The 56,122-nt window shown below is 71.0% G+C and carries 50 protein-coding genes (2 of these 50 running past the window's edge); 21 read left to right on the top strand and 29 right to left on the bottom strand.

All coding sequences use genetic code 11. The features are described 5' to 3' along the window. The 3 genes from ACTRO_RS41775 to ACTRO_RS41765 form a co-directional block, all read right to left on the bottom strand. On the bottom strand, positions 1 to 802 hold the 5' portion of the coding sequence (locus ACTRO_RS41775) for a DMT family transporter (RefSeq protein ID WP_034272071.1). 62 nt of this gene lie to the left of the window's left edge; only the first 802 of its 864 coding nucleotides appear in the window; its start codon is at positions 800 to 802; its stop codon lies beyond the left edge, outside the window. Positions 803 to 878: 76 nt separating this feature from the next. Continuing rightward, complete coding sequence (locus ACTRO_RS41770) at positions 879 to 1,910, bottom strand: SMP-30/gluconolactonase/LRE family protein (RefSeq protein WP_063628174.1); 1,032 nt, start codon at positions 1,908 to 1,910, stop codon at positions 879 to 881. A gap of 117 nt (positions 1,911 to 2,027) precedes the next feature. Further along, the gene (locus ACTRO_RS41765; protein WP_034272069.1) at positions 2,028 to 4,259 is read right to left on the bottom strand and encodes an MMPL family transporter; all 2,232 of its coding nucleotides are present in this window, start codon (positions 4,257 to 4,259) and stop codon (positions 2,028 to 2,030) included. 211 nt (positions 4,260 to 4,470) lie between these two features. Here ACTRO_RS41765 and ACTRO_RS41760 point away from each other — a divergent pair, with 211 nt between their 5' ends. Genes ACTRO_RS41760 through ACTRO_RS41750 form a run of 3 tightly spaced genes read left to right on the top strand, consistent with a single transcriptional unit; the run spans position 4,471 to position 6,906 of the window. Continuing rightward, a complete protein-coding gene (locus ACTRO_RS41760; protein WP_034272066.1) occupies positions 4,471 to 4,953 on the top strand; it encodes a DUF1269 domain-containing protein in 483 nt (160 codons plus the stop codon). 34 nt (positions 4,954 to 4,987) lie between these two features. Next, positions 4,988 to 5,866 (top strand): alpha/beta fold hydrolase, encoded by an 879-nt coding sequence (locus tag ACTRO_RS41755; protein WP_034272064.1) that lies wholly within the window; start codon positions 4,988 to 4,990, stop codon positions 5,864 to 5,866. After that, positions 5,863 to 6,906, top strand: a complete 1,044-nt coding sequence (locus ACTRO_RS41750) for an Rv2578c family radical SAM protein (protein ID WP_084316943.1) — start codon at positions 5,863 to 5,865, stop codon at positions 6,904 to 6,906. Before ACTRO_RS41755 ends, ACTRO_RS41750 begins: the two co-directional genes overlap by 4 nt. Here ACTRO_RS41750 and ACTRO_RS44670 read toward each other — a convergent pair whose 3' ends face one another. Continuing rightward, positions 6,907 to 7,983, bottom strand: a complete 1,077-nt coding sequence (locus ACTRO_RS44670; RefSeq protein WP_051452210.1) for a GGDEF domain-containing protein — start codon at positions 7,981 to 7,983, stop codon at positions 6,907 to 6,909. 246 nt (positions 7,984 to 8,229) lie between these two features. On the opposite strand from ACTRO_RS44670, the gene ACTRO_RS50625 reads away from it, so the two are divergent. Together ACTRO_RS50625 and ACTRO_RS41735 are read left to right on the top strand one after the other, a co-directional pair. Continuing rightward, positions 8,230 to 9,501 (top strand): aromatic acid exporter family protein, encoded by a 1,272-nt coding sequence (locus ACTRO_RS50625; RefSeq protein WP_084316942.1) that lies wholly within the window; start codon positions 8,230 to 8,232, stop codon positions 9,499 to 9,501. A gap of 81 nt (positions 9,502 to 9,582) precedes the next feature. Beyond that, positions 9,583 to 10,203 carry a DUF4232 domain-containing protein gene (locus tag ACTRO_RS41735; protein ID WP_034272062.1) on the top strand — a complete coding sequence of 207 codons (621 nt, stop codon included), beginning with the start codon at positions 9,583 to 9,585 and terminating at the stop codon, positions 10,201 to 10,203. Positions 10,204 to 10,243: 40 nt separating this feature from the next. Here ACTRO_RS41735 and ACTRO_RS41730 read toward each other — a convergent pair whose 3' ends face one another. The 4 genes from ACTRO_RS41730 to ACTRO_RS41715 all read right to left on the bottom strand — a co-directional run bounded on the left by ACTRO_RS41730 (position 10,244) and on the right by ACTRO_RS41715 (position 15,076). Continuing rightward, positions 10,244 to 10,675, bottom strand: a complete 432-nt coding sequence (locus ACTRO_RS41730) for a cupredoxin domain-containing protein (RefSeq protein ID WP_034272060.1) — start codon at positions 10,673 to 10,675, stop codon at positions 10,244 to 10,246. 172 nt (positions 10,676 to 10,847) lie between these two features. Beyond that, positions 10,848 to 11,780: a class I SAM-dependent methyltransferase gene (locus ACTRO_RS41725; protein WP_034272059.1), complete on the bottom strand. Its 933-nt coding sequence runs from the start codon at positions 11,778 to 11,780 to the stop codon at positions 10,848 to 10,850. 78 nt (positions 11,781 to 11,858) lie between these two features. Beyond that, the gene (locus ACTRO_RS41720; RefSeq protein ID WP_051452637.1) at positions 11,859 to 14,267 is read right to left on the bottom strand and encodes a glycoside hydrolase family 65 protein; all 2,409 of its coding nucleotides are present in this window, start codon (positions 14,265 to 14,267) and stop codon (positions 11,859 to 11,861) included. Then, complete coding sequence (locus ACTRO_RS41715) at positions 14,267 to 15,076, bottom strand: HAD family hydrolase (protein WP_245594641.1); 810 nt, start codon at positions 15,074 to 15,076, stop codon at positions 14,267 to 14,269. Before ACTRO_RS41715 ends, ACTRO_RS41720 begins: the two co-directional genes overlap by 1 nt. 256 nt (positions 15,077 to 15,332) lie before the next feature. Here ACTRO_RS41715 and ACTRO_RS41710 point away from each other — a divergent pair, with 256 nt between their 5' ends. Then, positions 15,333 to 17,087 carry an ABC transporter ATP-binding protein gene (locus ACTRO_RS41710; RefSeq protein ID WP_034279045.1) on the top strand — a complete coding sequence of 585 codons (1,755 nt, stop codon included), beginning with the start codon at positions 15,333 to 15,335 and terminating at the stop codon, positions 17,085 to 17,087. 1,262 nt (positions 17,088 to 18,349) lie between these two features. On the opposite strand, the gene ACTRO_RS41705 is transcribed toward ACTRO_RS41710, so the two are convergent. The 3 genes from ACTRO_RS41705 to ACTRO_RS41695 form a co-directional block, all read right to left on the bottom strand. Beyond that, positions 18,350 to 19,777, bottom strand: coding sequence for an NF041680 family putative transposase (locus ACTRO_RS41705; RefSeq protein WP_084316941.1), 1,428 nt, complete (start codon positions 19,775 to 19,777; stop codon positions 18,350 to 18,352). 603 nt (positions 19,778 to 20,380) lie between these two features. Next, a complete protein-coding gene (locus tag ACTRO_RS41700; RefSeq protein ID WP_157436744.1) occupies positions 20,381 to 20,725 on the bottom strand; it encodes a hypothetical protein in 345 nt (114 codons plus the stop codon). A 116-nt stretch (positions 20,726 to 20,841) separates the two neighbouring features. Next, positions 20,842 to 21,273, bottom strand: coding sequence for a MarR family winged helix-turn-helix transcriptional regulator (locus tag ACTRO_RS41695; protein WP_034272055.1), 432 nt, complete (start codon positions 21,271 to 21,273; stop codon positions 20,842 to 20,844). 94 nt (positions 21,274 to 21,367) lie between these two features. Between ACTRO_RS41695 and ACTRO_RS41690 the strand changes: the two genes are divergently transcribed. Beyond that, positions 21,368 to 21,787: a GlcG/HbpS family heme-binding protein gene (locus ACTRO_RS41690; protein ID WP_051452208.1), complete on the top strand. Its 420-nt coding sequence runs from the start codon at positions 21,368 to 21,370 to the stop codon at positions 21,785 to 21,787. Positions 21,788 to 21,812: 25 nt separating this feature from the next. Here the strand turns inward: ACTRO_RS41690 and ACTRO_RS41685 are convergent, their stop codons facing one another. Both ACTRO_RS41685 and ACTRO_RS41680 read right to left on the bottom strand, forming a co-directional pair. Further along, positions 21,813 to 22,289: a hypothetical protein gene (locus ACTRO_RS41685; protein WP_157436743.1), complete on the bottom strand. Its 477-nt coding sequence runs from the start codon at positions 22,287 to 22,289 to the stop codon at positions 21,813 to 21,815. A 95-nt stretch (positions 22,290 to 22,384) separates the two neighbouring features. Then, positions 22,385 to 22,756, bottom strand: a complete 372-nt coding sequence (locus ACTRO_RS41680) for a hypothetical protein (RefSeq protein WP_051452207.1) — start codon at positions 22,754 to 22,756, stop codon at positions 22,385 to 22,387. A 179-nt stretch (positions 22,757 to 22,935) separates the two neighbouring features. Here ACTRO_RS41680 and ACTRO_RS41675 point away from each other — a divergent pair, with 179 nt between their 5' ends. Beyond that, the gene (locus ACTRO_RS41675; protein WP_051452206.1) at positions 22,936 to 23,352 is read left to right on the top strand and encodes a hypothetical protein; all 417 of its coding nucleotides are present in this window, start codon (positions 22,936 to 22,938) and stop codon (positions 23,350 to 23,352) included. Between the two features lie 9 nt (positions 23,353 to 23,361). Here ACTRO_RS41675 and ACTRO_RS41670 read toward each other — a convergent pair whose 3' ends face one another. The 4 genes from ACTRO_RS41670 to ACTRO_RS41655 form a co-directional block, all read right to left on the bottom strand. Then, the gene (locus tag ACTRO_RS41670) at positions 23,362 to 23,739 is read right to left on the bottom strand and encodes a hypothetical protein (RefSeq protein WP_034272051.1); all 378 of its coding nucleotides are present in this window, start codon (positions 23,737 to 23,739) and stop codon (positions 23,362 to 23,364) included. Between the two features lie 62 nt (positions 23,740 to 23,801). Further along, positions 23,802 to 24,650 carry a PaaX family transcriptional regulator gene (locus ACTRO_RS41665; RefSeq protein ID WP_034279041.1) on the bottom strand — a complete coding sequence of 283 codons (849 nt, stop codon included), beginning with the start codon at positions 24,648 to 24,650 and terminating at the stop codon, positions 23,802 to 23,804. An 11-nt stretch (positions 24,651 to 24,661) separates the two neighbouring features. Then, positions 24,662 to 25,567, bottom strand: coding sequence for a fumarylacetoacetate hydrolase family protein (locus ACTRO_RS41660; RefSeq protein WP_051452205.1), 906 nt, complete (start codon positions 25,565 to 25,567; stop codon positions 24,662 to 24,664). Between the two features lie 39 nt (positions 25,568 to 25,606). Further along, on the bottom strand, positions 25,607 to 26,041 hold the full coding sequence (locus ACTRO_RS41655) for a RidA family protein (RefSeq protein ID WP_034272049.1): 435 nt from the start codon (positions 26,039 to 26,041) through the stop codon (positions 25,607 to 25,609). Positions 26,042 to 26,157: 116 nt separating this feature from the next. On the opposite strand from ACTRO_RS41655, the gene ACTRO_RS41650 reads away from it, so the two are divergent. The 6 genes from ACTRO_RS41650 to proC all read left to right on the top strand — a co-directional run bounded on the left by ACTRO_RS41650 (position 26,158) and on the right by proC (position 33,103). After that, complete coding sequence (locus tag ACTRO_RS41650; protein WP_034272047.1) at positions 26,158 to 26,640, top strand: cupin domain-containing protein; 483 nt, start codon at positions 26,158 to 26,160, stop codon at positions 26,638 to 26,640. Beyond that, positions 26,637 to 27,551 carry an acyl-CoA thioesterase gene (locus tag ACTRO_RS41645; protein ID WP_034272045.1) on the top strand — a complete coding sequence of 305 codons (915 nt, stop codon included), beginning with the start codon at positions 26,637 to 26,639 and terminating at the stop codon, positions 27,549 to 27,551. The genes ACTRO_RS41650 and ACTRO_RS41645 overlap by 4 nt, the downstream gene beginning before the upstream one ends. A 142-nt stretch (positions 27,552 to 27,693) precedes the next feature. Next, on the top strand, positions 27,694 to 29,352 hold the full coding sequence (locus ACTRO_RS41640) for an AMP-binding protein (protein WP_034272042.1): 1,659 nt from the start codon (positions 27,694 to 27,696) through the stop codon (positions 29,350 to 29,352). A 27-nt stretch (positions 29,353 to 29,379) separates the two neighbouring features. Then, positions 29,380 to 31,764 (top strand): bifunctional salicylyl-CoA 5-hydroxylase/oxidoreductase, encoded by a 2,385-nt coding sequence (locus tag ACTRO_RS41635; protein ID WP_034272039.1) that lies wholly within the window; start codon positions 29,380 to 29,382, stop codon positions 31,762 to 31,764. Continuing rightward, positions 31,745 to 32,203, top strand: coding sequence for an acyl-CoA thioesterase (locus ACTRO_RS41630; protein ID WP_084316940.1), 459 nt, complete (start codon positions 31,745 to 31,747; stop codon positions 32,201 to 32,203). Before ACTRO_RS41635 ends, ACTRO_RS41630 begins: the two co-directional genes overlap by 20 nt. Before the next feature lie 72 nt (positions 32,204 to 32,275). Then, positions 32,276 to 33,103 (top strand): pyrroline-5-carboxylate reductase, encoded by an 828-nt coding sequence (gene proC / locus ACTRO_RS41625; RefSeq protein ID WP_034272036.1) that lies wholly within the window; start codon positions 32,276 to 32,278, stop codon positions 33,101 to 33,103. Here the strand turns inward: proC and ACTRO_RS41620 are convergent. Then, positions 33,090 to 33,584, bottom strand: coding sequence for a DUF6069 family protein (locus tag ACTRO_RS41620; RefSeq protein ID WP_084317276.1), 495 nt, complete (start codon positions 33,582 to 33,584; stop codon positions 33,090 to 33,092). The genes proC and ACTRO_RS41620 overlap by 14 nt on opposite strands. A 312-nt stretch (positions 33,585 to 33,896) precedes the next feature. On the opposite strand from ACTRO_RS41620, the gene ACTRO_RS41615 reads away from it, so the two are divergent. Next, positions 33,897 to 35,477, top strand: coding sequence for an IS1182 family transposase (locus ACTRO_RS41615; protein WP_084316939.1), 1,581 nt, complete (start codon positions 33,897 to 33,899; stop codon positions 35,475 to 35,477). Positions 35,478 to 35,543: 66 nt separating this feature from the next. Here ACTRO_RS41615 and ACTRO_RS41610 read toward each other — a convergent pair whose 3' ends face one another. The 6 genes from ACTRO_RS41610 to ACTRO_RS41585 form a co-directional block, all read right to left on the bottom strand. Next, on the bottom strand, positions 35,544 to 36,302 hold the full coding sequence (locus ACTRO_RS41610) for a hypothetical protein (RefSeq protein ID WP_034272034.1): 759 nt from the start codon (positions 36,300 to 36,302) through the stop codon (positions 35,544 to 35,546). A 9-nt stretch (positions 36,303 to 36,311) separates the two neighbouring features. Next, positions 36,312 to 37,262: a phosphotransferase family protein gene (locus ACTRO_RS41605; RefSeq protein WP_034272031.1), complete on the bottom strand. Its 951-nt coding sequence runs from the start codon at positions 37,260 to 37,262 to the stop codon at positions 36,312 to 36,314. Further along, entirely contained in the window at positions 37,259 to 37,876 is a 618-nt protein-coding gene (locus tag ACTRO_RS44665) for a hypothetical protein (protein WP_157436742.1), read from the bottom strand. The genes ACTRO_RS41605 and ACTRO_RS44665 overlap by 4 nt, the downstream gene beginning before the upstream one ends. A gap of 356 nt (positions 37,877 to 38,232) precedes the next feature. After that, positions 38,233 to 39,588: an NsdA family TPR-like regulatory protein gene (locus ACTRO_RS41595; RefSeq protein WP_034272029.1), complete on the bottom strand. Its 1,356-nt coding sequence runs from the start codon at positions 39,586 to 39,588 to the stop codon at positions 38,233 to 38,235. A 193-nt stretch (positions 39,589 to 39,781) separates the two neighbouring features. Next, positions 39,782 to 40,894, bottom strand: a complete 1,113-nt coding sequence (locus ACTRO_RS41590) for a family 2 encapsulin nanocompartment cargo protein terpene cyclase (RefSeq protein WP_034272027.1) — start codon at positions 40,892 to 40,894, stop codon at positions 39,782 to 39,784. A gap of 10 nt (positions 40,895 to 40,904) precedes the next feature. Next, positions 40,905 to 42,350, bottom strand: a complete 1,446-nt coding sequence (locus ACTRO_RS41585; protein ID WP_034272025.1) for a family 2B encapsulin nanocompartment shell protein — start codon at positions 42,348 to 42,350, stop codon at positions 40,905 to 40,907. Between the two features lie 392 nt (positions 42,351 to 42,742). Between ACTRO_RS41585 and ACTRO_RS41580 the strand changes: the two genes are divergently transcribed. From ACTRO_RS41580 to ACTRO_RS41565, 4 genes are all read left to right on the top strand, one after another. After that, positions 42,743 to 43,603, top strand: a complete 861-nt coding sequence (locus ACTRO_RS41580; RefSeq protein ID WP_034272023.1) for a geranyl diphosphate 2-C-methyltransferase — start codon at positions 42,743 to 42,745, stop codon at positions 43,601 to 43,603. 54 nt (positions 43,604 to 43,657) lie between these two features. Next, positions 43,658 to 44,599: a 4-hydroxy-3-methylbut-2-enyl diphosphate reductase gene (locus tag ACTRO_RS41575; RefSeq protein ID WP_034272021.1), complete on the top strand. Its 942-nt coding sequence runs from the start codon at positions 43,658 to 43,660 to the stop codon at positions 44,597 to 44,599. Positions 44,600 to 44,704: 105 nt separating this feature from the next. Further along, positions 44,705 to 45,307, top strand: coding sequence for a hypothetical protein (locus ACTRO_RS41570; RefSeq protein ID WP_034272019.1), 603 nt, complete (start codon positions 44,705 to 44,707; stop codon positions 45,305 to 45,307). A gap of 135 nt (positions 45,308 to 45,442) precedes the next feature. Beyond that, positions 45,443 to 47,029: a purple acid phosphatase family protein gene (locus ACTRO_RS41565; RefSeq protein ID WP_051452203.1), complete on the top strand. Its 1,587-nt coding sequence runs from the start codon at positions 45,443 to 45,445 to the stop codon at positions 47,027 to 47,029. Between the two features lie 20 nt (positions 47,030 to 47,049). On the opposite strand, the gene ACTRO_RS41560 is transcribed toward ACTRO_RS41565, so the two are convergent. Then, on the bottom strand, positions 47,050 to 47,520 hold the full coding sequence (locus tag ACTRO_RS41560; RefSeq protein ID WP_157436741.1) for a hypothetical protein: 471 nt from the start codon (positions 47,518 to 47,520) through the stop codon (positions 47,050 to 47,052). Positions 47,521 to 47,722: 202 nt separating this feature from the next. On the opposite strand from ACTRO_RS41560, the gene leuA reads away from it, so the two are divergent. Continuing rightward, positions 47,723 to 49,531 (top strand): 2-isopropylmalate synthase, encoded by a 1,809-nt coding sequence (gene leuA, locus ACTRO_RS41555; RefSeq protein WP_034272016.1) that lies wholly within the window; start codon positions 47,723 to 47,725, stop codon positions 49,529 to 49,531. Positions 49,532 to 51,085: 1,554 nt separating this feature from the next. Here leuA and ACTRO_RS41550 read toward each other — a convergent pair. Continuing rightward, positions 51,086 to 52,162 carry a hypothetical protein gene (locus tag ACTRO_RS41550; protein ID WP_034272014.1) on the bottom strand — a complete coding sequence of 359 codons (1,077 nt, stop codon included), beginning with the start codon at positions 52,160 to 52,162 and terminating at the stop codon, positions 51,086 to 51,088. Between the two features lie 269 nt (positions 52,163 to 52,431). On the opposite strand from ACTRO_RS41550, the gene ACTRO_RS41545 reads away from it, so the two are divergent. Then, positions 52,432 to 54,282 carry a discoidin domain-containing protein gene (locus ACTRO_RS41545; protein ID WP_051452202.1) on the top strand — a complete coding sequence of 617 codons (1,851 nt, stop codon included), beginning with the start codon at positions 52,432 to 52,434 and terminating at the stop codon, positions 54,280 to 54,282. A 55-nt stretch (positions 54,283 to 54,337) separates the two neighbouring features. Here the strand turns inward: ACTRO_RS41545 and ACTRO_RS41540 are convergent, their stop codons facing one another. From ACTRO_RS41540 to ACTRO_RS41530, 3 genes are all read right to left on the bottom strand, one after another. Then, positions 54,338 to 55,225: an aminoglycoside phosphotransferase family protein gene (locus ACTRO_RS41540; RefSeq protein ID WP_034272013.1), complete on the bottom strand. Its 888-nt coding sequence runs from the start codon at positions 55,223 to 55,225 to the stop codon at positions 54,338 to 54,340. An 89-nt stretch (positions 55,226 to 55,314) separates the two neighbouring features. Continuing rightward, positions 55,315 to 55,749, bottom strand: a complete 435-nt coding sequence (locus tag ACTRO_RS41535; protein ID WP_157436740.1) for a hypothetical protein — start codon at positions 55,747 to 55,749, stop codon at positions 55,315 to 55,317. A gap of 32 nt (positions 55,750 to 55,781) precedes the next feature. Continuing rightward, positions 55,782 to 56,122: the 3' portion of a LacI family DNA-binding transcriptional regulator gene (locus ACTRO_RS41530; protein ID WP_051452200.1), read on the bottom strand. It continues 706 nt past the right edge of the window; the window shows 341 of its 1,047 coding nt (coding positions 707-1,047); its start codon lies off the right edge, out of view; the stop codon is at positions 55,782 to 55,784.

The raw sequence follows: 56,122 nt of genomic DNA, 5'->3' as shown, positions 1-56,122 counted from the left end.
CGCAGACCAGCGCCACCCCGATCACCTCGGGCACGAGCCACCAGCCGGTGCGCACGCTCTCGCCGAAGAGGGTGACCCCGAGCAGCAGGCTCACCGTCGCGTCCCCGATGGTCAGGGCCGGCTGCGAGGCGGCCAGCGACCCGGCCTGCAGCGCGTTCTCCAGCAGCAGCACGCTGGCGATGCCGGTGACCGCGAAGCCGTAGGTCTGCCAGGTGCTGAAGAACGCGCCGAGCCCCTGGTCGGAGAGGGTGCCGGTGGCGGATTTGATCAGCGCCGCGGTCATCGCGTTGCCCACGGCGGCGGCCGAGCCGAGCGAGGCGGCGCGCACCAGGGAGGAGGTCGAGACCCGCGCGAGCAGGACCGCGACCACCATCAGGCCGTAGCAGCCGATGATGGCCGGGATCCACGCCGTCATCGGCGCGAACGCCGAGTCCCCGCTCGGCGCGGCGGCCGCGAGCAGCGTCGCGAGGCCGAGCACCACCCCGGCGACGCCGTACCAGCCGGCCGGGGGCATCCGGCGGTGCAGCAGCGGTCCGGCGATCATCAGCGCGAACGGGAGCTCGAGCACGAACAGCGGCTGCACCAGGGCGATCGGGCCGTTGTAGAGCGCCAGCGCCTGGAACAGGAAGGCGAAGATCACCCCGACGATGCCGAGCAGCCAGGCCGGCTGCCGGACCAGCGCGAGCAGGAAGCGCAGCCCGCCGCCCGACTTCATCGGCGCCGCGGCCTTGCGCTGGAACGCGGTGCCGGCGGCATTGCTCGCGGCGCCGCACACGGCGAAGATTACGGCGAGGGCATCCATGGCACCACGAATGATGCCCGGTGCGCACCGTTCGGCTCAACTGCCACGCCGGGTTGAGGTCCGCTCAGTGGACCACTCAGTCCTCCAAGGCCGCCGCCCGCCCCGTGCCTCCCGCCCGAGCCGCCGTCAGATCCGGGCCGATCCGGGCCATCTCGATCCGGCCGCGGTGCAGCCGTCCGGCCACCTGCGGATCGTCCGAGGGCGCCGTCGCGGCGAACAGCAGGTCCCGCTTCTCGCCCCCGACCACGCAGCTGAGGGTGTGTTGGCTGGTGCGCACCCGCTCGAAGATGTGGCCGCCCTCCCCCACCCGCACGCACTCGCCGCGCAGCGCGTTGGCCACCCAGACCGAGCTGCCGTCGGCCGCCAGCGCGATCCCGTCCGGCGCGATCGGCGAGGTCGACCGGTCCGCTATGGCCGGCCGGTCCAGCAGCGCCGAGACCCGCCGGGCCGCCCGGCCGACCCAGCCGGGGTGGTTGAGCGCCGCCCACATCCCGTCCGGCACGAGCGGGGCCCAGGTACGCCCGTCCACCAGCACGCCGCTCTCGTCGATGCGCAGCGCCCGCAGCCGCAACCCGAGCGTCTCGGCCACCACGAACGTGCCGTCCGCGGTGAGCACGCAGCCGTTGGGGAAGGCCAGCGGCTCGCTCAAGCCGAGGCGGGTGCCGTCCGGGGCGATGCAGACGATCGGGGTGCGCGGCGGGCCGGGCGGGGTGTAGAGCGCCGCGCTCGGGCGCTCGCGGACGAACGCATGGTAGTCGAACCCGAAGTTGCCCACGTAGGCGCGGCCGAGGTGGTCGACCAGCATGTCGTTGGCCGGGCCGCGGGCCACGTCGCCCAGCTCGGCGTGCACGGCCAGCGTCCCGTCGGGCTCGCGCCGGTAGACCCGGTGCTCGTCCATGGAGACGGCCAGCAGCCGGCCGTCCGGCAGCCAGCCGAGCCCGGCCGCCCGCCCGGGGATCTCGGCCTCGACCCGCGCTCCCTCCTCGAGCGTCCAACGGTGCACCGTGCCGCGCGCCATGTCGCTGAACCAGAGCGCGCCCTGGTGCCAGCGCAGGCATTCCGGCTCGCCGAGGCCGGTCAGCACGGGGGTCGTGGTCCGCTTGGTCACACAGGCTCCTTCGGCATGATGCGGCACCATGTGTGAGGCGACACGCCGAGTGATGCCACACAAGCATCATGCAGCACGATGCCGCGGATGTGGAGCACCACCGCCCCGAACGACCCGTCAGGCCTCCTGCGCGTCGCCCTCCGGGTTGATGTGCGGCAGGATCCGGTCCAGCCAGCGCGGGACCCACCAGGCGCGCCGGCCGAGCACCGTCATCACCGCGGGCACCAGCAGCAGCCGCACGACCGTGGCGTCGATCAGGACGCTGACGGCGAGTCCGAGCCCGAGCATCTTGACCACGATGTTGTCGCTGAGCAGGAACGCCGCGAACACGCTCACCATGATCATGGCCGCGCAGGAGATCACCCGCGCGGTGACCTCGATCCCGTGCGCGACGCTGTCCTTGGCCGCACCCGTACGCAGCCAGTACTCGTGTACACGTGAGAGCAGGAAGACCTCGTAGTCCATGCTCAGCCCGAAGACGATCGCGAACATCATCATCGGCACGTAGCTCTCGATCGGCACGTCGCCGGAAACGCCTAGGGCCGGACCGCCCCAGCCCCACTGGAAGACGGCCACCACCACGCCGTAGGACGCCGCGATCGAGAGCAGGTTCAGCACGGCCGCCTTCAACGCGACGAGCAGGCCGCGGAAGACGCACAGGATGATCAGGAACGCGAGCGCGACCACGACCGCGATGATCAGCGGCAGGCGGCTGGCGATGAGCTCGGTGAAGTCCATCTGCGCCGCGGTCGTGCCGGTCACGTACGTCTGCGCGCCGGTGCCCGCGACGGCGTTCGGCAGCACCGTGTCCTTCAGGTTGTTGAACAGGTCCGTGGTCCCCTTGGCCTGCGGGATGGTCGTCGGGATCACGGTGGACACCAGCACATTGCCGTTGCCGACCGGCTGCACCGGGGTGGCGCTGGCCGCGCCGGGCACGTGCATCAGGGCATTGTTGACGTTCGAGGCGAGCGCGGCGCGGTTCCCGGAGGGCACCGAGGCCTGGTCGACGGTGACGGTCAACGGCCCGTTGGCGCCGGGGCCGAAGCCGGTGGAGATCAGGTCGAAGGCGCGCCGGTCGGTGAAGCTGGTCGGGTCGGCGCCGTCGTCGATGTGGCCGAGCTGGATGAACACAAGCGGGATCGCGAGGATGGCCAGCACGATGACGCCGGTGGCGAGGAACCACCACGGCCGCCGCTCCACCCGCCGGGCGTAGCGCTCCCAGAAGCCCTGCTTGCCGCCCTCGGTGTCCGGCTCCCGTTCGGCGATCGGCCGGCGCAGGTGCAGCGCGTCGATCTTGCGGCCGATCAGCCCGAGCAGCGCCGGAACCAGGATGAGCGCGCCGGCCACCGCGGTGATCACGGTGATCGCGGCGGCGATGCCGAGCCGGCCGATGAACTGGATCTGCGAGACGTAGAGCCCGGCGAGGGCGACCACGACGGTGGTGCCGGAGACCAGCACGGCGTGTCCGCTGGTGGATACGGCCCGGCCGGCGCCGGTGACCGGATCGGCCCCGTCCATCAGCTGCTGGCGGTGCCGGGTGAGCAGGAACAGCGCGTAGTCGATGCCGACGCCGAGCCCGATCATGGTGGCCAGGGTCGGCGAGACGCTGGCGAAGGTCAGCGCGGCGGCGACCAGCCCCAGGATGGCCAGTCCGACGATCACGCTGATCAGCGCGGTCAGCAGCGGCACGATCGAGGCGATGACGCTGCCGAAGCCGACCAGCAGCACGATGATCGCGACGCCGAAGCCGATCGCCTCGCTGGTGCGGTCCGAGCTGGCGGGCCGGGCGAGTTCGCCGAGCGGACCGCCGTATTCGACCTCGACTCCGGCCGCCCGCAGCGGGGCCACCGCGTTGTCCACGCCGTTGAGGTACGAGGTGCCGTAAGAGCTCGGATTCTGGGCGAAACTGATGTTGATGTAGCCGATCTGCCCGTTGGCGGAGAGCGCGGCCGGGTTCTGCGGCACCGTGGAGGAGGGCAGCGGGCTCTGCACGGACAGCACGTGCGGCAGCTTCTGGAGCGACGCGATGGTCTGGTTGACCTGGCTCTGCACCGAGCTCAGCGGGGCGCTGGAGTCGCTGAGCACGATCGTCGCGCCGGTGCCGCCGTACCCGGGGGCGTTCTGCTGGAGCACCTGGGCGCCCTGGTAGGACTGGGTGCCCGGCAGCGAGAAGTCGTCGGAGTAGGTGCCGCCGAAGGAGGCGTGCAGTGCCTGCAGCACCGCGAGCGCGACCAGCCAGCCGATGATCACCGGGAGGGCGTGCCGGGCCGAGAACTCGCCCATCCGGCGCAGCACGCCGCGCTTGGTGTGCCCCGACGGGCGGTCAGGTCGCTGCTGCTGCACGGTCATCGGCGCTCCGAGCGGGCGGTGGGCCGGGGCCGGGGCGGCCGACGGCTCATAGCCATTGTCCGGGTGATGGCCTGTCAGGATGCGGATGAACAGGGCCGAAGGAGTGAACTTCGCGGGACCGGAAGCGCGGGCCGGGTGGCTCGGCGGTGTACCGGGAGGGCGAAGGTGAGATCTGCTGATCAGATGATCCCGCGAGCGCAAGGAGCCTGACGTGTCCGACCTCATCGTCATCGCCTACGACGACAAGGCCACCGCCGACGAGGCCGCGGCCCGGGTCGAGGAGCTCGGCAAGGCCGGGCTGCGGCTGCACGGGATCGCGGTCGTCTCCAAGGACGAGCAGGGCTACAGCCACGTCGACACCCCCGGCAACGTCACCGGGGTGAGCGCGGCCGGCGGCGCGCTGTTCGGCAGCGTGTTCGGCCTGCTCTTCCTCGTTCCGTTCCTCGGCGCCGCGGTGGGCGGAGCCGTCGGCGCGCTGTGGGGCTCGATGCGCCAGCACGGCGTGGGCGACGAGTTCCGCAAGCAGGTCAACGAGACGCTCCGGCCCGGCACCGCCGCCGTGGTGATGATGACGAGCGACCCGGCCGACACCAACCTGACCGACACCCTCGGCGCGTTCGGCGGCCGGGTCATGCGCACGAGCCTGTCGGACGAGGACGAGCGCGCGCTGATCGCCGAGATCGGCGAGGGCTGAGCTGCCGAACCCAGCCGTATGGCACGATCCTGCCATGCCTACCTTCACAGCTCCCGACGGCACCCCGCTCGCCTACGACTTGAAGGGCGAGGGGCCCGACCCGCTGATCGTCATTCCCGGCGGCCCCCTGCGCGAGCCGGCCTACCTCGGCGATCTCGGCGGCCTCGCGGACCGCCGTCCCCTGGTGATCCTGCACCTGCGCGGCACCGGCCGCTCAGCCATCCCGGCCGACCACCACAGCTACCGCGCCGACCGCATGGTCGCCGACGTCGAGGCGCTGCGCGAGCACCTCGGATACGAGCGCGTCGATCTGGCCGCCCACTCGGCCGGCGGCACGCTGGCCCTGCTCTACGCCGCCGAGCACCCGGACCGTATCAGCAGCCTCACACTCATCACCCCGAGCCTGCGCCCGCTCGGCCTCGGCCCGACGGACGAGCACCGCAGCGAGGCGAAGCAGGCGCGCAGGCACGAGCCGTGGTACGCCGACGCCCTCGCCGCCGAGCACCGCATCGACGAGGACGAAGAGAACGCCACCGCGGAAGACTGGCTGTGCTACGCAAGGTTCTCCTACGGCCGATGGGACGACGAGATCGCGGCCTACGAGACCGCCTCGGCCGACCAGTTCCACAACGGGGCCGGCGGCTCGATGTACGCCCTGCCCGCGGCGCTCGACCCGGAGCGGACCAAGGCGAAGCTCGCGACGTTGACCGCCCCCGTGCTCATCCTCGCCGCCGAATACGACTCGGTCCCGCGCCCCCACGTCGCCGAAGCGGCCGCGAAGTTCTTCCCGGACGCACGCGTGGCCGTCCAGCGGCACGCCGGCCACTTCCCTTGGATCGACGACCCGGCCGAGTTCCTGCGCCTGATCACACTTGACGCGGATTCGAACATGCGTTCTATAGTGACGGGGTGAGATGGTCCGGGCAGCTGATCGACGGTAGCGAGGCCGAACCGGCGCAGGAGGCGCTGTTCGGCGCGGGAGCGGTGGTGCGCACGTTCGACACCCCGGGGTTCCGCGGCAGCACGTTCTACGAGGTGCGCGCGAAATCGGTGCTCAACCACGTCACCGCCGACTCCTGGATGTTCAACTGGACCATCAACCCGTATCGCGGCTGCGGCCATCGGTGCGTCTACTGCTTCGCCAGGAAGACGCACAGCTACCTCGACTTCGACACCGGGCTGGACTTCGACACCCGGATCGTGGTCAAGGTCAACGCGCCCGAGGTGCTGCGGCGCGAGCTGGCGCGGCCCTCGTGGCAGCGCGAGCCGGTGGCCATGGGGACGAACGTGGACTGCTACCAGCGGGCCGAGGGGCGCTACCGGCTGATGCCGGAGATCATCAGCGCCCTAGCCTCGTCCGGGACGCCCATGTCGATCCTGACCAAGGGCACCCTGATGCTGCGCGACCTGCCGCTGCTGCTCAGCGCCTCCCGCGACGTGCGCGTCTCGCTGAGCATGTCGATCGGGCTGCTCGACCAGCCGCTGTGGCGCTCGGTCGAAGCGGGCACGCCCAGCCCGGCCCGCCGCCTCGACGCGGTCCGCACCCTCGCTGATTCCGGGCTCGGCTGCTCGGTGCTGATGGCGCCGATCCTGCCGTATCTGTCCGATTCACCCGAGCAGCTGCGCGCCTGCGTCGAGGCGCTGGTGCAGGCCGGTGCCAGCTCCATCACTCCGCTGGTGCTCAACCTGCGCCCGGGCTCCCGCGAGTGGTATTTCTCCTGGCTGGAGGCCAACCACCCGCACCTCGTCCCCCGCTACCGTGCCCTCTACCGCCGCGGCGCCTACGCGCCGTCCTGGTACACCGAGCGCATAACCGGCGCGGTCCGCTCGTACGCCCGGGAGCTCGGCCTCACCCGCTCAGAGCCGCCGCGCCCCCGGCCCGAGCCCGCACCAGAGCCCGAGCCGGAGACGGCGGAACCGCAGGCCACCCAGCTCTCGCTTTGGGATGCCTAGCTAGACGCGCGCCACGGCCTGGTCGCGGCCGGCGGCCTTCGCCGCGTAGAGCGCGGTGTCGGCTTCGGCCATGAGCTCAGTCGGGCTCGAGCCGTTCCCCACCGGGCCGGGGTCGGTCGCGGCGCCGACGCTGACGGTGATCGGATGCTCCCAGTCGCGCGCATGCGTGCGCACGGTCTCGCACAGGCCGTGGGCCTGGGCGGCGGCGTCCTCCGGGCCGCAGTCCGCGAGCAGCACGGCGAACTCCTCACCGCCGATCCGGCCGACCAGGTCCGTCGCGCGGAACGAGGAGTAGAGCAGGGCGCCGAGGCGGCGCAGCGTCTCGTCGCCGGCCTGGTGGCCCCAGGAGTCGTTGACCAGCTTGAAGTGGTCGATGTCCACGAGCAGCACCGCCCAGGGCGGGCCGCCGCGGCCGCGCCGGGCGTGCTCGCGGGCCAGCGCCTCGTCGAAGCCGCGCCGGTTGGTCAGGCCCGTCAGCGCGTCCGTCCTGGCCAGCCGGGCGAGCGCTTCGCGCAGGCGCAGCGCCTGGCCCTGCACGCGCACCACCATCCAGCAGACCACCACCAGGGACGCGCTGGCCTCGATCCACAGCACCACGCCGTCCACGCCCCGGTTGAGCGAGGCCAGCGCGGCGAAGACCAGCGCGGCGATGCCGGCGGTGACCCAGGCCACCCGGGCCGTGAGCACGGCCGCGGAGAAGGTGACCGGCCAGGTCAGCAGCAGCGGGCCGAGCTCGTCCGGGGACTCGTCCATCGAGGTGGGCAGGCAGATGAGGATCGCGGCGGTCGAGGGCATGCTGTTGGCCAGCCAGCCGGGCAGCCGGCGCCGGGTGCGCAGCAGGTAGATGCCGAGCGCCGCCACACAGGCGCTGAGGCCGAAGTTCACGTGCCGGGTGAGCGCGGGGAAGGGCTCGCCGCGCACGTCGTAGAGCACCGTGATCAGGACCACCAGCGCGGACGCGGCGATCATCAGTCCGCCGCCGACGTTCTTCACCGCCCACTGCCGTGAGTCGGCGCCGCCCGACCCGTCGGCCAGAGCCTCGGGCGCGCTCGCGTTAGCCGTGCGAAGCTCGGTCATGCCGCCTCGCTCCCCTGCCTAGGTGCTTCGGTTCCCTTCGCGTCGAGCCGTGCGTTTGCGGCTCCCTAGCTTCGAGCCAATCACAGCCTCGGCGCGCGCGGAACCGGCCGAACGGGTGATCACGATCACCCGTTCGGCCCTGGAGGCCGGTGCGTCGGTCCGGCCGACCCCCATCGTTCGGGTCAACGGAGGTGACGAGGCGGCGGCGCGCGAGCATCACCACGAGGTGAGCCGATCATGACGGGCATGGCGGGCATGCCGGGCGTCCCGGGGGTGACCGACGCCAAAGTCAAGCTGAAGCGCGCTCGGCGCGACCCGGTCGTGGCGCAGATCCTGCGCGCGACGGCCGCCGCCACGCTCGCCTACGTGATCGCGCTCTACGCCAGCGCGAACCCGGCTCCGCTCACCGCCCCGCTCACCGCGCTGCTGGTGGTGCAGGTCACCCTGTACTCGACGCTGACCACCGGCGTGAAGCGGGTGAACGCGGTCGTGATCGGGGTGCTGATCGCGAGCCTGTTCAGCTCGATCACGGGGCTGTCCTGGTGGAGCCTCGGGCTGATCATCCTGGCCGCGCTGGCGGTGGGCCAGTTCGTGCGGGTGGACGAGTTCGTCAACGAGGTCGCCATCAGCGCGATGCTCGTGCTCGGGGTGAGCCAGCTGGCCTCGCAGGCCTGGGACCGGGTGGTCGAGACGCTGGTCGGAGCCGTGGTAGGACTCGGCTTCAACCTGATCTTCGCCCCGCCGGTCTGGGTGGACCCGGCCGCCCAGGCGGTCGAGGACCTGGCCGGGCGGATGAACGCGCTGCTGCAGGCGATGGGCCGGGAGCTGGACGCGCCTCCGGTGGTGGAGCAGATCGAGGCCCGGCTCTACGAGGCGCGCCGGCTGGACCAGTACGTGGCCGAGGTCGACGACGCGCTGCGCCGTGCCGAGGACAGCCTGCGGTTCAACCCGCGGGTGAGCGAGGGCCTGCTCTCCCGGCTGACCCTGCGCACCGGCCTGGACACGCTGGAGATCTGCGTGGTCGTGGTGCGGGTGCTCACCCGCTCGCTGACCGACCTGGCCAAACGCCGCCACGGCGACGAGCCGCTGTTCGCGCAGGACGTCGGCACCGGTCTCGAGCAGACCTTCACCCACGTCGGAGAGGCCCTGGTCAACTTCGCCGAGCTGGTCACCGCGCAGGTCAGCGCCAACGCGCAGCAGGCCGAGGAGGACCTGGCCGAGCAGCTGGCGGCGGCCTGGACCAGCCGGGACGAGGCGGCCCAGCTGCTGCTGAGCCGGGTCCGGCTGCACCCGCACGCCTGGCAGCTGCACGGGGCGATCCTGGCCGAGATCGACCGGATCCTGGACGAGCTCGACCTCGAGCACCGCTCGCGGCGGCTGATGGAGGAGCTGGACACCGCGGCCGGCGAGCGGCGGCGCCAGTACGCCCGGCTCGGCCCGCTCGGCGCCTTGCTGCGCCGGGGCGGTCCGCGCTGGTGGGCGCGCTGGCGGGCCCGGCGGCGGCGAACACGCCGCTGACCCGATATGCCGCGATCGCCGCGCACCGCGTGGGAGCATGCCGCATGGACGGCCCCTTCGAGGCGGATGGACGTGCGCTTTATGGAACGGTTCCGGTCGGCCGCGCTGGCGGGGATCGCCGTCGTCGGGGTCCTGGTCGCAGCGGGCTGCGGTACCTCGACCCGGGACACGGCCGCCGCTCGGCCGCGCGTGGCTGACAGCACGTCACCCGCCGCGGCGGCGAAGCCCACCCCTTCGGTGCCACACGGTCCGCTGCCGATCTCGGGGCGCTGCACCACCGCAGAGCTCTCCATCACCCCGGCCAGCCGGCGCACCGTCACCGGCCTCGACGTGGAGCAGTTCCTGGCCACCGACACGGGCGACGTCGCCTGCTCGCTGGACGGCTCCCCGGTGCTCACCCCCTACGGCCCGCTCACCGCGACGTCCACGACGGTCAGCGACATCGCCGCGTCCCAGCAGGACTTCGACGGGGACGACGAGGGCGACACCACCGTGTCGATCGACCTGCAGCCGGGACAGGCCGCGGCCTTCGACCTGGCCTGGTGGCCCGCCTCGACGGTGGTGTGCGAGCAGGCCACCGGGTTCGGCTTCCGGGCGCCGGACGACCCGGACTGGAACACGACGCACCGGGTGGCCTACAAGTTCGGCCCGATGTGCGACGGGCTCTTCTACGTCTCCACACTGAGGCCGCCGACGCGCTGAGAGGCGCGGCAGAACGCTTCGGCGGCCGCGCACGTCTCCCCTACTGGACGGTGAGCGTGCCGTGCATGAACGGGTGGATCGTGCACGTGTAGGGATAGGTGCCGGGCGCGCTCGGCGCCTTGAACGTCGTGGTCGCGTTCGCCGCGATATCTCCGGTATTGAAGGACTTCGCCGAGTCGCTGGCGGTCACCGTGTGCGTCGTGGTGTCCTTGTTGCTGACCGTGACGGTGGCTCCCGCCGCAACGGTGAGGGCGGCCGGCGAGAACGCGAAGTTCTGGATCGTGATCGTACTGGCGGTCGCGCCCGGAGTCCCGGAGCTCGACGGCGTCGTGCCCATACCGGCGGAGGCGGAGCCGGCTCCGCCGGGCGTCGTGGTGGTGGGGGTGGAGCTCGGACTCGACGAGGAGCAGCCCGCGAGCAGGAACATCGACCCGCCGGCGGCGGCGAGCAGGCTTCGGCGACTGGGGTTCACGGCGTGGTCCTTTCGACTACGGTGCGCGGCGGCCGGCAGGCGGACTCGCGCGAGGGCTCCTCCATCAGCGCGCGTGTCCGGGGAAACGCGGCGGTGGAAACGCCGGTACGCAGCTCGGGCCCACCCGCTTGGCGCAAGCGGGTGGGCCGAATGGGTGACGGAGCCTAGAACGTCAGGAGGGTTCGCCGTCCCACTGGAAGTGCCACACGATCGTCTCCGGCGTGCTCCAGCCGGCCCGCATCGCCACCGGGACCAGCGCGCCGAGGCTCCAGGGCCAGCCCGTCCACGGCCCGGGGTCGGAGGTCGGCTCCGGGGCCGGGCCGTCCGCATACCTCGCCACCTGCTCCTCGCAGCGGCGGACGCGCAGTCCCGCCGCGAGCGCGGCCCGCAGGTAATCAGTGGGCTGATGCCGATAGGTGGCCGCGAGGCCGGGTTCGCCGTTCGGGCCGGGCGCCTTGACCACCGATCCCCGGAAGACGTGCTCGACGTGGATGTCGGAGATCACCAGATCGCCGCCGGGACGCAGCACCCGGGCGAACTCGGACATCACCGGTCCGAGGTCGGGCACGTGACACAGCGCGAGCGTGGTCACGACCACGTCGACCGAGTCGTCCGGCAGCGGCAGGTGCTCGAGCGAGCCCTCGCGGAAGTCCACTCCCGGCAGCAGCTTGCGAGCCGACGCGAGCATCTCCGGCGAGCTGTCGACGCCGATGACCTCGTGCCCTGACTCGTGCAGATAGCGGGCGACGCGACCGGTGCCGCAGGCAGCGTCCAGCGCGACGCCGGCGGAACGTCCGTCGAGGATCTCCTGGATCATCCGCTCGGCTCGGCCGAACATGGCGGTGCCGAATGGGTTCTGATATCCCAGCTCTGCTTCGTAGTTATCAGCCCACTGGCGGTACGCGGTCTGCGTGTCCGCGCGCAGCACCTGCACACCCGGCCCGTTCAGCGCCGGATCCTCGAGCAGCCGCCGCACCTCGTCGAGCCGCGCGTGCACGAACTCCTCGTCGAAGTCCCCTGCCCAGGCCCGCAGCAGTGCGATCCCCTCCAATCCGACCAGGAACGCGAGTGGATGCTGGTATATTTCAGGGCGCTGATGGGTCATGGCGGGCAGGCTAGACCGGGCCCGCCGTAGCGCGCCACAGGTTTTCCCCGCCCGCCGCCGTTGCCACGGCGCGACAGCTCAGGTCACGCCCTCCTCGCAGGCGTTCGGCCGCGCGCTGTCGGCGACCCGGTGCACCGGCACCCGCCCCGGCGGCTGGCTGGGCGCGGCGCGCTCCGGCGGCTGCCACACCGGCAGGATCAGCGGCGCGCCGGGCTCCACGTGCACGGTGCTGCCGTGGTGGGTCAGGCTCAGGCCAGTGTCACCGGTGAGCCGGTAGCTGACCTTGTCCGGGCGCACGTCGACCCGCAGCAGCCGGCCCTCGATGACGAGGCCGAAGCAGAGCTTGGTCCAGCCCTCCGGCAGCCGCGGGGCGAAGGAGAGCCCTGACGCCGTATGGCGCATCCCGCCGAAGCCCGCCACCAGGGCGATCCACGCGCCCGCCAGCGAAGCCAGATGCAGGCCGTCGGCGGTGTTGCGTTCGAGGTCGTCGATGTCCATCAGCGCGGCCTCGCCCAGGTAGTCGTAGGCGAGCGAACCGCAGCCGGTCTCGGCCGCGATCACGGCCTGGCTGCACGCCGAGAGGGACGAGTCGCGCACGGTCAACGGCTCGTAGTAGTCGAAGTCGCGCTGCTTCTCCTCCGGGCTGAACGCGTCCGAGCGCATGTGCAGCGCGAGTACCAGGTCGGACTGCTTGACCACCTGGGTGCGGTAGAGCTGGAAGTACGGGAAGCGCAGCAGCAGCGGATAGTCCTCGGCCTTCGTGGCGCCGAAGTCCCAGCGCTCGTGGTCGGTGAAGGACTCCGACTGCGGATGCACGCCCAGGCTATCGTCGTAGGGCACGTACATCGCGAGCGCCGCGTCCTTCCAGCGCTCGGTCTCCTCCGCGGACACGCCGAGCTCGTCCGCCTCGCGCTGGTGCTTGGCCGCCAGCTCGACGGCCGCGAGCAGGTTCTGCTGCGCCATCAGGTTCGTGTAGATGTTGTCGTCGGACAGGGCGCTGTACTCGTCCGGGCCGGTCACCCCGGCGATGCGGAAGCGGCCGGCCTGGTCGGTGTGCCCGAGTGAAACCCACAGCCGCGCCGTGTCGACCAGCAGTTCGAGCCCTTCGCCGCGCTCGAAGTCGACGTCGTCGCTGGCCCGGACGTAGCGCACGACCGCGTCGGCGACGTCCGCGTTGACGTGGAACGCCGCGGTGCCGGCCGGCCAGTACGCGGAACACTCCTCGCCCTTGATCGTGCGCCACGGGAACGCGCAGCCGGCCAACCCCAGCTGCGCGGCCCGCTCGCGCGCGGCCGGCAGGGTGGAGTGGCGCCAGCGCAGGGCGTGCGCGACCGAAGGGGCGTCGAGGTAAGAGAGCACCTGCAGGACGAAGCTCTCGGTGTCCCAGAAGGCGTGGCCGTCGTAGCCGTCGCCGGTCAGGCCCTTGGCCGGGATCGCCCGGCTCTCCGCCCGCACCGCCGCCTGGAAGAGCTGGAACAGCGCGAACCGCACGGCCTGCTGGATCTCGGCGTCGCCGTCGATCTCCACATCGGCGCCGCGCCAGAACTCGTCGAGGCAGGCACGCTGCTCGGCGGCGAGCGCGTCCCAGCCGCCGAAGGACGCGGCCGCGAGGCCGGCGTCGACCTGGTCGCGCACCGCGGGCAGGGACCGGCTGGCGGACCAGCCGTGCGCGACGAACTTGGTCAGCCGCAGCGTCTGGCCCGGGTTGAGCAGCCCGCCGGTGGTGAAGCGGCCGAGGTCGGGCTCGGACTCTATCTGCGCGCCGAGCTCGCCGGGCACCGGCCCGTCCTCGTCGAAGACCTCGTACCGGTGGTCCATCGCCGCGGCCACCCGCAGGCCGCTGCGACGCACCGTGTGCACCAGCGTGACGCGGGTGTCCGCGGCCACGTGCAGGTCGCTCACGAGCGCGTTGACCGGGGTGGCCGCCGCGCGCGGGTCGCCCTGGTGCACCGGGAGCTCTTCGTTGGCGACCAGTTCGGACTGGAGCACCACCCGGGCCGGGCCGTCGAGCGGCTCGACCTCGTAGCGCACCGCGGCGATGGCCCGCTGGGTGAGCGAGACCAGCCGGGTCGAGCGCACCCGCACGGTGCGCCCGGCCGGGGAGGTCCACACCACTTCGCGCTTCAGCACGCCCGCGCGCAGGTCGAGGACGCGGCGGTGCGAGACGCAGGTGCCGTAGCGCACGTCGAAGGGCTCGTCGTCCACCAGCAGCCGGATGATCTTGCCGTTGGTGACGTTGATGACGGTCTGCCCGGACTCCGGATAGCCGTAGCCGGCCTCCGCGTACGGCAGGGGCCTGAGTTCGTGCACGCCGTTGAGGTAGCTGCCGGGCAGGCCGTGCGGCTCGCCCTCGTCCAGCGTGCCGCGCCAGCCGATGTGGCCGTTCGACAGCGCGAACAGCGACTCCGAGTGCGGCAGCAGGTCCACCGGGAGCTCGCTCTCGACGAGCGTCCACGGCTCGATGTCGAAGCACGGATGGCCGACGATCATCCGGCCGCCTCCGCCGTGAGCAGTTCGGCGAGGTCCTTGACCACCACGGTCGCCCCGTGCCGGCTCAGCCGCTCGCCCTGCCCGTCGCCGAGCCGGTCCACGCCCACCACCACGCCGAAGCCGCCGGCCCGGCCGGACTCCACGCCGGCGAGCGCGTCCTCGAAGACGGCCGCGGCCGAGGGCTCGACGTTCAGCGCCTTGGCGGCGGCGAGATAGGAGTCCGGCGCCGGCTTGCCCTTCAGGTGCTGGGAGGTGACGTCGTTCCCGTCGACGGTGGTGTCGAAGAGCCCGTCGATCCCGGCCGCCTGGAGCACGGCCGCGCAGTTGGCGCTGGAGGTGACCACGGCGCACAGCCGCCCCTCCGACTTCGCCGCCCGCACGAAGCGGACCGAGCCCTCGAACACCTGCGGTCCGTGCTCGTTGAGGAGGGTCAGGAACGCGTCCTGCTTCGCCGCGCCGACGGCGTGCACGGAATTCATGCCGGACGGGTCGTTCTCGGTGCCCTCGGGCAGGTGGATGTCGCGCGAGGCGAGGAAGTCGCGCACGCCGTCCTCGCGGGGCTTGCCGTCGACGTACTCCTCGTAGTCGTGCTCCTTGTCGAAGGGCTTGTACTCGAGGTGGTGCTCGGCGTCGTAAGACCGGAGAAAAGTGTCGAAGGTCTGTTTCCAGGCCGTGGCGTGCAGGCTCGCAGTCCGGGTGAGCACCCCGTCGAGGTCGAACAGACAGGCGCGAATGCCCGGGCCGAGACCGTCCACGCCGGACGGGCCCGGGCCCGTTCCCGAGGGGGCGTCCATCCCCTTGTTCATCGAGCTCCTCCATCGGTCGAATCCGCGGAACGACAGCGTCATGCGTCGCGAGGTGCGGGTAACCGACCCGGGTCGGGGTTAAACGGTTGAACCCGGCAGGCAACGGTACCCGGGGGCGCCGCCGCGGCCCGGCTGACGCGCCGTTGATCGTCTCCGCGGCGCCGCTCGCCGTCCGGAGTGTGGAAACCCCTCCCGTCCCGCTCGCCCGGCTTGAAAGCATGGGGTGTACCTGTGTGAACGCTTCTGGAGCCCGCTCATGGCCGACTGCGCCACGTCCATCGACCACCACTACCGCGGCGAGCACCCGCTGCGAACGCTCGCCTTCCTGTGCCGGGAGGACCGGCTGCGTCTGACGATCGGCGCCGCGCTGTTCGTCGTCAAGTCCAGCCCGACCTGGCTGCTGCCGCTGATCACCGCGAACGTCGTCGACATCGTGGTCACCCACCAGCCGGTGTTCCGGCTCTGGTTCAACTGCGGGCTGCTGCTCGGCCTGCTGCTGCTCAACTTCCCCGGCCACCTGCTGTACGTGCGCTGCTACAGCCCGGCGATCCGGCGGATCAGCAACACCCTGCGGTTCGCGCTGTGCCGGCGGCTGCAGGAGCTCTCGATCGGCTACCACACCCGGACCAGCTCCGGCGTGCTGCAGACCAAGGTCGTGCGCGACGTGGAGACGATCGAGCAGATGCTGCAGCAGGCCACCGACGGCGGCCTGGGCGCACTCTCCAGCCTCGTCGCCGGACTGATCATCATCTCGGTGCGCACGCCCGCGTTCCTGCCGGTGTTCCTGCTCGTGGTCCCGGCCGCCGCCTTCGTGGTGATGCGGCTGCGCTCCCGGCTGCGCACCCAGAACGAGACCTTCCGGGCCGAGGTCGAGCAGCTGAGCAGCCGGGTGCTGGAGATGACCGCGCTGATCCCGATCACCCGCGGCCACGGCCTCGAGCGCAGCGCGATCGAGCGGGTCGACGGCACGCTGCGGCGGGTGCGCAAGGCCGGGCTGACCCTCGACCTGACGAACGGGAAGTTCGGCGCGCTCAGCTGGATCACCCTCAACACCCTCGGCGTGGGCTGCCTGGCCGCGGCCGCGCTGATCGCCTACTACGGCACCTTCGGCGTCACCCCGGGCGACGTGGTGATGCTCAGCGCCTTCTTCTCCAGCCTCACCGGCTCGGTGATCGCGCTGCTGAACCTGGCGCCGGTGATCAGCAAGGGCCTGGAGTCGGTGCGCTCGGTCGGCCAGGTGCTCGAGGCGCCGGACCTGGAGAGCAACGAGGGCAAGGATGTGGTCGCCGGCGCGGCGGGCGCCTTCGAGTTCAAAGACGTCAGCTTCGCCTACCCGGACGCGGTCCGGCCGTCGGTGGACGGATTCAACCTGTCTGTCGAAGCCGGCGAGACGGTCGCGCTGGTCGGCGCCTCCGGCGCGGGCAAGTCGACCGTGCTCAACCTCGTCATCGGCTTCCTGCGCCCGACCGGCGGCCGGATCGAGCTCGACGGCGTGGACATGGAGACCCTCGACCTGCGCACCTTCCGCCGCTTCGTCTCGGTGGTGCCGCAGGAGACGATCCTGTTCGAGGGCACCATCCGGCAGAACGTCAGCTACGGCCTCGAGAACGTCACCGACGAGGCGATCGTCAAAGCGCTCCAGGACGCGAACGCCCTCGAGTTCGTCGAGCAGCTGCCGGCCGGCCTCGACACCGTCGTCGGCGAACGCGGCGCCCGCCTCTCCGGCGGCCAGAAGCAGCGCCTCGCCATCGCCCGCGCCGTCATCCGCGACCCCCGCGTGCTGATCCTCGACGAGGCCACCTCGGCCCTCGACACCCGCTCCGAGGCGCTGATCCAAGAAGCCCTCGCCCGCCTGATGCGCGGCCGCACCACTTTCGTCGTCGCCCACCGCCTCTCCACCATCCGCGACGCCGACCGGATCGTGGTCATGGACGGCGGCCAGGTGGCGCAGGTCGGCACGCACGAGGCGCTGCTCAGGTCGGAAGGAACCTACGCTCGCCTCAATGCCTGACGCGCCTTTACCTCGGCCCTGGCACCTACGCTTCGCTACGGTGCCAGGGCCTACATACGAGCGCATGGCAAGCTGCCGCTATTCGGGGCACGGCCCCGAGTGCCGCGCTGCGCGACCCTCGCACGCTCGGGAACCCAACCAGCACAGGGCTCTAGAGCGAATTGATGATCGGCTGGGTACAGGTGGGGCGTGGTGGCTTGTCGGGTCGGGGTGGTCGTCGTGGCGGGGGCGGCCGCTTCGCGTCGCCCGGTTTGTGTGAACACCCGCCCACCCGTTGCGTTGGCGGGGCGGGCTGGGGTTTCAAGATTGAAAGGCGCCGCTGGCAGGCCCTTCCCTCGGAGAGAGATGCCGGAGTTTGTGGGTGCTGGCGTTGGCGGGGCGGGCTGGGGTTCGGGGTGGTCGGGTTGCGGGGGCGTGCTCTCTCCTCGGCCGGTCCCCGGAGGCAATCAGGAACCTGCCGGGAGCTCAAGCGGCGGTGACTTGGGCTGATGCTCGATTCTGCATCGCGCCGCTTGACCTCCCGACAGAACCCTGATCGGGCTTCGCCTGCCCGACCGAGGAGGGAGCCCACCCCGTGGGGAGCAGTGCGAGCTGCGCTCGGGCCGAGTCCCCATCCCGTGGCCCGGTCGCGCTCGGTGCGGAAGAATCCTGCATCGCCGTTCTGGTCCGTTCTCCTCTTCTCTCCTACTTCAACGCGGGGGAACGCGCCCGAGTTCCCCGGAAATATCCTTGATTTTCCCTAACCGGCAAAGGGCGGATACACGGTTTTTGTCGGTAGCGGCGTTTAACATGGAAACGTACAGGGTTGTCAGGGCTCGTGACCGGAGGGGTAAAGGACGGAGTGGCCGGGCAGATGGCGTCAGAAGTGTGACTCAAGGCGGCGCACGATTTCCCTTCGGGGTGCGACCGGGCCACGCGATCCCGTGCAGTTGTGAGCACGGGGTGGATCGGATCAGGGCGATGCTGAATCCTTCCGCATCGAACGGGGCCGGCCTGCGGGATTCTGCCGCGAAGTCAGGGATCGAGGCCGGTCACACCAAGGCGGTGCAGGATTCAGCAGCAAGTGCGAACCAGACGCCGATGCCCTCGCACGGATCAAGGATCCGGATGGCAGGGCCACGACGATGCAGGATCCTTCCGCATCGAGCACGACCCGACCACCGGACGGGACCCGGCCCTAGCGCAGCGCACACCACTCCCCCAGGGGGTGAGCTCTCTCCTCGGTCGGGCAGGCGAAGCCCGATCAGGGTTCTGCCGGGAGGTCAAGCCTTAAGATTTAACCATTGGTGATCATGGTCGGGTGTTTTCGATGTCGCTCGTTCATGGCTTGTGCCGGTCTTCTTACCGGCTGGGTGGCGTGTGCGCGGTGGCCGGGTCGTGCCCGTCGGGCGGCCGGGGCCGGCGGTGGTGGGTTTCGGCTTTGCGGCGGGGGTGCCGATTTTCCGTGCCAGTACGGGGAAACCCCGGCGGACCCGGCCGGGTGTCGGGATCCGGTCTGGGGGTGTCGGGCGCTGCCAGGGCAGGCGCAGGTGAGCGCCGAGCCGGCGGGCGAGCCTGAGCTGGGTGTATGCGGTGATGGTCAGCCAGGTCCAGCGGTCGGCCTGCTCCGGGGTGCCCACCTGCGGCGCGGTCCAGCCGAGCGACTGCTTGAAGAACCTGAATGTATGCTCGATATCGAATCTCCGCAGATAGGCCGTCCAGAGCTGATCGAGGTCGAACCCGGTCCCGGGCCTCGCGTGGTGCCAGAGCCACAGGTCCTGCGGTGCGCGGCCGCCGGGCAGGCGCTGGGTCTGGACCCTGATCAGGGTGCCGGGCAGGCGCGGCAGTTGCTGCGCGTGCTCGCGCCAGGCGCCCTGGCGCTCGAGCTTCTGGTGCAGCCCGTGCCAGGCGGTCACGATCGTGCGCCCGCAGCGCGGCGAGTCCCGCTCGACGCGCAGGTCCGGGTCGTGCCAGGTGCCCGGGTCGGCGATCGCGAAGCGTCGGCCGTGCACGGGCGGGCGTCCCGGGGCACCGCGCGGGCGCGGCACCGGGTCGCCGTAGTAGACCCGGTCGCGGCGCACCCGTCCGAGAATCTGCCTCTCCAGGCCCCGGCCGGCGGTCAGATAGGCGATCCGGGTCAGGTCGTAGCCGGAGTCGAACACGAACAGTGCGGCAGGGCGCCCGTGCGAGAGCCCGGCGGCGGCGCAGCGCTCGAGCACCGCTTCGACCTGCGCGACGGTGACCGCGGTCGCGTCCTCGGCCACGGCGAGGCGGCGCGCGTCGAGCGGTGCGCACCACGAGTGCGCGCCCCACTCCAGCCCGACCGCGACCGAGTACGGCCATCCCGGCACGGTGCCGCGCCGGTTGCCGCACGCACACGAGTGATGGCAGTGGTGGCGCTCGCGTGCGCACTCGGCGTGCGGACGATGCCACGAAGAGACATCGATCGCGAATTTCAACGGTCCGTCATCCAAGGGTTCCCACACGCTGGTGATCAATCCGGCCAATGCCGGCACGTCGATCTCGCCACTGGCCACGGCGTCGTACAGGGCCCCGTGACCACGACGAAACGGCCGCTGCAGCGACAACTCGGCGAGCGAGCGCACCCGACCGTCCGTCGCGAGTACCGCATCGACGAGATCGAACAAAGAATCCGCGCGCCGCGCGAAGCAGCCGTGCACCCCGGCCCGAAACCCCCGCAGAACCTTCAACGACCCCCCGCCCCCGGCCGCGCGGGACTGGCCGGGCTCCTCACGGCATGGCATCATGAGACCCACGGCCACCTACCTTCTTCGTATCCTTCGACAGAAACGAAGAATCGCAGGTGGCCGTGCCGCGCGTCAGCAGAACACCGAAACTCCCCCAGAAACGATCTCGCCGAGGTTAAATCTCAAGCAAGCGGCGCCCTGCAGAATCGAGCATCAGCCCAAGTCACCGCCGCTTGACCTCCCGGCAGGTTCCTGATTGCCTCCGGGGACCGACCGAGGAGAGAGCACGCCCCCGCAACCCCACCACCCCGAACCCCAGCCCGCCCCACCAACCACACCACCCCACAGACTCCGGCATCTCTCTCCGAGGGAAGGGCCCGCGCCGGAGGCGAGATCTTGAAACCGCAGGCCGCCCCGCTACGCAACGGGTGGGCGGGTGGTCAGACGAACCAGGCGACGCGAAGCGGCCGCCCACACCCTGACCCGACACGTCATCCCACGCCCCACCAACGCTCATCATCAATGCGCAGCAAGCGGGCTCGTGTCGGCACGGCTCCTGACGGAGGATCGGGCTTGGTCAACTAATCGGACACCGACGGCGATCGATCACCGTACGCCGAGGCGCCTCGCCTGCCTGGACAGCGATCTCCGCGTAACCAGTCCGGCGATCAGAAGAGCTACCCCCAGGCAGATGATGACGCCCACCGGCAGCTGTCGCGCAGCGCGTGCGGCCTGACACTGGTCGATCGAGCCGAGCGACCCGACGTAGATGTGCTCGCCAGAGGAGAATGCCGACCCGCAGGCGTACTGCTGCAGACTCACCCCCACACTCACGGGAACGCATCCCAGGACGACGCCGCCGAGGGCCAGCGCGGCACCGAATGCGGCCACACCGTGCGCTCGGGCGCCGGCGATCGCAGCCCTCAGATCCACGGGCTCTGCCACTTTCATTCCCCTCCCCCGATACCTGAAATAATAGTATCGAGACAGGATGCTGAATTACAAGCTACTGGGACTGCCGCATCACGGCCTCGGACAACCGCCGGCGACCCCCTACTCGAACCCGCTTACTCGAGGATGCGGGTGAGCAGCCGGGTGAGGGTGTCGCGCTCGGTGGGCGATAAGTCGCGCAGGATGTCGCCTTGGGCCCCGGTAAGCGTCGCGTCGAGCTCTTCGAGCCGGCGTTGCCCGGCGGCGGTCAGGGTGATGCGGTTGCGGCGGCGGTCGCTGGGGTCTTGGGTGCGCGCGACGTGGCCTCGCTCGATCAGCTCATTGAGCATCGTGTTCATGTCGCTCTGGTCGATGCCGCACCGTTGGCCGATCCGGACCTGGCTGTCCGGGCCGAACTCGTCGAGCGCGGCGAGGATCGCGAAGTGGTGGGCGTGCCCATCGAGAGCGGTCATCGATTCCACGATGGCCCTGTGCGCCCGCGCGGAAGCCTTGTTGAGCAGCCAGCTCGGTTTGTTACGCAGCCGGGTCGGCGCTTCTCCCATCTCCATGCGCGCAGTCTAGCCAATCTCTTGGCTCGCCCAAGGAACACTGATATGCTTGGTGACACCAAGGTTGGTCATCCCAAGATATTGGAGGGGAACGATGTCACTCACCCTGGACGAGGCGCGGGCGGTCAGCGACCGGGTCCGCGAACACGCCGACAGGCTCGGCGCGAAGGTCACGATCGCCATCGTCGACGACGGCGGGCACCTGCAGGTTCTCGATCGCATGGACGGTGCGTCTCCCATGTCGGCGCGCATCGCCCCGGCGAAGGCGGCCAGCGTCGCCCTGTTCCGTCGCGACGACGCTGACCTGATGCGCCTGCAGCAGGCCTACCCTGCGGTGTTCGCGCAGATAGTCGACGTGGCCGGAACACCCATAGTGGCGGGCAGGGCCGCCCGGTTGATCCGGCGCGACGGCGTGGTCGTCGGTGCGATCGCCATCGCCGGAGGGTCGCTCGAGCAGGACGACGAGTGCGCCGATGCCGGGGTCGGCTCGCTGTCACCCGCCGCGTCGTCATAGTCGACGACCGCACGATCCGTGGCACCTAGACGAGTTCGCAGTCCTCTGTCGTGACGATCAGCGGCGCGCCGAGCATCACGAGGTACTCGGCGCCGCCGCCGGCGGGGAGGGTCCCGAAGGAGGGGATCAGGGCCCAGATTCCCGGGCGGCAGGCGGTGGCGGCCTGGTAGACGCCGCCGGAGAGCTTGGCGGTCGCCTGGTCGAGGACGATCGACCAGCCGAAGCCGTACGGATCGTGGAACTCGAGGCTGATACGCACATCCGCGGGGCTGTAGCCGGCGGCGCAGCGGAAGGAGACGGCGCCGACGACCATGCCTTCGCGCAGGCTCAGCAGGCCTTGCGGAGGCTCGACGATCTCGCAGCCGCTCTCGCCGTTCGGCAGCGGCGAGGCGGCCGCGGGGTCGGGCGGGGCGGAGGTTCCGGCGAGGCCGCCGCCGACGGCGGAGGCGCAGGCAACCACGACGCACAGCGCCATTCCGGTCTTCCATGACGTCAGCCGCATAACGGAAATATTGCCGATACGGCACCGAATTCTCGCCGGCCCACCCCGCGCGCGGCAGCCTTCTGCTCCGTCCGCGCGCGCCCCCGTGCGCCTGGTCACATCGGTCGCGAGGCGCTCGTTGCGTAGATCCGCCGATGCCACCACGCCTTCGGCGTCCCGTCGTACCAGCTCCAGGCGGACGGGTCGGGGTCCGGGCGGGTTCGCCGGGCGAAGTCCGCGTCCAGCGCGGCCAAGACGCGGTGGAGTTCGGTGCGCGGTCGACCCCGGAGCAGACGGGTGGCTTCCTCGAGCGCGTCTCGGACCACGGCGACGTCGTCGTACTGGCAGCCGGGGCACGAGGGCATGTAGGCGGCGACGAGCTCCCGCCGACCCGGTTTTCGCAGGAATCTGCGATAGGCGACGAGATGCCCGGCGACCGTGCCGGGTTCGAAGCGGTGGTAGCTGATATACGGGTGCTGCGACTCCATCACGCGGATCGCGGCGCTCGTCTCCGTGGACAGCCGGTCGATGACGGGTTGGTCGACAGCCCAAGCCCGGGGTCGAGGTTCACTGGCGCGCGCTCGCAGCGCGCTCGGCCGCTTACGCGGCATGGCCCTTTCGGCAGGAGAACATGCGCCCATTATGCCGGAGAACGTATGCTGCGCGAGTGATCCGGACCGGGAAGAAAGCGCGGCGCCTGCTCGTCGGTGACGAGGTGTTTCTCTGGTCGGTTCGGCATGAGCACCTGGCGAACCCGTCCGACTCGACGGCCGGCCGCTACCAGGACTGCCGCGAAATCCTCGTGCTGCGGCGACATGGCACGCATGGCAGGCTCCTGATCACCTTCCGGCAAGGCGCCGGGCGCAGTGTGCCGGACGGGATCGGGCCAGGCGGCGTCGTCGGCACGGCGGACGGGCGCCACCTCAACCTCAACGAGCCGGGCGCGGCCCGGGCCGTGCTCGACGAGGCGGAAGCACGAGGCATCAGCATCGGCGATGCAGTGATCGAACTCGATGGCTGGGAGTTCTACGACGCTGCGGTCGCGCGAATCGAGAGCCGGCGGTCAGCAGCGAATCAACAGTGACATGTCACCTCACCGGCACTCAGCCCAGGTCACTTGCGAGCTCGTGGAGCCTTGGAACGTCACGGCGATAACGCCGAAGATCACATGCTCGCCGGTCGCGATACACGAAGGCGTGCTGCCCATGTTAATGGTGGAATCGTCGCCTTTCGTCCACGGCACCTGCCCGATTCCATAGCCCTCCGTCGTGTCCGTTCCGTCGAGTGTGACGGCGAATTCGGTGGGAGGCTGTCCCGGCTGCCCGCCGACGGTCGAGACGGTGCCGCTGATGACCTGCGTCTGCCGCGACGACCCGACATGGTGGCCGATCCAGAACCCTGCGACGCCAACGATGATGGCGAATAATGCGGCGACCCCCCACGGGACGCGGCGAGAAAGCTCCCCCTGCATGAATTCATCATCAGCCGTGTTTTACGGAACCGTCAAGCGCCGGTCTGAGTTCGGCGCCTGCTTCAGCCTTCGCTGTGGATGACGGCCATGGCGTGCTCGCGAGCGGGGCCGCTGAGGGTCTTGTTCAGCTCGTCGAAGAGCACGCCGGCGCTTTCGCCGCTCCAGCCGGGCGGGAGCAGGCGCAGCGGCAGGCCGGGGTCGCGGTAGGGCAGGCGGCGCCACTGTGTCAGCATCGGGATATACGTCTGGAAGGCTTCGAGCGGCGTGGTGCCGTCGGCCGCCGCGCGGTCGAGCACGGGGCGGTACTGGCGCAGGAAGTCGGCGTACAGGCCGGTCAGCTCGTCAAGGTCCCACCACTGGCGCACCTTGGAACGCAGCTCGCCGAAGGCGATGTGGTCGCCAGCGAATATGTCGACATAGCCTGCCAGGCCTCTGCGTTCCAGGGTGCGGCGGGCCTCGTCGGCCAGGTTGCCCGGGGCGATCCACACCCCGGGCGCGGCGGTGCCGAAGCCGAGCCGGGTCAGGGTCGCGCGCAGCTCGTGCCGCTTCTCGCGCTCGGACTCGGGCACGGAGAAGACCACCAGCAGCCAGCCGTCCTCGGCGCCGGCGCGGACGCGCTCGAAGATGCGCGAGTCGCCTTCGGCGAGCATTTCGAGCGTGCCGCCCTCGAGCGAGTAGCCGGCGGACTTGGCGTGGCGCTCGGGGCGCAGCACGCCGCGGCGCTTGAGCCGCGAGATCGCCGAGCGCACGGCGCGCTCGTCCAGGCCGAGGTCGGACATCAGGCGCACCAGGGACGCGACGGAGAGCCAGTTGTCCTCGCTGCGTGCGTACAGGCCGAACACGCTCAGGATCTGCGGGCCCAGGCGCGTCTCACGCTCGCGCTCCGCCGGTGCCCCCGCCTCGCTCGTCATGGCGGCCAACCCTAGTCGGTGGGGTCCGGGTGCGGCATGTGCGCAGCGTGCGGACCGGTGATGCGATTGCGCAGCTCGCCGATGCCCTCGATCCGGGTGACCATGAGCGATCCGCCGTCCAGGTAGCGCGCGGGCTTGCGGGCGTGGCCGACGCCGCCGGGGGTGCCGGTGGCGATGACGTCGCCGGGGTTGAGCCGGACCACCGTGGAGACGTACTCGACCAGCGCGACCGGGTCGAAGAGCAGGTCGGCGGTGGAGTCGTGCTGCATGGTCTCGCCGTCGAGCTCGAGGGTGACCTCGAGCTGCGGGCGCACGCCGCCGGGCAGCTCGTCCGGGGTGACGAGGTAGGGCCCGAACGGGGTGCACGAGTCCCAGGCCTTGCCCTGCAGCCACTGCTGGGTGCGGTACTGCCAGTCGCGGCAGGTGACGTCGTTGAGCACGGTGAACCCGGCGATGGCGGCCTCCGCGTCCGCGCCGACGGCGCGGCGGACCGGCTTGCCGATGACGAGGGCGAGCTCGGCCTCCCAGTCGAAGTGCTCGCTCTCGGCCGGCCGGGCGATCTCGTCGCCGGGGCCGGTGAGGCTGTCGGCGAACTTCGCGAACAGGGTTGGGTAGGCGGGCAGGTCGCGGCCCATCTCGAGGATGTGGTTGCGGTAGTTCAGGCCGACGCACACCACCTTCGAGGGCTGCGGCACGAGCGGCGCGAACGCCGCGCCGGCGACGGGGTAGGTCCGGCCGCCGGCGTCGGCGGTGGCGGCCTGCGCGCGCCGGCGCCAGTCGGGGCGGGCCAGGAAGGCGCCGAGGTCGGGCGCGTCGAGGTCGGCGAGGACGCCAGCGCGCTCGTCCAGGCGGACGGCGCGGGTGGCGGGGGCGGCGCTGCCGGCCGGTCCGGGGACGCGGAGGGTGGCGAGCTTCATCTGAGGATTGTCCTCTCGGATGATTGTCGGGCGTCAGGGTTACGCGAGATCGGTTGGCTGGGCGGGCACCCGCAGCCGGTGCGGCGGGATCTCGGCCACGCCGAGGATCTCGATCATGGCTTCGGGCTGCCACAGCGCGGTGCAGCCGATGCCGGCCATGGCCGGGTAGACCGGCCCGGCCAGCTCCCGCCAGACCTGCCCGATCTCCTTGCCGTGGGCCTGGTAGTCCGGGATGTCGGTGAGGTAGATGGTCACGCTGACCAGGTCCTCCGGCTCGCCGCCGGCCTCGCGCAGGGTGGTGAGCACGTTGCCGAAGGCCTGCCGGAACTGCGCCACGATGCCGCCCGGCACGATCCGCATCTCGGCGTCCAGGGCGGTCTGGCCGCCGAGGTGGAGCGTGGTCCCGGCCAGCGTGCCGTGCGAGTAGCCGCGGGGCGCGGGCAGGGACGGCGGGTTCACGGCGAGGGGCGGCATGCGGGCCTCCGTCTGGGTGGGATGGGAACTCGGGGCGGCGTTGGGTATTGACTTTACATGACGACAGTGAAAAATACGAGATACATCAAGGCCTGAAACGGAACGGAGCCCCTGCCATGGAGCCTGACTTCAGCAAGTACCAGTTGGAGGGCGACAACTCGATGTACCGGCTGCCCAGCGGCATCGTCGCGCCGGTGGTGACCCGGGCCGGCTCGGAGAGCGGGAACACCGCCGACTCGGGCGGCGCGGTGCGCGTGTCGGGCGTGAGCATCCAGCACACCCCGGCGCGGCGGCTGTGGTTCGGCAAGGTCAGCAACGAGCCGGGCTACCGGTCGGTCACCCACCACCACGGCGAGGCCGAGACCGGCGGCTACGTGCTCTCCGGCCGGGCCCGGATCTACTTCGGCGAGAAGTTCGAGGACTACCTCGACATGGCGGAGGGCGACTGGGTGTTCGTCCCGCCGTTCATGCCGCACGTCGAGTGCAACCTCGACCGCAACAAGCCGCTGGTCTGGATGACCACCCGCACGCCGGAGAACATCGTGGTCAACCTGCCCGACGTGGCCGACGACGAGCTGCGTGACTGGCTGAACCGGTGACCCGGCCCGCCACCGAGGCGGCGGCCACCTCCGAGCTCGTCACCGCCGCGCTCACGCTGACGCCGGTCGAGCCCGAGCACTTCGACCTGGCCTTCACCGCCGTCACCCAGCCCTGCCCGTGGCCCAAGGCGTACGGCGGCGACCTGGTCGCCCAGGCCGCCGCGGCCGCGATGCGCTCGGTGACCGACGGCAAGGTCCTGCATTCCGCGCACAGCTACTTCCTGCGCCCGGCCGACATCGGCGCCGCGGTGCGCTACGAGGTGGAGGTGCTGCGCGACGGACGCGGCTACAGCACCCGGCAGGTACGCGGCTACCAGAACGGCAAGCCGGTCTTCGCGTGCCTGGCCAACTTCGCCGCGGGCGAGCCCGGCGGCATGTTCGAGCCCGAACTCGCCGAGGGCGTGCCTGATCCCGAGGACGTGCCCAGCTCTGCGGACTACCTCGCCGACCGGTCAGGCGGCACGATGACCGAGACCTCCAAGGCGTACTGGTCCGGCGGCCGCGGCTTCGACATGCGGCACGTGCCGGGACCGGTGTACCTCGAGGTCGACGGCGGACGCGCGCCGCACCAGGCCGTCTGGATCAAGCCGTTCGACCCGTTGCGCCCGGTCGCCGGGCTCGACGACGCCCAGCGCGACCTGGCCGCGCTGGCGTACGTGTGCGACTACACCATCCTCGAACCCGTACTCCGGGTGCTCGGCCTGCCCTGGGCCGAACCCGGGCTGGTCACCGCGAGCCTCGACCACTCGATGTGGTTCCACCGGCCCGCGCGGCTCGACGACTGGCTGCTCTACGTCCAGGACGCCGCGAGCGCCGAGTCGGGACGCGGTCTGGGCACCGGCCGTTTCTTCACCCGCGACCACCGCCACCTGGCCACCGTCGCCCAGGAAGGCATGATCCGCTCCGCTTGAACCACCGCCCGGACCCCGGGCGCATGGAAGGACTCGAATCCAGATGTCCCAATCCCCTTCGACCCCGCCGATGCCACCGTCGCCATCGATGCCGCTCTCGCCATCCTCGGCACCGCCCCACCTCGACCCGCCCGGTCCGCCGATGAACCTCTCGCCGTCGGCCCACCTCGACCCGTTCACGCGCGACCACCTGCCCCCGCTCTCGCAGTGGCCGACGATCGAGTTCAGCACGCCGGAACTGAGCTACCCGGACCGGGTCAACGCCGGCGCCGAGCTGATCGACGTGCCCACCGAGGCCTTCGGTCCCGACCGTCCGGCGCTGCGCACCCCGGCCGGCGAGGTGTGGACCTACGGCGATTTGCGCACCCGTGCCAACCAGGTCGCCCAGGTGCTGACCGAGGACCTCGGCCTGGTGCCCGGCGGGCGGGTGCTGCTGCGATCGCCCAACAACCCGTGGACGGTCGCCTGCTGGCTCGGCGTGCTCAAGGCCGGCGGCGTCGTGCTCACCACGATGGCGGCGCTGCGCACCCGCGAGCTCGCGCCGATCGCCGAGCGGGCCAAGCCGGCGATCGCGCTGGTGGACCGGCGTTTCGCCGAGGACGTCTACGCCGTGCGCGACTCGGTGCTGCCCGGCCTGCAGGTGGTCGAGTTCGGCGGCGACGGGGCTGAGGACCTCATCGCGCGGGCGGCGGCCAAGTCCGGCGAGTTCACCGCCGTCGCGACGGCCGCCGACGACGTGGCGCTGCTCGGCCCGACCTCCGGCAGCACCGGCGTGCCGAAGATCACCATGCACTTCCACCGCGACCTGCTCGCCATCGACGACACCTTCGGGCGGCACACGCTGCGCCTGACGCCGGACGACGTGGTGGCCTGCTCGGCCCCCCTGGCCTTCACCTTCGGCCTCGGCATGCTCGTGGTCTTCCCGCTGCGGGCCGGCGCCTGCGTGCTGCTGGCCGAGTCGGCGACGCCCGAGCAGCTGGCTCGTCTGGTGGCCGAGCACGGCGTGACGGTGCTGGCCACCGCGCCGACCGCGTACCGCGCGATCGTGCGCGCGGGACGCGAGGAGGACCTGGCCGGTCTGCGCCGCGCCGTGTCTGCGGGCGAGCACATCACCGAGGACATATGGCACCGCCTGCGCGACGATCTCGGCCTCCCGGTGATCGACGGCATCGGCGCGACCGAGCTGCTGCACATCTTCATCTCCGCCGCCGACGACGAGATCCGGCCCGGCGCCACCGGCAAGCCGCTGCCCGGCTACCGCGCCGTCATCCTCGGCGCGGACGACCGGGAACTCGGCCCCGGCGAGCCCGGACGCCTCGGCGTGATCGGGCCGGTGGGCTGCCGCTACCTGGACGATCCCCGGCAGAAGGGCTACGTGGTGGCCGGCTGGAACGTCACCGGCGACATCTTCCACCGGGACGAGGACGGCTACTTCTACTACCACGCCCGCGGCGACGACATGATCGTCTCCTCCGGCTACAACATCGGCGGGCCCGAGGTCGAGGCGGCCGTGGAGACGCACCCGGACGTGCTCGAGTGCGCGGTCGTGCCCCGGCCGGACCGCGAGCGCGGCTCGGTGGTGTGCGCCTTCGTGGTGCTGCGCCCGGGCGTGACCGGGGACGCGGCCAAGGCCAAGGAGATCCAGGACCACGTCAAGCAGGTCCTCGCCCCCTACAAGTACCCGCGCGACCTGAGGTTCTGCGAGAACCTGCCGCGCAACGCGAGCGGGAAGCTGCAACGCTTCGCGCTGCGCCAGATCGTCGAAGACGAGCAGTCCGGCGCGTCCGCCGCCGAGCACTGACGATTCGAACCCGTGAGAGGAACACCCGTGAAGATCGCGATCATCGGCGGCGGCCCCGGCGGCCTGTATCTCGCCGCGCTGATGAAACAGCTCGACCCCGCCCACCAGATCACCGTATGGGAGCGCAACGCCCCGGACGACACCTTCGGCTTCGGCGTGGTCTTCTCCGACGAGACCCTCGGCGGCATCGAGAACGCCGACACCGAGTTCGCCGAGGCCATGTCGCGCCGGTTCGCCCGCTGGACCGACATCGACGTCCACTACCGGGGCGAGCGGCACACCGTGGGCGGCCAGGGCTTCGCCGCCATGGGTCGCAAGGATCTGCTTCACCTGCTGCAGGAGCGCTGCCGTTCCCTCGGCGTGGACCTGCGTTTCCGCACCCAGGCGCCTGAACTGGCCGAGCTGCGGGCCGAATACGACCTCGTAGTCGGTGCCGACGGTGTCAATTCCCAGACACGCGCCGCGCACGCGGACGTGTTCCGGCCCAGCCTGGACCGGCGCGGCAACAAGTACATGTGGCTGGGCACGGACCGGGTGTTCGAGGCCTTCCAGTTCTTCATCAAGCAGACGCCGTGGGGCGTCATGCAGGTGCACGGCTACCCGTACTCGGATCAGGGTTCGACGTTCATCGTGGAGATGCACGAGGACGTGTGGCGGGCGGCCGGGTTCGACGCGACCGCCGACGTGCAGCTGCCGCCGGGCGCCTCGGACGAGTACGCGGTCGCGCGGCTGCGCGAGCTGTTCGCCGAGGAACTCGACGGCCACGAGGTGTACGCGAACAACTCGAAGTGGCTGAACTTCACCACCGTGCGCAACGAGCACTGGCACGCCGGCAACCTCGTGCTGCTCGGCGACGCGGCGCACACCGCGCACTTCTCCATCGGCTCGGGCACCAAGCTGGCCATGGAGGACGCGCTCGCGCTGGCCGCGTGCCTGCACGAGAACGACGGGATCGAGGCGGCGCTCGAGGCGTACGAGACCGAGCGGCGGCCGGTGGTGACCTCCACCCAGCGGGCCGCGCAGGCCTCGCTGGAGTGGTTCGAGAACATCGGCATGTACGTCGGACAGGAGCCGACCCAGTTCTGTTTCAATCTGCTGACTCGCTCGCGCCGGATCACCTACGCCAACCTGCGCACCCGCGACCGCGACTTCGCCGACCGGGTGGACGCGGCGTTCGCCCGGGCGCAGGGGCTCGAGCAGGTCGCCCCGGCGATGTTCCAGCCGTTCCGGATCGGCGCGCTGGAGCTGAAGAACCGCGTCGTCGTCTCGGCGATGGACATGTATTCGGCCGTTGACGGCCTGCCGGGCGACTTCCACCTGGTGCATCTGGGTTCGAAGGCCATGGGCGGCGCCGGGCTGGTGATGACCGAGATGGTGTGCGTCTCCCCCGAGGCGCGGATCACGCCGGGCTGCACCGGCCTGTGGAACGACGGGCAGCGCGAGGCCTGGCGGCGCGTCGTCGAGTTCGTCCACACGCAGAGCTCGGGCCGGATCGGCTTGCAGCTCGGGCATTCCGGCCGCAAGGGCTCGACCCGGCTGATGTGGGAGGGCATGGACGAGCCGCTGCCCGAGGGCAACTGGCCGCTGGTCGCGCCGTCCCCGGTGCCGTACGGGCCGGGCTCGGCCACGCCGCGCGAGGCCACCCGGGCCGACCTGCACGAGATCGGCGCGCAGTTCGTCGCCGCCGCCCGCCGCGGCGCCGAGGCCGGGTTCGACCTGCTGGAACTGCACTGCGCGCACGGATATCTGCTCTCCTCGTTCCTCTCCCCGCTGACCAATCAGCGCACTGACGAGTACGGCGGCTCGCTGGAGAACCGGCTGCGCTTCCCGCTCGAGGTGTTCGACGCGGTGCGCGCGGTCTGGCCGGCCGAGAAGCCGATGATCGTGCGGATCTCGGCGGCCGACTGGGTTCCGGACGGCAACACCGAGCACGACGCGGTGGAGATCGCCCGCGCCTTCATCGCGCACGGCGCGGACGCCATCGACGTCTCCTCCGGGCAGGTGGCCAAGGAGGAACGGCCCGCGTTCGGCCGCTCCTACCAGACCCCGTTCGCGGACCGGATCCGGCACGAGGTCGCGGCCGCGACCGGCACCGCGGTGATCGCGGTCGGCGCGATCGCCTCGTACGACGACGTGAACTCGATCCTGTTGGCCGGCCGGGCCGACCTGTGCGCCCTCGGCCGCACGCACCTGTACGACCCGCAGTGGACGCTGCACGCGGCGGCCGAGCAGGAGTACCGGGGCGAGGGCGCGCAGTGGCCGACCCAGTTCCGGGCCGGCCGGCGCAAGCCGCCGACCTCGCGCACCGACGCGATCCGGCCGCGGCTCGCCCTGCTGCGCGATGAGAGTCAGGACCCGGACATGCCGCTGCACCTGCGCTGGACGCCCTCGCATGAACGCGCAGCAGCCTGATTCGCGCCCGGCGGTGGACGGCCCGGCCGTGGCCACGTCCGTCCACCGCGGCCGCGTCGAGTGGATGGACACCGACGCGTCCGGGCACTACCACAACACCTCCATCAACCGGTTCGTGGAGTCGGCCGAGGCGGCGCTGATGCGCGAGCGCGGGCTGGACGGGTACTTCGGCATCGCGCCGCGGGTGCGCTACGAGGTCGACTTCAGCACGCCGCTGTGGTTCGGGCAGGAGGTCACCGCCACGCTCGTGCTCGAGCGCGTCGGCACCTCCTCGCTGACCTTCCGCTTCGAGGTCTGGGGCGAGAAGCACGAGGACCGACCCCGCGCCCTCGCCGCGCACGGCCGCTACGTCACCGTGCACGTGCCCACCGGCACGCGCCGGAGCGCACCCTGGCCGGAGGAATGGCGGCGCCGGCTCTGTCAGGACACTGACGCCTGAGCCGGTCCGCGGACTCGCCCGGACGGGTGGCGGCGGGTGCGCCCGCGCGCGCGTGGCCGGATCCTGAAGAGCATGAGGATCTCGCTGTTCGGCGTCGGTGAACTCGGGCACGCGCTGCTCAGCGGCTGGCTGGCGGCGGGCGTCCCGAGCGCGGACATCCGCGGCGTCGAGCGCGACGACCGCGCGGCCGCGCAGATCGAGGCGACCCTCGACGTGCGCATGGTCTCCGCTCTCGAAGCGGCCGAGGACGCCGACACGGTCGTGCTCGCGGTGCCGGCCGAGGCCGTGCCCGACCTGCTCACCGCGATCGGCGCACGACTCGACCCTGACTGCCTGGTGCTCTCCCTCGCGGCCGGCGTGCCGATCGCACTGATGGAGCGCTACCTGCCCGAGCGCACGCCGGTGGTGCGCGCGATGCCGAACACCGCCGTGTCTGCGCGCGAGGGCATGTGCGTGCTCTCGTCCGGCCCCGATGCGGACGAGGAGCACGTGCTGCGCGCGGAGCAGCTGCTGCGGCCGGTCGGCGAGGTGATCCGGGTGCCGGAGGACCAGCAGGACGTCGCGGCGGCGCTCTCCGGCAGCGGCCCGGCGTACTTCTACGAGATCTTCGACCACATGATCCGCGCCGGGATGCGCCTCGGCGTGACCGAGGAGGCCGCCGGGCTGATGGTGGTGCAGGCGGCCCAGGGGGCCGTCGCGATGCTTCAGGGCACCCGCCGCTCCCCCGCCCACCTGCGCGAAGCCGTCGCCACGCCCGGCGGCACCACGCAAGCCGCGCTCGCCGTGCTCAGGGAGCACGGCGTGGGCACGGCGGTCGAGTCCGCGGTGCGGGCCGGCGCGCTGCGCTCAGCCGAGGTCGGCGACGAACTTTGGGCCTCGGCGCGGCTCAGCCGCGGGTGACGGCGCTGCGGCCGACCGCGGACAGCAGAAATCCGATCGTCAGCCCGATGACCAGCGAGATTCCGGCCGAGGCCGCCTTCGTGTCCATGGCCGCGTCGGTGGTGAACGGCACGAGCATCAGCGCGGCCGTGGCCAGCGCGACGATCCAGCCGAAGAAGATCCGAGCCTGCGGCGCGGCCAGCAGCAGCAGGTGCAGCAGAGCCGTGGCCACCAGCGCGGCCAGCGCCGCGGCACCGACGATCCCCGCGGTCGTCGCGTTCCCGAAGGCCCCGTTCGTCTTCGGTGCGAACACCGCGATGTCGAGCACGCCGCGTACGAGCAGCACCGCTACGAGCGCGGCCAGCGCGGCCACGATCGCCGTCATGATCCCGCCGACCCAGAGCCGTACCCCGTTGACCTTGCGGAAGCCACCGCGCCGGTCGTCGTCCGGGTCAGGGGGCCGCTGATACGGGTCGGGCCTGCCGTAGGGCGAGTTCGCCATGATCACCAGCCTGCCAGCACGGCCCACGGCCCGCCGCCTGAACGGGCGATGGATGCCGCCGAACGAGTGACCCCCGGAGCTCTAGGGCGCGTTTGAGAAGTATCGTCGGGGCCGCGACGCCTGCCACGCACGCTCGCTGCGTTGCCGGAGCGGTTACAGACGAGGCGAGTATGCGCCCGCCCCGGCGCCTTGCGAGCGCACGCGTCAGACGCCGCGGCCTGATCCGACGCTACTTCTCAAACGCGCCCTAGAAGCGTCATGAAAATCATGCATTCTGGCCCGGCCGCGTAGCGGCCGGGCCAGAATGCTGTCATGCAGGGTGAGTGGACGGGTGAGCTGGTCGGGCCAGATGTGTGGGCGACGTGCCGGGAGCTGATCCCGGCCGGGAGCGTGTTCGCGTTCCTGGCCGAGCACCGGGAGGCGTTGTTTCCGGCGGAGATGTTCGCGGACATGTACCCCTCGCGCAACGGACGTCCCTCGATGCCTCCGGCGATCCTGGCCGCGGCCGTCACCCTCCAGGCCCTTAACGGCCACTCGGACTTCGACACTGTCCAGGAGCTGCGCTGTGACCTGCGGTGGAAGGCCGCGTGCGGGCTCGGGCTGTATGACACCGGGTTCGACCCGTCGCTGCTGGCCTACTTCCGCCGACGCCTGTCGCGCTCCGCGGACCCACAGCGGATCTCCCCCGCCGTGCGCGCGGTGGTGGCCGAGACCGGGATCCTCAAGGGCAAGGTGCGCCGGGCGCTGGATTCCACCGTGCTGGATGACGCGGTGGCCACCCAGGACACCGTCACCCAGATCATCGCCGCGATCCGGCGCGTCGCGCGCGAGGTGCCCGGTGCCGCGGACGTGGTCGCGGCCGTGTGCACCGCGCACGACTACGCCGATCCCGGGAAACCCGCGATCGCCTGGAACGACCCGCAGGCCCGGGCCGAACTCGTCGACGCGCTGGTGACCGACGCGATCCGGCTGCTGGTGGCCCTGCCCGAGCGCGAGCACGGCCCCAAGCCCGCAGACGCCCTCGGCCTGCTCGCCCTCGTCGCCGGCCAGGACGTCGAACCCGCGGAGGACTCCGACGGGCGCGACGGGCGCTGGCGCATCACCCGCGGCACCGCCGAGAACCGCGTGATCTCCACCGTCGATCCCGAATCACGGCACGTGCACAAGACCCGCACCCACAAGCAGGACGGATACAAAGCCCACCTCGCCATCGAACCCGAGACCGGGATCTACACCGCCCTCGCCATCCGCCCGGGCTCCGGGCCCGAGCACCACGAGGCCGCCGTCGCCCTCGACCTGATCAACGAAGACGACCAGGCCACCGGCCTGGACCTGTACGGCGACACCGCCTACAGCAGCGGGAGCGCCAGCGCCGCCCTGCTCGAGCGCGGACACCGCCTGTTCCTCAAACCCGCGCCGCTGACCACGGCCGTACCCGGCGGCTTCAGCCTCGACGACTTCGCCATCGACACCACCGGACAGGTCACCTGCCCCGCCGGGCACACCATCCCGCTCACTCCACCCAGTGGAATCCACCATCAGCGCAAAGCGGTCTTCGACCAGTGCCCCACCTGCCCGCTGCGCGAGCAGTGCACGAAAGCGAAGGCCGGCCGGGTGCTGACCATCCGACCCCACCACGACCAGCAGACCGCCGCCCGACGCCAGGCCACCACCGACCCCGACTGGCAGGCCGCCTACCGCCGCTGGCGCCCACCCGTTGAACGGGCCGTCGCCTGGCTCGTCGCCGGGAACAACCGCCGCCTGCGCTACCGCGGCACCATCCCCAACAACACCTGGATCCACACCCGCGCCGCCGCCCTGAACCTGCGCACCCTCATCAACCTCGGCCTCACCCGCACAGACGGAGCCTGGCAGCTACCCACACCAGCGTGAACAAGCGAGCGGCGGGCCGGCTACGCCAGGCCACCACATCAGAACACGAAGATTTTCATGACGCTTCTAGGACGGAACGGGAAGCAGGGCGCGCAGCTGCTCCGAGGCGTGCGAGGCGAGATAGCGCAGACTCCGCCTCATGTAGACCCGCGGATTGGTGTCCAGGTGCTTGGCCCACTTCGGAGCCGACTCGCCGCGCAGGAACGCGAAGCAGGCCAACGCGTACCCGTGGGCCTCTTCGGTCAGGTAGCCGCTGTAGTAGTGGCTCGGCCGCGCCTGCCGCAGCCCCAAGGACACAGCCGCACGCGGGTTGGCACCCGGATCCTGCTGAATCTCCACCGCCGCGTTCGCACCGAAGACCCCGAAGCCGGCATACACCGCGTAGACCGCGAACCACCGCTCGCGCGCGTCATCCCGCGCCGGAACGTCGGCGAGCCGCAGGTGGGCGAGCATGTGCACGATCGTCGCGATCAACTCGACCGGGCGCCGCACCAACTCCGGATCGATCGCGACGGAAGGCCGCTCCTTCTCGCCGCCGAAAGCCCCGCCCGGGTACCCGGGGCACCCCGAATGTCCGCGCTTGAACGGCACCACGCGCAGATCCGTGAGCTCCCCCAAACCCATCCTCGTCGCCGTGCCGGCGACCAGAGCCCGCACCTGCTCCAGGTCGCCCGAGAACGGCCCCGGAAAGTGCTCGGCAGTCGGCAGGAACACCGTGTCCGCCGGCGGAGCGACCTCAGGCCGCCCGGCCAGCCAGCTGAACGCGTCCTCGATCCACTGCCGATCACCTGCCCCGACCGGACACTCAGCGCCACGTGCGAACATCCCGCAAATCTAGACCAGATGCGCCAGCCGATCCAGGCGCCGGCAGACATGCCCCAGGTAGAACTCCGCCTCGCGCGGCACCCCCGGGTCGCCCGGCTGCTCGGTGCGCCGCACCCACCGCTCCACCCACCAGAGCGTCGACCCCAGCAACGTGACCGGCTCCCACCACGCCGCACGTTCGACAAGCCGACGAACACCGCCGCCAGCTGCCTCCCCGTACCCGTCCCAGAAAGCCTCCCGCTGCTCAGGCGCCAACCCGTTCTGATCAAACGCGTACGCCACCTCGTCGGCGGGATCCCCGAGCCGCGCGTACTCCCAGTCGATCAGGAAAGGCCCGCCGCCCCACAGCACGTTCCCCGGACCGATGTCCCCGTGCAGCAGCGAAAGCCCGCCACCGGCATCGAAGCGCGCCTCCCCCACCGAGCCCGCGGCGCGGCGCAACCGCTCCTGCAGCGCCCGAGGCAACGGATCGCGAACCCACGCGAGCTTCGCCGAGATCCCCCGAAGCCGCTCATCGGCATACACCGCAACGGAACTCGCCTCCCCGAGCCCCGAAACCGGCCGCCCATGAACCCAAGCCACGAGCCCGCCCAACTCCCGGATCCGCGGCAGCCCACACGTCGCCAGCTCCGCCTGCCGCCCCGGCACGAACTGCATGCACATCGCCGGCGTGTCGAACCAAGGACTGCGAACCCGGAAGTCATAGAGCTCGGGCCCTGCGACACCCCCGACCACCGCCAGCACCGCAGCCTCGTGCTCAGCATGAGCAACCTCCGAAGCATCCCCGCCGTACGAGACCCTGGCCACGACATCCCGCTCGCCCAAAGACAGGCGGTACACCCAATGCCGATTGCCACCCTCAATTGGAGTCACCCCCTTGATGACTTCCGAGCCCACGCCCATCGCCGCCGAGACATAAGCCCGCACCGCAGCGAGCCGCTCCTCGGAAGTTCCCGTCACGCTTCATACCAGCGGTCGGGCAGTTCCGGGAGCGCCCAGGCGCCTCGGTAGTCGGGGTACTCGGCACGAACTTGGAGATCGAGTACCCGCCAGCTCTCGAATACGTACGCGGCATCCGGCCCCTTACGCCGGAGACTGACACCGAGCGGGACATCGAGCGTGCCGGCAAGCAGGCCGATCAGGAAGTCGACCATCCCCACCGGATAATCGAACCAGTTCTGCCCATCTCGCGGATCGCGGGTGCATACGGCCACTGTCCAATTGTCCGGATCCGGGTCGGCGCAGCGCCAAAAGAAGTCGTCTCCCGCGTCATCCGCAGCCCATCTGCGAAGTCCGTTCGCCGGAGGGTAGACGTCACTGCGGTCCACGCGGTACTCGACCCCGAGGGGTGGAGGCGTCTCTTCGATGCCAATGGTGCCGATTGTGCCTCCTGCGCCGTAGGTTTCGAGGAAAGATCGATAGTCGGCGGGGTAACGCCACCCCGTGCGTTCCGCGATCTCGTCCCAGTCGAAGCGATCTCCCCCCGAATCGGGCAGCGGCGGCGGCACCTGGACCCGGTAGACCCCCACGAGGTCGACCGGAGGCGGCAGAAGGATTTCTGTCAACACGGCCACGCGGGGGTGAATCATAACCGGAGTATATCCTCCGGCACCGACAAAACGGATGCATACAGATCGATCCGTACGCAACGAGCCGAACCACCTCCACCCCTCGCCAAGCGACGCGTCAATGGCTTGAGTCCCCGAGCTTGCGAGGGCCGCGTAGCGCCTTGCTCCGACGACCGTCAGGTCGGTAGAGCCGCCGTCGACCCGCCACCGCCGGTTCGCGCGCCGCCGAGCGGTCCCGGCCCTGTATGAGTCACGCGCGGGGTCCGGGGCGGAGCCCCGGCGTGGGGATCGGGGCCGTGCCCCGAAAAAGGCACAGTCGTGCCGTGCGCTCGCGCAGGCCTCGCACGGAGCGAAGCGGAGTGCTAGGCCGAAGAGAGCGCGTCGCAGGCACGAGCGAGGAGCTGCCTGGTGCTGTGGTGGGCGGAGTGGGGGCGGAGGCGGGCTTGGAGGGTGCGCAGGGCGGTGTGGGCGCGGGCGGAGCGGAGTTGGCGGTAGTCGTCGATGAAGGCGTGGCAGGCGGCGAGGGATTCGTCGAGGTGGCCTTGGTCGAGGTGCATGCCGGCGAGGACGGCGTGGGCGATGGCCCGGGTGCGGCGCTCGTTGGCGGGGCGGCGGCGGATGGATTCCGACAGCATCTTGATGCCGACGGGGAGGTCGCCGAGGAGGGTGTGGACGGCGGCGGCGTGGTGGGCGTGGGCGGCGGGGTGGTAGGCGGCGAAGGGGGTGGCGGCGGGGCAGGAGGGTGCGCGGCCGGTGCGGAGCAGGACGTCGGCGCGTTCGAGGGCTGCGAAGGCGGCGGGGCGGTCGCCGCCGGCGGCTGCGGCCACGGCGAGTTGGCCGTGCAGTCCGGCGCGGCGGCTGTCCGGCAACGCCCGGCCTTCGACGCTGTCGACGGACGCGCGGGCCAGGCGCAGCGCTTGGCCGTGGTGGCCGAGGACGTGTGCCTGGGCCGACATCGAGCCGAGGATCGCCGCGTACTCGGCCGGATTCTCGTTCTGCACGGCCAGCTTGAGCGCGAGGAGGTAGTAGCGCTGAGCCAGCGCGTGCTGCTCGTCGTCGAAACACATCAGGCCACAGAGATGGGTGAGCTCGGTGGCTGCCGACAGCATGCGTTCCCTGATACGCCTCGGGCCGGGGGCGTAGAGCCGCGGGGCGATGTCGTAGGCCAGGTAGCGGCCGAGGGCGACGCGGGCGTGGCCGCCGCCGAAGACGTTGTCGGCGTCGGCGAACAGGCCGGCCATGGCCTCGGCGGCGGCGACGTGGGCCGGTTCGATGCGCTCGCCCGACGCCGTGCGCGCCTGTGCCGGCGCCGGGACGCGGTCCGCGGCCGGCCAGCCGGGGACGGCCAGCTCGGCCAGGCTGTAGGCGCCGCTGAGTTCTGATTCGCGGCCGGCCTCGGTCAACTTCGAGAGCTGACGCAGCGCTTCGATCGGGTCCTGCGTCACCCGGTCGCAGGGCTCGATGTCGTCGGGGTCGGCCAGGCCGATGCCGACCGCGGTCAGCGGGCGGTCGAGCCGGCGCGAGAACGCCTCGGCGATCAGATCCGGCAGCGGGGCCCGGGGTTTGCGGCCGGCCAGCCAGTGGCTCACCGTCCGGCGGTCCAGCCGGATGGTCAGGCCGACTTCTCGGGCCAGGGCGTTGACCTGCCGGGCCAGCAGGTCCTGGGTCCAGTTCGCCTCGCCGAGCAGCTGCTGCAGCGAGGAATTGGCGGTGCGCACGCGATACTCCCGAAAGGGCGCCGGGTACGGGACGGCAGATCCCACGGGGAGCTGTTGCCCGCGCCCGGCTCCGGACGCTACGCCCTGGCCGCGCGGTTCACCCTAACGGGGCGGCCCGCGCGGGGCGGGGGCGGGCGCGCCGGCGATCTGCCCGCGCGCCCGTCGTCCCGCTCAGCCGCCCGGCCCCCGCCGCTCAGCCGTTGTAGCGCGGGCTGGTGGCGTGCCAGTGCTTGCTGCCCCCCATCCAGTTCCACAGACCTTTGACATAGCGGCGCAGCTGCGGCGAGCCGAGGGCGGCCAGCGCGGCGCACTCGGCCTCGATGGTGTGCATCATCTCGTCGTGGATCTGCGCGGCGCGGTAGATCGCGTCCTGCAGCGAGCAGTTCTCCTCGGCCGCGATCACCGTCGGCAGGTTGGTGTCGGTCGGGTCCTCCTTGTGCATCGAGTAGAGGTCGTTGAGCAGCACGTTCGCGACGCCGGCGTACAGGTAGACCCGGCGCACCCGGGCGTCGGCGAACTCGTGCACGGGCAGTTCGTATCCGTCGACCGGATCGATCAGCACCATGCAGGGGTAGAACGCGTTCTCGTAGCGGTGCAGCAGGTACTCCCAGACGGCGGGCCGGCGGCCGCTCGAGCGCCACCACGCCTCCTGGCCGTAGCCCACGAACATGCAGGCGAGCTCGTGCCGCAGCCGGGCCACCTGGGTGGCCGAGGCGATCTCGGCGAGGTGGTCGAGGCAGGAGCGGAAGGCGCGCAGCACCGGCTCCTGCGCGACGACCTCCTCGAACCGGCCCATGTACCGCGGCGGCAGCCGCACCGGGTCGACCACGGCTTGGGCCATCGCCAGCCGGGGCGCGAGCAGGGAGGGGTCGGTGTTCTCGCCCTCGTCCACCCAGTGGTCGTCCACCGCCCACTCGGCGAGACCGCAGCGCGCTGCGATCAGCAGCCGGTCCGGGTCGTCGCAGCGGGGGTGCGCGAGCATGAACAGCCGGCCGAAGTTGTGCGTGCGCAGCCGTTCGAGCCGGCCCTCGAAGATGCCGATCTCGGCCGCCCACTCGACCAGCCGCTCGTTGACCAGCTCGCCGAGCGCGAGATCGTCGCGCTCGGCGTCCGGGCAGTAGAGCGCCGGGACGTGCAGGCCGGAGCCTTCGGTATCAGCCTTCTGTTCCGAGTGCGGTGGCGTCGCGGGCTCCGCGGCCGCTTCGGGCGGCGCCGCCGGCGCGGCCGGCCGCATCCGCAGCATCGCCGTGCCCAGGCCCGTGGGCCCGGTCAGCAGGCGCGACGCAGTGCTCTGGTAGTCGGTCATCGCGCTTCCCCTATCCGGCGGCCGACTGGCTCGGCACCGACACCTCGACGTCCTCGAGCACGCCGATCGCGTCCGGCACCAGGATCGCGGTCGAGTAGTACGCGGTGACCAGGTAGGAGATGATCGCCTTCTCGTCGATGCCCATGAACCGCACGTTCAGGCCCGGCTGGAACTCGTCCGGCAGCCCGACCTGGTGCAGGCCGACCACGCCCTGCTCGTCCTCGCCGGTGCGCAGCGCGATGATGGAGCTGGTGCGCACGTCCGAGATCGGGATCTTCCCGCACGGGTAGATCGGCACGCCGCGCCAGGCCGGCACGCTGTGGCCGTCGACCTCGACCGCGCTCGGGTAGATGCCGCGGCGGTTGCACTCGCGGTAGAACGCCGCGATCGCCTTGGGGTGGGCCAGGAACAGCTTCGTGGAGCGGCGCATGCTCAGCAGGTTGTCCAGGTCGTCCGGCGTCGGCGGGCCGGAGTGGGTGGGGATGCGCTGGTCGTAGTCGGTGTTGTGCAGCAGGCCGAACTCGCGGTTGTTGACCAGCTCCCACTCCTGCCGCTCCCGGATCGCCTCCACGGTCAGCCGCAGCTGCTGCTCGGTCTGGTTCATCGGCTCGTTGTAGAGGTCTGCGACGCGCGAGTGCACCCGCAGCACGGTCTGGGTGAGGCTGAGGTCGTACTCGCGCGGGCTGAGGTCGTAGTCGACGAAGGCGCCGGGCAGCTGCTCCTCGCCGTGGTGGCCGGCGCTCATCTCGATGCTGGCCTGGCCCTTGTTGTCCTGCGGCTTACGCGCGTTGTCGAGGTAGGCGGCGAAGTGCGCCTGCAGCGCGGCCGAGTTCTCGAGCAGCCGCTGGAAGTCGGCGCGCGCGATGACCATGACCGTGCCGCCGGTCGCGGCCTTGACCGTGTGCTCCCAGCGCGCGTCCGAACGCGCGTGCGTCTGGTCGCCGAGGGTGTGGCCGTCCGCGACGATGCCCACGACGGTGGGCGAGCCGTAGTGGCCGGTGCCGATCAGCTGCACCCGGCCGTGCGCGATGATGTACATCTCCTCGACCGGCGCGCCCTCTTGGGCCAGCACGTCCCCGGCCCGGAACTCGCGCGGGCGGAAGGCCGCGGCCAGCGCGGTGAGCAGGTCGTCGTCGGGGAAGCCGCGCAGGGTGGGCAGCTCGCGCAGGGTCTGCGGGATGATGCGCACGTCGTCGGCGCCGTTCTGCTCGAACGCGACCCGGCCCCGCCCGACGCTGACGGTCAGCCGCCGGTTGACCCGGTAGGTGCCGCCGGAGACGTTCACCCACGGGAGCTTGCGCAGCAGCCAGCGGGAGCTGATCCCCTGCATCTGCGGGACGGTCTTGGTGGTGGTGGCCAGATTCCGCGCGGCCTGGGTGCTCAGGCTGCTGGCGGCCCGTTCCGGCGCGGGCTGCTCGGCCGCGCTCGGTGCCGTGGTCTCGTCGGTGCTCGGCATGCTCGTCTCCGTCTCTTCTCACGCTCGGCGCTCCGCTCGGGGCGCCAGGTTGCAGGGATCCGTCGGGCTACCTCTTCATTTCCGCCGCCGCGGGCCGCTTTCGACAAGGTCGGCGCGCGGCCGGACCTGTCGCGCTTCACCGCGCCGTCCGGTGCCCGCGCACCGTGCGCCGGGGCCGGATCCGCGGCCGCGACCTGGGCCGGGGCGCCGGCGCGGGGACGGGCAAGCGCGACACATCCGCGGCCCGGTCCGCCTTGGCGATCGCCGCGCCGCGGCGCTGAATGGGAGTCAGGGCGCGCCGCCCCCGGGGCCGGACCCCGGCGGCCGCGCGGCCCCGCCGCCCGGCCGATCGGCCGCGAACGAGCCCCCAGCGCCTTTGGAGGAGCCAGCACATGACCATGACCGACGCCCGCGACGAGGTCCTGACCACCGACTACCAGCGCGCGGTCGCCAACTGGTGGGACACCCGGCGCACGGACCGGGTGAACCTGGCGCTGGGCGAGATCGACGGGTTCTACCATCACCACTACGGGGTGGGCGCGGTCGACCCGTCGGTGCTCGAGGGGCCGGCCGAGACGCGGGACGAACGCACCCTGCGGGAGCTGCACCGGCTTGAGCACGCCCAGGCCGACCTGCTGCTCGACCACCTCGGCCCGATCGGTCCGGACGACAGCCTGCTGGACTCCGGCAGCGGCCGCGGCGGGCTGAGCTTCCTGGCCAACCAGCGCTTCGGCTGCCGCGTGGACGGCATCTCGATCTCGCGCTACCAGGTCGACTTCGCCACCCAGCAGGCCGCCGAACGCGGCGTGTCGGACCAGGTCTCGTTCTACTTCCGCAACATGCTGCACTCCGGCTTCGCGGACGGGTCGAAGCGCGGCATCTGGACCGACGAGACGACGATGTACGTGGACTTGTTCGAGGCCTTCGCCGAGTTCTCCCGGATGCTGCCGCGCGGCGGCCGGTACGTGTGCATCACCGGGTGCTACAACGACTCGCTCGGCGAGAAGTCCGACGCGGTCAACACGATCGACGCGCACTACACCTGCCGGGTGCACCCGCGCAGCCGGTACTTCGCCGCGCTGGCCGCGAACAACCTGGTGCCGGTGAACGTCTTCGACCTGACCGACGCGACGATCCCGTACTGGGAGCTGCGGGAGAAGTCCTCGATCGCGACCGGCATCGAGGCCGCCTTCCTCGAGGGCTACCGGGAGCGCAGCTTCCAGTACCTGCTGATCGCGGCCGACAAGATCTGACGACCGCCGCGTCCGCGGCGGGTTCGCACGGGAGACGAGAACGAGGGAGCGCCGATGGGCAGGGTGCTGCTGGCCGCGCCGCGAGGCTTCTGCGCCGGGGTGGACCGGGCGGTGGAGATCGTGGAGGCGCTGCTCCAGCGGCTCGGGCCGCCGGTCTACGTCCGCCGGCAGATCGTGCACAACGTCCACGTGGTGGCGGATCTGACCCGGCGCGGCGCGGTGTTCGTGGACGAGGTGGAGCAGGTCCCGCCCGGGTCGGTGGCCGTCTTCTCCGCCCACGGCGTCTCCCCCGAGGTGCGCGTCCGGGCCGAGGAGCTCGGCCTGGACGTGTACGACGCGACGTGTCCGCTGGTGGCCAAGGTGCACGCCGAGGCCCTGCGCTACGCCCGCGACGGCTACACCATCGCGTTGATCGGACACGAGGAGCACGAGGAGGTGGTGGGCACCCGGGGCGAGGTGCCCGAGGACGCGATCCGGATCGTCGACGGGCCGCAGGCCGTCGCGGAGGTGAAGGTGGGAGAGTCGGACAAGCTGGTCTGGCTCTCCCAGACCACCCTGGCCGTGGACGACGTGCAGCGGACCGCGGCGGCGCTGCGCGAACGGTTCCCGCAGCTGGCCGATCCGCCCGGCGAGGACATCTGCTACGCCAGCCAGAACCGGCAGAACGCGGTCAAGGCGATCGCGCCGCGGTGCGAGCTGGTGCTGGTGGTCGGCTCGGCGAACTCGTCGAACTCGGTGCGCCTGGTCGAGGTGGCGCTGGCGGCCGGGGCCGGCGCCGCGTATCTGCTCGACGACGGCGGCGGAGTGCGGGCGGAGTGGCTGGCCGGGGTGCGCACGGTCGGGGTGACGGCCGGTGCGTCAGCCCCCGAATTCGCGGTGGAGGACGTGCTCGCGGTGCTCGCCGCGCACGGTTTCGGCGACGTGGAGGAGGTGAAGGCGGCCGACGAGACGGTGAGTTTCGAGCTGCCGGCCGGCCTGCGGCCGCCGCGGGCGTGATCGGCCCGATTCGCAGTGCGACCAGCCCGATTCGCTCGTGAATGAGCCGACTTGATACCGTCGCCTTGGCCGCCGTCGCCTTGGCGGCGGAATCGGGTTCGGCTCATGGCTAACATCATTCGGGGCGCCTTCACGCACAGCGGCGACGAAGTCATCGTGCGCAATCATGCCTATGTGCTCGGTTCGCGCCTCGGCGTGGCGCTGCTCGCGATCGTGGCGCTGGCCACGGGAATCGCCAGTTCCTCGGCGGCGGTCGGCGCGGGCTTCCTGGCGATCCCGGTGTTGTGCGGGCTGTTCGGCTACACCATGCACACCTTCGGGCGGCACCTCTCGATCCGGCTGAACCCGCACGGCCTGGTGCTGGAGAACGGCCCGGTCCGGCACGAGTTCGCCTGGTGGGCCGCACCGACGCTCACGCTCGGTCGCGGCCTGGAACTGAACGTGCCGGGCGGACGGTGGCCGGTGCACAGCTCGGCCTTCCCGTTCTCGGCCGGCGCCGCCGTGGCGGACTTCGCCGGGCACCGCCAGGTGCTCGCGGACATCGACGTGGCCCGCCGGGACCTGCGGGAGCGCTTCCCGGTGGACGCCGGCGCCGACTCCTGGCCGCAGTACCGCTCCCGGGTGCGGATGCCCGACCTGTGGCTGCTGCCGGCGATGATGATCGCGGCAGAGGCCTGCTACGCCCTGGGTGTGGCGCTCTCGCGTTGACCGCGTGTCAGCTTGTTAACCGTACGTCAGCCCCCTGTCCTCCTCTCGGCCACCTCCGCGTTCTGCAATGGTAGTGCGCGAATGTAAGCATCGGCTGCTCGCCGGAAGCGCCGGCGAGAGTCGAAGGAGGCCGTAGTGCCAACCATCTCCCGTCGCTCGCTGTTGCGCGGAGCCACGGCCAGCGGACTGGTCGTCGCGGCCGCACCCACAATCTGGTCGCAGCCCGCCGTCGCCGGTACCGTCGGTCCCGAGCAACTGCACCTGCAGTTCGGCCGGGACGCGGCGACCGAGATGACCGCGTCCTGGGCCACTGCGGGCTCGGTCAGCCATCCGCGGCTGCGCCTCGGCACCGCCCGCGAGGGCTTCGGGCGCACGATCGAGGCCGAGACCCGCACCTACACCGACGGTCTCAACAGCGTGGAGACGATCACCCACCACGCCCGGATCACCGGTCTGCGGCCGGACACCGCCTACGTGTACGAGGTCACCCACGACGGCGCCGCCCCGGTGCGCGGCGCCTTCCGCACCGCCCCGACCGGGCGCGCGGCCTTCCGCTTCACCAGCTTCGGCGACCTGGCCACCGGCAACCCGGTCTGGTCGAAGTCCTCGACCAACGGCCTGACCGCGATCTCCCAGGTCGAGCACTTCGACCCGGTCGTGCACCTGATGAACGGCGACCTGTCCTACGCCAACGTCAACCAGGGCAACCAGCCGGGCTGCTGGTCCGATTACATGAACAACCAGCAGGTCTCCGCGGCCAACCGGCCCTGGATGCCGGCCCTGGGCAACCACGAGGCCGAGATCGGCAACGGCGACCTCGGCTACGACTCGTACAACACCCGCTTCGAGCTGCCGGACAACGGCACCCCATGGCCGAACAACTGGTACAAGTTCCAGGTCGGCTCGGTGCTGTTCATCTCGCTGGACAACAACGAGGTCGTCTACCAGAACGGCGGCGGCTACGACGCGACCACCGGCCAGGCGATCTACGTGCGCGGCTACAGCGACGGCGCGCAGACCGCGTGGCTCGAGCGCACGCTGGCCCAGGCCCGCTCCAACGACTCGGTCGACTGGATCGTGGCGTACATGCACCAGCCGGCCATGTCCACCTCGGCCGAGGGCTCCGGCAGCGACCTGGGCATCCGCGAGCAGTTCATGAGCCTGTTCTACCGCTATAACGTGGACCTTGTGCTGGCCGGCCACGACCACGACTACGAGCGCACCTACGCTGTGCACGGCACCGACTCGGGCACCTACCTGCGCCCGACGGTGGTCTCCACCGACACCCGCGTGATCGACACCTCGAAGGGCCTCGTGCAGCTCGTGCTCGGCGGGGGCGGCACCTCCTCGCACGATGACACCTACGGCGACCCGGACCCGAACGCGGGCAACGTGCCGATCGGGCAGATCTACACCAAGCCGGCGACGTACAAGGCCGTCGCCGACGAGACCGAGGACGCCACCTGGTCGGCCGTGCGCGACACGGACACCACGCACCCGTGGGGCATCGCCGTGTTCGACGTCGATCCGGGCGGGCACCCGGGCGACGAGACCTCGATCACGATGACCTACTACCACACGCCGGCCGCGACGGCCGCGAACCCGTACCCGGCGCCGGTCGTCTTCGACACTTTCAAGGCCGTGCGCCGCCGCCGCGACGGCTGGGGCCACGGCGACGCGCACCACCTGGTCGGATCGCAGGGCCACAACTCACAGCACTGAGTCGCGCGGGCAACTCCGCGTCAGGCTGCTTCCGCCCGGTCGGGTTCGCCCGGCCGGGCGGTTTCGGCGGCGGCCGCCGCTGCGCGCACCTGCAGAAGCCGAAGATCCGAGGCCAAGGTGGCCAACAGCTCTCTGCGGGCGGCGCGCGCCTTCCTGAAGCGAGACCACCAGTCCAGCAGCGCTACTCCCGTGACGGCCCCCGCGGCGCCGGCCGTCGCCGGGCCGGCGGACACGGTCGGCGACCGCCAGGCGCCGAACCACAGCACCACCGTCACGACGGAGACGTACACGCCGATGTCGGCGAGCGCCCGGTGGCGAATGGCCCATCGACGCGAGCGCGGCACGGCAGCCCGCGCCGCCCAGTACCCGAAGCCGAGCGCCACCGGGATCCCGAAGCTCGGCCCCTTCCCGTACCACTCCGCCCAAACCAGGGCACCGAGGACGATCAGTGCGAGCACGCGCGCGCAGGCGGCAGCCCGCTTCCTCTTCATATTCACACATTACCGTCCTGCCGAGTCCGGACGCTACGCGATCGCATCGCGGGGGTCTGCTACGGTGGGCGCAATGTTCTTCCGCGGTCTTCTTCTCGAGCGCCGCGGCGGGGTCTGAAAAGACCGGCACCCCGCCGCGGGGTTCGGTGCTGCCGGTCTGCGTGTTTTCCCGCCAAGACCGAAGCGAAGGACACCGCGACCCATGTCTGCCCCCTCCTCGTTCCCGACGCTGCACGCCCCGTCCGGTCCGGTACCGCCGGACGCGCCCGCCTGGAACCCGCAACGCCCCGGCGCGATGCCGAGCCACCGCTACCGATCCGCCTACGACAAGGTCTCCGTACCGCTGACCGACCGGGCCTGGCCCGCCCGGCGGCTGACCGCCGCGCCGCTGTGGGTGCCGGTCGACCTGCGCGACGGCAACCAGGCCCTGGCCGAACCCATGGACACCCCGCGCAAGCGGCGCATGTTCGACCTGATGCTCGCCATGGGCTACAAGGAGATCGAGGTCGGCTACCCGTCCGCGAGCCAGACCGACTACGACTTCGTCCGGCACCTGGCCACCTCCGGCACCCTGCCCGACGACGTCACGGTGGTCGTCTTCACCCCGGCCAAGCCGGATCTGATCGAGCGCACCTTCGCCTCGATCGAGGGTCTGCCGCGCGCGATGGTGCACATGTACACCGCGACCGCGCCGACCTGGCGGAACGTGGTGCTCGGTTACGACCGCGCGGGGCTGCACCAGCTGATCCTGCGCAACGCCGAACTGGTGGGCCAGCTGGCCGACCGGCACCAGGCCGGCCCGGTGCGCCTGCAGTTCTCGCCCGAGGTTTTCAACCTGACCGAGCCCGACTACGTCCTCGAGGTCTGCGACGCTCTGACCGAGCTGTGGGACGCGAGCCCGGACCGCCCGGTGGTGCACAACCTGCCGGCCACGGTGGAGATCGCCAGCCCGAACGTCTACGCCGACCAGATCGAGTACATGCACCGGCATCTGGCCCGGCGCGACTCGGTGATCCTGTCCGTGCACCCGCACAACGATCGGGGCACCGGCGTGGCCTGCGCCGAACTGGCCGTGCTGGCGGGCGCGCAGCGGGTGGAGGGCTGCCTGTTCGGCAACGGCGAGCGCACCGGCAACGTGGACCTGGTCACCCTGGGCCTGAACCTGCATGCGCAGGGGGTGGACCCGATGATCGACTTCTCCGACATCGACGAGATCCGCCGCGTCGTCGAGCACTGCAACCGGCTGCCGGTGCACATCCGCCACCCGTACGTCGGCGACCTGGTCTACACCGCGTTCTCCGGCACGCATCAGGACGCGATCAAGAAGGGCATGGCGCACCACGCCGCACAGGCCGCCCAGGCCGGAGTGCCGGAGCACGAGCACCCGTGGAACGTGCCGTACCTGCCGATCGACCCGGCCGATGTGGGCCGCGGCTACGAGGCGGTGATCCGCGTCAACAGCCAGTCCGGCAAGGGCGGCGTCGCCTACCTGCTGCAGACCGAGTACGGCCTGGACCTGCCGCGGGCGCTGCAGCCGGAGTTCTCGGCCCTGGTACAGCAGACCACTGACGCCAGCGGCACGGAGGCGACGGCCGAGGACCTGTACGCGCTGTTCACCGCGACCTACATCGCCCCCGGCACGGCCGGCGCGGTGAAGCTGAACCGCTGGAGCAGCAACGAGATCGCGCCGGGCGCGCATGAGTGCGTCTGCTTCCTGTCGAACGCTGATTCGGAGGAAGAGCTCGAATACCGCGGCACTGGCAATGGTCCGCTCTCCGCGTTCATCAGGGCCCTGGCCGACTTCGGCCCGAAGGTGGACGTGCTGGCGTACGTCGAGCACGCGGTCGATTCCGGCCTGGACAGCGCGGCGGTGTGCTACGCCCAGTGCCGCATCGACGGCGTGGTCGGCTGGGGTGTCGGGCTGGACACCTCCGTGCTCGCGGCCTCGGTGCGCGCGGTGCTGAGCGCGGTGAACCGGGCGGGCGCGTCGAGCGATTTGATGATCGGCTGAGTGTTGGTGGGAGGTGGTGGCCGGTCGGGTCGAGGTGGTTGTCTGGGTGTGGGCGGCTGCTTCGCGTCGCCCGTCTCATCTGACCACCCACCCACCCGTTGCGTTCGCGGGCGAGCTGCGGTTTCAAGATCTCGCCTCCGGCGGGGGCCTTTGCCTCGGAGAGTGCCGGGGTCTGTGGGGTGCTGGCGTTAGCGGGGCGGGCTGAGGTCCGGGATGGTGAGGTTGCGGGGGTGTGGTCTCTCCTCGGCCGGTCCCCGGAGGCAATCAGGAACCTGCCGGGAGATCAAGCGGCGGAGGCTTCCGCTCATGCTCGATCCTGCATCGCGCCGCTTGACCTCCCGGCAGAACCCTGATCGGGCTTCGCCTGCCCGACCGAGGAGAGAGCCCACCCCCTGAGGTCCGGTGCGAGCTGCGCTCGGGCCCGGGTCCCGGCCGGTGGCCCGGCCGCGCTCGATCCGGAAGAATCCTGCATCGCCGTAATCCGGCCATCCCGACTCTCGATCCGCGCGGTCGAGTCCCGTGTCGCGGTCGATGCGGAAGGATTCTGCATCACCTTGACCCGGCCATCCCGATCCTCGATCCGCCCGAAGGGTCGGCGCCCGGGTCGCCCTTGATGTCGGATCCTGCACGGCCTCGGCGCGATCGACCCCGATCCCGGATCTCGCGGCAGAATCCCGCAGGCCGGCCGTGCACGATGCGGAAGGATTCTCCATCACCCTGGTCCGATCGGCCCGGAGCTCACGCAACGCGCAAGATCGCGCGGCACGGTCGCACGCCGAGGACAATTCCTGCACCGTTTTCGGCCATACCCCCGCCGCCGCCTGCCCAGCCACCGCGTCCACCACCCCTCCCGTCGCAAGTCCCGATCCCCCGTACATTTCCATGCTAGACACCACCACCGACAAAAGCCGCGTATCCGGCCTTTGCCGGTTAAAGAAAATCCAGGATATTTCCGGGGAACTCGGGCGCGCTCCCCGACGTTGAAAGGGGTAGAGAAGAGAAGCGCAGCCCAGAACGGCGATGCATGATCGTGCATCAAGCGCGACCGGGCCACAGGCCGGGACTCGGCCGGAGCGCAGCTCGCACCGGACCTCAAGGGGTGGGCTCTCTCCTCGGTCGGGCAGGCGAAGCCCCATCAGGGACCTGCCGGGAGGTCAAGCGGCGCCATGCAAAATCGGCCATCAGCTCAGGCCACCGCCGCTTGAGCTCCCGGCAGGTTCCTGATTGCCTCCGGGGACCGACCGAGGAGAGAGCACACCCCCGGCACCCGACCACCCCGAACCCCAGGCCGCCCTGCCACGCCGGCAACCACGGAGCCTCGGCACTCTCTCCGAGAGAAGGGCCCCCGCCGGAGGCGAAATCTTGAAACCCCAGCCCACCCCACCCACGCAACGGGTGGGCGGGTGGACAGACGAAACAGGGCGACGCGAAGCGGCAGCCCACACCCTGACCCGACACGTCATCCCACGCCCCACCAACACCCAGCCGATCATCAAATCGCAATAGGTTATGCGGACGCGGGGCCCGCCGCTGGCAGGCGGCGGGCCCTGCGGGTCATGACTGGCCGAGGAGTCCGTCCATGTCGCTGGAGGCGGAGAAGTAGGTCTGCAGCAGCGCGCCCAGGTGCGCGCCGGACGCGGGCTTGGCCGTCAGCCGGACCGTGGTGACGCCGTTGACCGGGCTCAGAACCGTGGCTTGGGGATCCGTCAGCAGGGTCGACCACGGGGCCTTGATCCGCTCGGAGAGGCCGGTGCCGATCTGCGTCTTCCAGGTCGCCGCCATGGCGGCGGCCTGCGCGGCACTGGGCACCTGGACGCAGAGCTCTTCGCTCGCGTCCGCGGCGCTCGGGGCAAGCAGGCCGATGCCGAGCAGTGACGCGTTCGCGGTGCCGCCCGTCCGCGGTCCGATCATCGCGGCCAGTGCGGGCCCGAGGCAGTCGGCCACCGCGCCCATGGCGCCGCCGGACAGCGGCGTGCTCACCGGGCCAGCGATCGCCTTCACGTCCGCGCTCGATCCGCCCAGCGTGATCCGGGACGAGGAGACCAGCAGGACATTGAGGTTCGGCAAGCCGGTCGGATTGTCGACATTCGCCTCGTCGTCGCCGCCGATGCTCCACAGGTCGCCGCCGTCGGCCGTGCCGTGCTGCTTGAAGCCCTCCTTGGAGAGCTTCGAGCCGACCGCGGAGGCGTCGAAGTCGTTGTAGTCCACGGTGATCTGATGCGGCTCGTTGCCGACGGCGGCCGCGGCGGTCACCGCCAGCGGGTCGAAGCCGAGGGGGCTGTCCGACAAGGAGGTCTGCGCGGCGAAGGAGGACTCGCCGAGGCCGACGTAGGCGAGGAGCGGCCCGTTCGCCTTCTCGCCGCCGTCGAGCGCGACCAGCTGCTTGACGTCGCCGAACTCGGCGTAGTCGGTGTCCCAGGAGGTGGCGGGCAGCTGAGCCAGCGCCTGCGCGATCGTCGTCGGCACCCCGCCCGCTCCCCCGCCCGACAGTCCGCCGAAACCGCCGCCCGACCCGCCGCCGGAGTTCCCGCTCGAGCAACCGGCGAGCAGCAGCGCCCCGGCGGCCACCCATGCGACGGCCTCTGATATCCGGATCCAGCCCCCGCCGCCGCTTCGCCTTCCGAGCGCCATGGCCGCCTCCCCTCGCCTCGAAACGGTCCGCCCCCATCGAACCCTGCGAACCTGCGCAGGCTATATGAACTCTGACGTGCTCGCCAGGCGCGCACGGCCCGGCGAAGCGACCCCGCACGCCGCCACGGCGCCGGTTCCGGAACCGTTTTCCCCGGTGAAACCGGGTGCGGAGCTGTTGACACCGCCGCACCGGAGCATTACACAAGGCCTAGTCGGAGAGCGCTCTCCCACCTTCGTCTCCGGCATCCTTTTTCTCCGCAGGAGTAGCAATGACGCGATCCTCGCGCTATCGAGCACATCCGGACCCGAGACGGTCCACCCGGATCAGGGCCCTGGTCGCCACCGCCGTCGCGGTGGCGCTGTCCTCGGCCACGCTGTTCGTGGTGGCCTCGCCGGCCCAGGCGGCACCCGCGCTGCTGTCGCAGGGGAAGACGACCACGGCCTCGTCCCTGGAGAACGCCACCTTCCCCGCCTCCAACGCCACCGACGGGAACACCGGGACGCGCTGGTCCAGCGCGTTCAGCGACCCGCAGTGGCTGGAGGTGGACCTCGGCGCCACCGACACCATCAGCTCGGTGACCCTGGACTGGGAGGCGGCCTACGCGACGGCCTTCCAGATCCAGACCTCCACGAACAACTCCACCTGGACCACGATCTACTCCACCACGACCGGGACCGGCGGCGACCAGTCCCTGACCCTGACCGGCACCGGCCGCTACGTCCGGATGTACGGCACCGCGCGGGCCACCCAGTACGGCTACTCGCTCTTCGAGTTCCAGGTCTACGGCTCCACCGGCGGCTCGGGCTCGTCCTGCGGCACCGCCGACGCGGCGCTCAACCAGCCGACCACCTCGTCCTCCCTGGAGAACGCGACCTTCACCGCGGCGGCCGCGACCGACGGCAACACCGGCACCCGCTGGTCCAGCGCGTTCAGCGACCCGCAGTGGCTGGACGTCGACCTCGGCAGCACGAAGTCGATCTGCGGGGTGAGCCTCGACTGGGAGGCCGCCTACGCGACCGGCTTCCAGATCCAGGTCTCGAACGACAACTCCACCTGGACGTCCGTCTACTCCACGACCACCGGGACGGGCGGGACGCAGAACCTGACCGTGTCCGGCAGCGGCCGCTACGTCCGGATGTACGGCACGGCGCGGGCCACGCAGTACGGCTACTCGCTGTGGGAGTTCGACGTCTACGTCCAGGGCGGCACGGCCTCCTCCAGCCCGTCCGCCTCCGCCTCCGCCTCCCCGTCGCCGAGCTCGACCGGCACCGGGCCCACCGGCAACGGCGAGCCGCCCGCCGCGTTCTGGGGCAACACCGCCGCGATCCCGGCCGCCACGAAGGTGCTCGAGGTCGCCGTGGTCAACCAGACCAACGGCCAGTACCCGGACAGCGAGGTGTACTGGAGCTTCAACGGCCAGACCGAGTCCATCGCCCAGCAGCCTTACATCGACATGCCGGCCAACTCGGCCGGGCGGATGTACTTCTACCTGGGCTCCCCGAACAGCCAGTACTACGACTTCATCGAGTTCACCGTGGGCACGTCCTCGATCAACCTGGACACCACCCGGGTGGACCGGTTCGGCCTGAAGCTGGCGATCCGGCTGCACGGGCACGACGGCTCGAACCAGGACATCGGCGAGAACTACGCCACGTTCCAGGAGAGCCGCACGGCCACCTTCAACCGGTTCGAGAACTCGGTCCCGACCGAGTTCAAGGAACTGGCCACGGACCAGGCGCCCTACGGCATCCCGTCGCCCGGCAACGACCCGGCCTTCCAGCCGGGCGGCGCCTACGCGAACTACTTCACCAGCTACGCGGCGGCGAACGGCGACACGTCGGACACCACGGCGCAGATCTTCGGCTGCGGCGGCACCCTGGCCGCCAACCCGACCCTGTGCTCCGCGCTGAACCGACACGTGGCCGGGCTCTCCACGGCGCAGCAGAACACGCCGAGCCTGTACTACCAGTCGGCTCCGGCGAACTACTACGCGCAGTTCTGGCACCAGAACGCCATCAACGGCGTGCAGTACGGCTTCCCGTACGACGACGACAACGGCCAGTCCTCGGACATCTCGATAACGAACCCGCAGTACATGGTGGTGGCGGTGGGCTGGTAAAGCCCTGATCCGCTGACACGACGGCGGCGGGCGGGGCCCACGCCCCGCCCGCCGCTCACAGGTTTTCGGCGAGCAGCGCCTCGACCAGCGCGCAGGAACGCCGAGTGCGCTCCGGAGCCCGGTCACGGTAGTAGGGGATCGCGAGCAGTTCGATCGACAGCGCCCAGCCGAGTCCGCGGGCCCAAGCAGCGTCATCGAGATCTGTTTCAGCGCGGAAGACGGCCCGCGCCTCGCCCTCGAAGACGTACCAGGCCGGCAGCAGGTCGCCCGCTGGATCGCCGACGCGCAGGCCGCCGAAGTCGATGACGGCGCTGAGCCGGCCCTCGTGCGCCAGGATGTTGCCGCGCATCAGGTCGGAGTGGATCAGAGCCGGTTCACCGGCCCAGTCCGGCGCGCTGAGGCAGGCTTCCCAGAGTTCTGTCACGCGGTGCGGGTCGAACTCGTCCCGCAGCTGGTCGATCGCCTCGCGCGTCGCCGCGTCGCGCGGCGCCAGCGGCCTGCCCCGGCTGTAGAGCGTCTCCGGCGGCAGCGGGGCGCCGGCCACGTGCAGGGATCGCAGGGCCCAGATGAACGCGGCGAGGTCCGCGGCCGCCCGCCGGTCCGAGGCCATCTCCGCCGAGACGGACGCGCCCTCCAGCCACCGGTACACGCCCCAGGTGTACGGGTATCCGCAGCCGGGCTCGCCGATGGCGATCGGCTCGGGCACGGCCAGCGGCAGGTGCGGGGCGAGCTTCGGCAGCCACTGCAGATCCTGCTCCGACTGCCCGGCGTTGTACGCGGTGCGCGGCAGCCGCGCCGCGAGGTCGTCGCCGAGCCGGAAGGTGACGTGGTCGGTTCCCGACTCCTGAACCGCTCGCGGCACCCGATCGGACCACTGCGGGAACTGGCCGGCCAGGAGCTTCGCCACCAGCTGCGCGTCGATATCGGCTTCGTCGTCGTGCATGGGCGGGACTCTGTCTAAGGACACGGACCAGCAGCCTGCCATGCCCGCGAGCCGATCTCCACCGGGTTTACGCGCGGGCGGGAGAGCCTCTAGATCTCACCCATGGGTGTGAACGTCTTTCCACAGTCCTTGCCCACCTGCGCGACGTCGCTGTCGAACGAGCCGTAGTCCTTGGGATCGGACGACTGCGCGGCCTCGAGACCGAGGATCTTCACGTCCGTCAGCACGAGGGAGATGTCGATGCTCAGATCCTTCAACTGCGTCTCACCGCTGTAGATCGCGTCCAGGGCGTCCGACAGTTCGCTCCAGCGGTCTTCGGTGCCGTTGTTCGGCAGGGTGCCTGCCTGGAACCTGTGGTACGCGGTGGCGAACTCGGAGCAGGCGGTGGCATCGGTCACGGAGCCGACGCCCACGGTCGCGGTGACCAGGTTGACCGGCAGCGCCGTGGGTTTCTCCTTGCTGCACCCGGAAAGCACGACCACGACTCCGAGAACCGCGCCGGCCGACAACAGGCTTCTACGCATCGCGCGAGCATATACGAGTACGTGGATTCCCGTCAGCTGCTCCGCGGCGGCGCGGTGCTCTGGCGCACCATCAGCTCCGTGGTCAGCTCGAGCCGGGTGAACCGGGGCTGCTCGCCGCGGCCGATGGCCAGCATCATCTCCGCGGCGGCCGCGCCCATCTCCTCCAGCGGCTGGCGGACGGTGGTCATCGGCGGGCCGGCCCACTGGGAGAAGGGGAGGTCGTCGAACCCGACGACGCTCAGGTCCTCCGGGATGCGCACGCCGGCCCGGCGGGCGGCCTCGTACACGCCGTGGGCCTGCAGGTCGTTGGCGGTGAAGACGGCGGTGGGCGGGTCCGGCAGGGCGAGCAGCGCGGCGCCGTCCTGCAGGCCGC

This window comes from Actinospica robiniae DSM 44927, from assembly GCF_000504285.1.
In the GTDB taxonomy this organism is placed as follows: Bacteria; Actinomycetota; Actinomycetes; order Streptomycetales; family Catenulisporaceae; genus Actinospica; species Actinospica robiniae.
This window is presented reverse-complemented; position numbering and strand designations above follow the sequence as displayed.

Excerpts from the sequence above, each read along its gene's own strand:
- ACTRO_RS41715 (WP_245594641.1), bottom strand. The coding sequence starts at position 15,076 with ATGAACAAGGGGATGGACGCCCCCTCGGGAACGGGCCCGGGCCCGTCC.
- ACTRO_RS41710 (WP_034279045.1), top strand. The coding sequence starts at position 15,333 with ATGGCCGACTGCGCCACGTCCATCGACCACCACTACCGCGGCGAGCAC.
- proC (WP_034272036.1), top strand. The coding sequence starts at position 32,276 with ATGAGGATCTCGCTGTTCGGCGTCGGTGAACTCGGGCACGCGCTGCTC.
- ACTRO_RS41655 (WP_034272049.1), bottom strand. The coding sequence starts at position 26,041 with ATGCCGCCCCTCGCCGTGAACCCGCCGTCCCTGCCCGCGCCCCGCGGC.
- ACTRO_RS41650 (WP_034272047.1), top strand. The coding sequence starts at position 26,158 with ATGGAGCCTGACTTCAGCAAGTACCAGTTGGAGGGCGACAACTCGATG.
- ACTRO_RS41575 (WP_034272021.1), top strand. The coding sequence starts at position 43,658 with ATGGGCAGGGTGCTGCTGGCCGCGCCGCGAGGCTTCTGCGCCGGGGTG.
- ACTRO_RS41610 (WP_034272034.1), bottom strand. The coding sequence starts at position 36,302 with ATGTTCGCACGTGGCGCTGAGTGTCCGGTCGGGGCAGGTGATCGGCAG.
- ACTRO_RS41615 (WP_084316939.1), top strand. The coding sequence starts at position 33,897 with ATGCAGGGTGAGTGGACGGGTGAGCTGGTCGGGCCAGATGTGTGGGCG.
- ACTRO_RS44670 (WP_051452210.1), bottom strand. The coding sequence starts at position 7,983 with ATGACCGAGCTTCGCACGGCTAACGCGAGCGCGCCCGAGGCTCTGGCC.
- ACTRO_RS41550 (WP_034272014.1), bottom strand. The coding sequence starts at position 52,162 with ATGGCGCTCGGAAGGCGAAGCGGCGGCGGGGGCTGGATCCGGATATCA.
- ACTRO_RS41735 (WP_034272062.1), top strand. The coding sequence starts at position 9,583 with ATGGAACGGTTCCGGTCGGCCGCGCTGGCGGGGATCGCCGTCGTCGGG.
- ACTRO_RS50625 (WP_084316942.1), top strand. The coding sequence starts at position 8,230 with ATGGCGGGCATGCCGGGCGTCCCGGGGGTGACCGACGCCAAAGTCAAG.
- ACTRO_RS41690 (WP_051452208.1), top strand. The coding sequence starts at position 21,368 with ATGTCACTCACCCTGGACGAGGCGCGGGCGGTCAGCGACCGGGTCCGC.
- ACTRO_RS41560 (WP_157436741.1), bottom strand. The coding sequence starts at position 47,520 with ATGAAGAGGAAGCGGGCTGCCGCCTGCGCGCGCGTGCTCGCACTGATC.
- ACTRO_RS41680 (WP_051452207.1), bottom strand. The coding sequence starts at position 22,756 with ATGGAGTCGCAGCACCCGTATATCAGCTACCACCGCTTCGAACCCGGC.
- ACTRO_RS41545 (WP_051452202.1), top strand. The coding sequence starts at position 52,432 with ATGACGCGATCCTCGCGCTATCGAGCACATCCGGACCCGAGACGGTCC.
- ACTRO_RS41660 (WP_051452205.1), bottom strand. The coding sequence starts at position 25,567 with ATGAAGCTCGCCACCCTCCGCGTCCCCGGACCGGCCGGCAGCGCCGCC.
- ACTRO_RS41765 (WP_034272069.1), bottom strand. The coding sequence starts at position 4,259 with ATGACCGTGCAGCAGCAGCGACCTGACCGCCCGTCGGGGCACACCAAG.
- ACTRO_RS41585 (WP_034272025.1), bottom strand. The coding sequence starts at position 42,350 with ATGCCGAGCACCGACGAGACCACGGCACCGAGCGCGGCCGAGCAGCCC.
- ACTRO_RS41570 (WP_034272019.1), top strand. The coding sequence starts at position 44,705 with ATGGCTAACATCATTCGGGGCGCCTTCACGCACAGCGGCGACGAAGTC.
- ACTRO_RS41630 (WP_084316940.1), top strand. The coding sequence starts at position 31,745 with ATGAACGCGCAGCAGCCTGATTCGCGCCCGGCGGTGGACGGCCCGGCC.
- ACTRO_RS41535 (WP_157436740.1), bottom strand. The coding sequence starts at position 55,749 with ATGCGTAGAAGCCTGTTGTCGGCCGGCGCGGTTCTCGGAGTCGTGGTC.
- ACTRO_RS41755 (WP_034272064.1), top strand. The coding sequence starts at position 4,988 with ATGCCTACCTTCACAGCTCCCGACGGCACCCCGCTCGCCTACGACTTG.
- ACTRO_RS41540 (WP_034272013.1), bottom strand. The coding sequence starts at position 55,225 with ATGCACGACGACGAAGCCGATATCGACGCGCAGCTGGTGGCGAAGCTC.
- ACTRO_RS41665 (WP_034279041.1), bottom strand. The coding sequence starts at position 24,650 with ATGACGAGCGAGGCGGGGGCACCGGCGGAGCGCGAGCGTGAGACGCGC.
- ACTRO_RS41620 (WP_084317276.1), bottom strand. The coding sequence starts at position 33,584 with ATGGCGAACTCGCCCTACGGCAGGCCCGACCCGTATCAGCGGCCCCCT.
- ACTRO_RS41590 (WP_034272027.1), bottom strand. The coding sequence starts at position 40,894 with ATGACCGACTACCAGAGCACTGCGTCGCGCCTGCTGACCGGGCCCACG.
- leuA (WP_034272016.1), top strand. The coding sequence starts at position 47,723 with ATGTCTGCCCCCTCCTCGTTCCCGACGCTGCACGCCCCGTCCGGTCCG.
- ACTRO_RS41685 (WP_157436743.1), bottom strand. The coding sequence starts at position 22,289 with ATGCGGCTGACGTCATGGAAGACCGGAATGGCGCTGTGCGTCGTGGTT.
- ACTRO_RS41695 (WP_034272055.1), bottom strand. The coding sequence starts at position 21,273 with ATGGAGATGGGAGAAGCGCCGACCCGGCTGCGTAACAAACCGAGCTGG.
- ACTRO_RS41640 (WP_034272042.1), top strand. The coding sequence starts at position 27,694 with ATGAACCTCTCGCCGTCGGCCCACCTCGACCCGTTCACGCGCGACCAC.
- ACTRO_RS41670 (WP_034272051.1), bottom strand. The coding sequence starts at position 23,739 with ATGCAGGGGGAGCTTTCTCGCCGCGTCCCGTGGGGGGTCGCCGCATTA.
- ACTRO_RS41580 (WP_034272023.1), top strand. The coding sequence starts at position 42,743 with ATGACCATGACCGACGCCCGCGACGAGGTCCTGACCACCGACTACCAG.
- ACTRO_RS41700 (WP_157436744.1), bottom strand. The coding sequence starts at position 20,725 with ATGAAAGTGGCAGAGCCCGTGGATCTGAGGGCTGCGATCGCCGGCGCC.
- ACTRO_RS41725 (WP_034272059.1), bottom strand. The coding sequence starts at position 11,780 with ATGACCCATCAGCGCCCTGAAATATACCAGCATCCACTCGCGTTCCTG.